Below are 57,671 nucleotides of genomic sequence, written 5' to 3' on the forward strand. Positions count from 1 at the left end.
CGAGGAAGTACTCCTGCTCGATGCCGAGCGTGGTGTGGACCCGGGCCACGTCCTTGTCGAAGTACTGGCACACGCCCAGGGCGGCCTTTTCGAGCACGGCCAGCGACTTGAGCAGCGGGGCCTTGTAGTCGAGGGCCTCGCCGGTGTAGGCGACGAAGATGGTGGGGATGCACAGGGTTTTGGCGCCGGCGGTTTCGAGGATGAAGGCCGGGGAGGTGGGGTCCCAGGCGGTGTAGCCGCGGGCCTCGAACGTGTTGCGGATGCCCCCGTTGGGGAAGGACGAGGCGTCGGGCTCCTGTTGCACCAGCGCCGAACCCTTGAAGCTCTCGATGGCGCGGCCTTCCGAATTCAGGTCGAAGAAGGAGTCGTGTTTTTCGGCAGTGGCGCCGGTCAGGGGCTGGAACCAGTGGGTGTAGTGGGTGGCGCCCTTGGCCATGGCCCAGGTTTTCATCGCCGAGGCCACGGCGTCGGCCACGTTGCGCTCCACAGCAGCGCCTTGCTTCACAGCGGCTTGCAGCTTCTTAAAGTATTCGCCGGCCATTGTGGCCCGCATGGCTTCCAGGTTGAACACGTTTTGTCCAAAGCTGTCGGAACGCCGCGGGTGAGCGGGCTTCACAGTAATGGCTTGGCGCTCATTAACCAATTCAAGCGCTTTAAAACGAAGGATAGCCATAGAGGTAGTTTATGGAAGGGATCGAAATTAAGTTTTCGATAACAAGGTGCATTTCTATGAGGGCAAAGATATGGTTTGAATTAAATTTCCCAACGGAACCCTACAAAAAGAGGGTGTTTTTTGAAAAAAACAGCTGTTTTTAACCGGCGGAGCGAAAACAAAACGAATTGCAAACGTTTTGCATCGCACGCAACCGTTTTCACTCGCGGCGAACGGTATCCGCAGACGCCCGGTGCCAAGCTCTGACCGAACCCAAATTGATGCACTCACGCCGTCGCTACGCCGCTCGGGGCCCCAACTGGCGCGCACGTGCTGGCTAGGGCCCCGGCGGCCCGGGCCGTATCTTTGCCGGCTATGGCAACTTCCCAATCCGTCGCCTTTTATACGCTGGGCTGTAAGCTCAACTTCTCCGAAACGTCGGCCATCGGCCGGCAGTTTGAGGACAAGGGCTTCCAGCCGGTGGCTTTCGAAGCCGGCGCCGACTACTACGTTATTAATACGTGCTCCGTCACGGACCACGCCGACCGCAAGTGCCGCAAAGTGGTGCAGCAGGCCCTCAAGCACAACCCCGCGGCCTTCGTGGCCATTGTGGGCTGCTACGCCCAGCTCAAGCCCGAGGAGATTTCCAACATTCCCGGCGTGGCTGCGGTGCTTGGCGCGGCCGAGAAGTTCCAGCTCGCCGACACCATTGCCGGCCTGCCGCGCCCGGCGGCGGGGGCCCCCGGCCACGTGCGGGCCTCCCCCATCTCGGCGGCCACGGAGTTTCACCCAGCGCACTCCTTTGGCGACCGCACCCGCACGTTTTTAAAGGTGCAGGACGGCTGCGATTACTCGTGCTCGTTTTGCACCATTCCGCTGGCGCGGGGCGGCAGCCGCTCGGGCAGCATCGCCAGCGTAGTGGCGCGGGTGGAAGAGTTGGCGGCCCAGGGCGTACCCGAAATCGTGCTCACCGGCGTGAACTTGGGCGACTTCGGCATTCAGGGCCCCGGGCGCGAGCGGCGCGAGGACTTCACCCAGCTGGTGGGGGCCCTGGATAAAGTAGCGGGCATTCGCCGCTTCCGCATCAGCAGCTGCGAGCCTAATTTGCTGACGGACGAGATTTTAACGACGGTGGCGGCCTCGCGGCGCTTCATGCCGCACTTCCACATTCCGCTGCAAAGCGGGTCCGACAAGATTCTGGGCCTGATGCGCCGCCGCTACCGCCGCGACCTCTATGCCCAGCGCGTGGCCCGCATCAAGGAACTGATGCCGCACGCCTGCATCGGCGTAGACGTGATTGTGGGCTTCCCAGGCGAGACGGACGCCGATTTCCTGGACACGTACCAATTCCTCAACGAGCTGCCCATCAGCTACCTGCACGTGTTCCCGTACTCGGAGCGGCCCGATACGCTGGCCCCTACCCTGCCTGGCCGCGTGCAGGATAGAGTGCGCCATGAGCGCACCACCCAGCTCCGCAGCCTCTCGGAAAAGAAAAAGCGCGCCTTCTACGAAGAACACGTAGGCCAGGAAACTGAAGTTCTCTTCGAGGACGACGTAACCAACGGCCGCATGGAAGGCTTTACGCCCAATTACATCCGCGTGGTGGCCAAGTACGATCCGCTGCTGGTAGGTGACACCCGCACCCTGCGCCTGGGGGCCCTAAATGCCCAGGGACTGATGGAAGCAGAGGAAGTGGGGATTTTGGCGTAGACTACGCCAGCCACCATTAACGCGAAACAACAAAAACGGCCCGCTGTAAAGCGGGCCGTTTTTGTTGTTTTTCTATGAAGCATCACGACGCAAAGCTCGCATACCGCCGCTTGCGCCGCCAAGCACGCAGGGCCCCGAAGAGGCCCAGCAGCACTAATGGGGCCCCCAGGTTGAGGATTTGCCAGCGGCGGCGCTCCTCGGCGAGGCGCACTTTGTCGAGGGGGCGGAGGGTGATTTGCTTGCCGCGCACGGCAATGAGGCCGGTGTCATCGAGCAGGTAATCGGTGGCGTTGAGGACCAGCTCGCGGTTGGCGAATTCGGTGTTGGCGAGGCGGTCGAAGCCCAGGCGCAGGGGGCGGCCAGTTTTCTTGTCGATTTCGCTGTGGATGAAGTCGCCGTCGGCGATAACTAGGATTTTACTGGGCTTTTCCTGGGCGTTTTTTTCGGGCTGGTACTGCATGGTGCCGGGCCGGGCGCGGTTGGCAAACAGCGACTTAAACTGGCCTTCAAGCAGGTAGCCCACCGGTTGAAAGCCGTTTTGGTAAAGCTTGGGGTTGGGCTCGAGGCGGGCGTCGTTGAAGTTGATGGGCACCGGGGCGGGCAGCACGCGGGTGTAGCGCGAGGTGGTCATGAGGGCCGTTTTGCGCACGCCCACCGCCTTCACGGTATCCAGGTTGCCAGCAAACTTGAGGTACACCGCGTCGAGGTTGCGGGTGATGGGGTGGGCGCTGAACTTGTTGACCAGCGGGTAGAGCTGCCAAGGCATGGGCTCTATCTTGGGCCGGTTGCCCTCCACGCCCGTCACCAGCGGAATCTGGCCCGAGTTGAGGTCGAGCACCAAGTTTTGGTTCAGGCGCAGGCCGTACTTGAAGAAGAGGTCGTCGAGGTTCAGGTTGTAGGGCGTGGCCAGGGCGGCGCCGTTGCGGCTCACGCTGTCGAGGTCCACGCGCAGGGCATCGACGAAGAACAGCGCCCGCCCGCCCTGGGTGATGAACTGGTCGAGCTTGAACTTCTCCTCCTCCGAGTACGGCGACTTGGGCTGGGCCACCACAATGGCGTCGAGGGATCGGAGGTCGGGCACCTGGCCCAGGTTCACGCGGTACACGTCGTACTGCTGCTGCCAGGCCCCTAAAATGTCGCCGGCTTCGGCGTTGCTCAGCTCGCCGTGGCCTTGCACCACGCCGATGCGCTTGCGGCGGCCGGGCACTAGGTTGCGCACGGTGCTGGCCAGCTCATACTCCAAGCCCTCAATGCTTTGGTTGAGGCGCACGTCGGGCGAGGCGGTTTGGCTGCCGCGCAGCAGCAGCACGTTTTTCTCCTTGCCGCCCACGCTCACCACCGCCCAGGGAAAGATGATTTTCTCGACCCGCTTGCCGTTTTCGGTGGCCCCCAGGTTGGTGGGGCTCAGGCCCTTTTTAAAGAGCGTTTGGTAGAACTTGTTGCGGTTGGCCTCGGTGCTGGCCGCGCTAGGGTCGATGAAAATGTAGTTCAGATTGGCCCCGCCGTACACCTTAAACTCGTTCAGAGTTTCGCGCACGCCTTGCTCCAGGCGGCGGAAAGCGGGCGGAAAGTCGCCGGTGAGGTACACGGTGATGGTGACCGGCTCCTTCAAATCAGAGAGCAGCTTTTTGGTGGCCGGGGCCATCGTGTAACGCTTTTCCTCCGTCAGGTCGAGGCGGAAAAACAGGCGCTGGCCGAGGAAATTCAGCAACAATAGGGCCCCCAGCACGGCGGCAAAACGCAGCAAATCGGCCCGCTTGCGCGAGGGCACGGCGGGGGCCCCGGGGGCCGGCAGGTTATCGTTAATCGTCGTTTCCATTTACCAGTTGCGGCTGCGCAAAACCAACCGCGTGGCTTGCAGCATTACGGCCGCCACACTTACAAAATACAACACGTCGCGCGAATCCACCAGGCCCTTGCTCAGGTCGCGGTAGTGGGCCGCAATGCCGAGCTGGCTCACGTAGTAGGCCGCGCTGCCGTCGAGCACTGAGGCCAGCGAATCGAAGCCTGAGTACAGCAAAAAGCACCCCACCACGGCCACCAGGAAGGCAATGATCTGGTCACGGGTGAGCGCCGAGGCCAAAATGCCCACCGCTGCAAACACGGCGGCCAGCAGCCCCAGCCCCAGGTACGAGCCCACGGTGGCCGCCGAATCGATGTTGCCGGGAGGGCTGCCCAGCCGGTATACCGAGAAGTAGTAGAGCAGCGTGGGCACCAGCGCCAGCAGCGCCAGCAGCAAGCAGGCCAAGTACTTACCGCCGATAATCTGGCCGTCGGTGAGCGGGCGCGTGAGCAGCAGCTCGATGGTACCGGCCTTCTTCTCCTCCGCAAACGTGCGCATGGTGATGGCCGGGATCAGGAACAGGAACAGCCAGGGGGCCAGCGAAAACAACGTCTGCAAATCGGCAAACCCGTAGTCGAGGATGCTGCTGTCGGGGAACACCCAGACGAACAGGCCCGTGGCCACCAGAAACACCCCCAGCACCACGTAAGCGACGGCGGAGTTTAGGAAGGCGTTGAATTCTTTGTTGAGGATGGTAAGCATAGGGGGCATTAAGCCAACGAACGGTTATGCTTCGCTGCGCGCTGCATGACCGTTCAATTTATCGTTCTATAATTCTACTTCGTCAACTCCCCAAACACTGCTTCCAGCGACTGCTGCTCTTGGCGCAGGCCGAGCAGCACCCAGCCTTCCTGAGCGGCGAGGCGCGAGATGGCGCCGCGCAAATCGGTGCCGGGGGCGCTGCGTAGACTGACGAGGCCGCCGGGGCCCGCCTCCACGCCGCGCACGCCGGGCAGCTGGGATAGGCGGTCCGTGTCCACGGGGCCCTCGAACTCGGCGCGAACCACGGTTTCGCCGGCGGCGCGGGCGGCCAGCTCGGCCACGGGGCTGTCGGCCACCAGCTTGCCGCGGCTGATGATGATGACGCGCGAGCACAGCGCCGTGACCTCGGGCAGGATGTGGGTGCTGAAAATCACCGTTTTGTCGTGGCTCACTTCCCGGATCAGCTCCCGGATTTCCTGGATCTGGTTGGGGTCGAGGCCCGTGGTGGGCTCATCAAGGATGAGCACGCTGGGGTCGTGCAACAGCGCTTGGGCGAGGCCCACGCGCTGGCGGTAACCCTTGCTCAGGGCCCCAATTTGCTTGTTTTGCTCGCGGCCCAGGCCCACGCGGCGCACCAGCTCGGCCACGCGGTTGCGCAGGCCGGGGCCCCGCAGGCCGTGCACCGCCCCGATGAATTCGAGGTACTCGTGCACGTACATGTCGAGGTAGAGCGGGTTGTGCTCGGGCAGGTAGCCCACCTCGCGGCGCACGGCCAAGCTCTCGGTTTGCACGTCGTGGCCGGCCACGCGCACGGTGCCGGCGCTGGGCGGCAGGTAGCCGGTGGCAATCTTCATGGTCGTGCTTTTACCGGCGCCGTTGGGCCCCAGGAAGCCCACGATTTCGCCCTTGCCCGCCGTGAAGCTGATGTCGTCCACGGCGTGCTGGGTGCCGTAGATTTTGCTCAGGTGTTCGATTTCTACCATGTTAGTTGTCAGTTGTTCGTTGTCAGTTGTTCGTTACCGTTTGTCAATTAACCAGATACCGCCCTGACAACTGACAACGAACAACTGACAACTAACGCAGCGCCTACTTTTTCTTTACTTGCGCAGGCCGCAGCTGGATTTCCGATATCATGGTGGCTGCGGAGGCTTCCAGGGCGTGCACAATGGCGTCGGCCACGTCCTCAGGCTGCATCTTGTGGGGGTTGGGCTGGGCCCCGGGCTGGCCGCCGTTGAAGTTGGTTTCAACCGAGCCGGGCATGAGGCAGGTCACGCGGATGCCGTCGGGCCGCAGCTCCTTGAACAGCGCCTCGGAGAAGCCGCGCAGCGCAAACTTGGTGGCGCAGTAGCCCGCCATGCCCTCGGTGCCCACCGTGCCGGCCAGCGAGGCCACGTTGACGATGTGGCCGGCCTGCTGCTTTTTCATCTGCGGCAGCACGGCGCGGGTGCAGAAAAACGGCCCATTTACGTTCGTCTCGAACATCAGCTGCCAGTCGGCGCTGTCGAAGCCATCTACGTCGCCCATCACGCCCACGCCGGCGTTGTTCACCAACACGTGGATTTCGGGCCCTAGCTCGCGCTGCGTGTTGGTGAAAGCCTCGGCCACTTCGTGCTCGTCGCGCACGTCGCAGGCAAAGAACTGGAACCGCTCGTGGTCCAGGCCCTCGGGTGCGGTGCGGCCCCAGCCGGCCACCAGGGCCCCTTTTTGCAGCAGCGCCTCGGCGGTGGCGCGGCCAATGCCCTTGGCGGGGCCCGTCACGATGGCGATTTTACCAGTTAAGTCCATGGGGTACTTCTAAAAATAATGCGGGGCCCCACCGCAACGCGGGCGGAACCGGGGTGCAAAGTAACGGCCCCGGGGGCCGGCGGCCCCCGGGGCCCCGGTTAAATGTCGCCCAGCTGGGGCCGAATCAGCAGCTCCTCCACCACGGCCTGGGGCGAGAGGCTAAAGGCCCCAAAGATGGCCTCGGCCACGTCGTCGGCCCGGATGAAGCGCTCGGCGGGCAGGTCTACCCCTTCCCAGCTGGCGGTGAGGGTGGCCCCGGGCAGCACGGCCGTCACCCGGATGCCCTGATCCTTAAGCTCTTCGCGGAGGTTGCGGGTGAAGCCGTAGAGCGCGTGCTTGGCAATGCCGTAGGAGCCGCCCGTGGGGTAGGCCGTGATGCTGGCCGTGGAGCAGAGCGTGAAAATGTGCCCGCTGCCCTGCCGCAGCAGCGTGGGCAGCAGCGCCCGCGTGAGGTCGTAGGCGCTGAGCAGGTTCACGGCCAGCAACTGGCGCAGCTGCGAGCCATCGGCGGGCTCGTCTTGCAGGCGGCCGGGCGCGAAGGCCCCGGCGTTGTGCACCACGGCGGCCAGGGCCCCCGGCTGGGCCAGCACAAATTCGGCAAAGCGGGCGCAGCCAGCCGGCTCGGCCAGGTCGGCGGGGAGGGTGTGCAGCACGGCCCCGGGCGCGTGGTGCGCCACGGTGGCGGCCAGCGCATCCAGCTCGTCGGCGGCGCGGGCGCAAGTGGCCACGGCGTAGCCGGCCCGGGCAAAGCGCAGCACCAGGGCCCGCCCGATGCCTTTGCTGCCGCCGGTGACGACGACTAAATTTTGGTTTGCTTCCACTCGTTTTTTTCGTTTTTACGTAAGCTGCTCGGCGGCACTTCGCGCGCCCGGTTGTTATCCTTTACCTTACCGCTCCGCACCTGAATTTATGTTTACAATTTTTGGCAAGTTTGTCCTTTTCCTGCAAAGTATGGTTACCCGCCGCGAGCGGCTGGCCGTGCTCTGGGCCCGCACCGTCGACGAAGCCATGCTCATCGGCGTCGATTCGGTATTTATTGTCGCCATTGTATCGGCCTTCATCGGGGCCGTAACCTGCGTGCAGATTGCTTACAACCTCACCAATCCCATCATTCCACAGTCCACCATCGGTTACATGGTGCGTGAGATGACCATCCTGGAGCTGGCCCCAACCATCACTTGCATCGTGCTGGCGGGCAAGGTGGGAAGCAGCATCGCCGGGGGCCTGGGCACCATGCGCATCACCGAGCAGATTTCGGCCCTGGAAGTGATGGGCATCAACTCCACTTCATACCTGGTGTTTCCGCGCATTCTGGCGGCGGTGCTTATGTTTCCGCTGCTCGTTATTCTGGCTATGGTGCTCTCCATCTTGGGCGGTTACCTGGCGGGAACGCTCACCGGGGCAATGGCTCCGCAGGACTACATTGAGGGCATCCGCACCGATTTTGTGCCCTACAACATCCTGTTTGCACTGATTAAATCGGTGGTTTTCGCTTTCCTGGTGTCGGGCATCTCGGCCTTCAAAGGGTTCAATACCTCGGGTGGGGCCCTGGAAGTGGGCGCGGCCAGCACCGGCGCCGTTACTAATTCCATTATCGCTATCCTCATCGCCGACTTTGTGCTGGCGGCCGTCCTACTTTAAGCTATTGGCTTTTAACTACCAATTGTCAGCTTTTACTCAGTAGAAGCTAGTAACTGGTAGCCAGAAGCTGATAGCTCGTAGCCAAAAGCTAATAGCTAACTCTCATGATTGAAGTATCCAACATTCAAAAATCATTCGACGGCAACGCCGTGCTCAAAGGCATCGACTGCACTTTCGAAACGGGCAAGTGCAATTTGTTGCTCGGTGGCTCGGGCACCGGCAAAAGCGTGCTATTGCAGTGCATTGTGGGCCTGATGAAGCCCGACATTGGCTCCATCACCTTTGACGGCACGGTGTATACCAACAACAAAGTGGCCATCCGCCAGGAAATCCGCCGCAAAATCGGGATGCTGTTTCAGGGCTCGGCACTGTTCGACTCGATGACGGTGTCTGAAAATGTGGCCTTTCCGTTGCAAATGCTCACGCCCGAAATGTCGGCCGAGGAGCGCCGCGACCGGGTCGAGTTTTGCCTCAAGCGCGTGGGCCTTGAAAATGCGGGCGAAAAGATGCCGGCCGAAATTTCGGGCGGCATGAAGAAGCGTGTAGGCATTGCCCGCGCCATTGCCCCGCAGTGTACCTACTTGTTCTGCGACGAGCCCAACTCGGGCCTCGACCCGGCCACGAGCATCAAAATCGACAACCTGATCCACGAAATCACCCACGAGTACGACATCACCACCGTCATTGTGACCCACGACATGAACTCGGTGATTGAAATCGGGGAGCACATTATTTTCCTGCACCAAGGCAAAAAGCTGTGGGACGGCACCAAGGACGAAATCCTGAACGTGGAAGTACCTGAGCTGAAGGATTTTATCTTCAGCAGCAGCTTGGTGCGCGCCGCCAAGCGCGTGGACGACGAGGGCGGCCTCGCCGCCATTACCGACGAGCACCCCGAAGGAGCCAACATCTAAATCACTGTTTAGCCGTGATCTGACTGATCTTTTTGCGCGTTGAAGGTCAGTAAAGCAAGAGCCCCGGTTGCATTCGCAACCGGGGCTCTTGCTTTACTGGCCATATTGGGGCCCTAGCCGCGGGGCAATAGCAGCTCTAGGTGGGCCAGGTGATGGCGACCGTGCCAGGCGTACTGCACCAGCGCCTGCTCCAAGGTAGACGTGGTTTGGTAGAAGGGGTGGTAGAAGGTGCGCTGCCACTGCGCCTCGTCGAGGTGGTGCAGCAGCACCAGCCAGCGCGTGTGCAGGGCCCCCAGCAGCGCCAGCGACATGGTGACGGGCGTGGCGGCCACGTCGGGCAGTTCGGCCCAGGCCTTCTCGTCGTAGGGCCGGATGGTGGGGTTGTCCTCCGTCAGGGCCAGGCGGTAGCGGAAGTAGCAGTTCATGTGCGAGTCGGCCAGGTGGTGGATGAGCTGGCGGCCGCTCCAGCCGCCGGGGCGGTAGGGTTGCTCTAGGCGCACACCGCCCACGGCCTGGGCCGCGGCAGCCAACTGAGCCGGCAGGTCGGCCAGCTGCTGCAAATAGGGCACCCGCCCGGAGGGCCCCAGCGGGGCGGTGGGCAGCGTGGGCCGCCCAATGGGGTAGCGCAGCGAATCTTCAGAAGGATTCATCGGGATGGATGGTGAATGGGTAAAATAAAAGCGCCTCCCCAGGCAGGAAAGGCGCTTTTAGTGCGGATAGCGGGGGCCCTATTGGCCGTTGCGCTTATTAAGTTCGTCGCGGATTTTAGCGGCTTTCTCGTAGTCTTCTTTTTCGAGGGCCTGGCTCAGCATTTTGCTAAGTTCTTCGACGGGTACCTGGCCGCTGGGCTCGGTGGGGATGCGCGGGGCCTTGGGGGCCTCCGTTTCGCCGTCGTTGTCGTCCTCGTCCTCGTCGTCCTCGTCGCCTTCCTCACCGCCTTCGTCAAGGTCGGACAGGATGATACCGGCCTCACTCAACACGCTCTCCACCGTGAAGATGGGCACGTCGAAGCGCAGGCCGATGGCAATAGCGTCGGAGGGGCGGGCGTCGATTTCGAACGTGGTGGCACCGTCTGAGCACACGATGCGCGAGTAAAACACGCCTTCCTTGAGGTCAGAAATCACCACCTCGATGATGGCCACGTGCACGTGCTCGGCAAAAGCCTTGAACAAGTCGTGCGTCAGCGGCCGGGTAGGGCTGATTTTCTCAATCTGGATGGCGATGCTTTGGGCCTCAAACATGCCGATGATGATGGGCAGGCGGCGGTTGCCGTGCTTCTCGCCCAGAATCAGGGCGAAGGAGCCCGACTGCGACTGGCTGGAGGAAAGGCCTAAAATTTCAAGCTGGATTTTTTTCAAGGGAAGTTGGCTACCGCTGACCTGCGGTTGGGGCCCCGGGCACATGGGGCCTTAGAAGGTAAGATAAATAGATGAACGTTACGGCAAATAAAGGAGAATGGCCCGGAAGAAAAGCGCGCCGGGCCAAAAAAAGAACCTGGGGCCCCGGAATATGTTCCAGGGCCCCAGGTTCGTGCCGGCCCCGCGGGGCTAGTTCAATTCTTTTACGGCGGCCGTCAGCTTAGGCAGCACGTCGAACACATCGCCCACAATGCCGTAGTCGGCGGCCTTGAAGAACGGAGCTTCCGGGTCTTTATTGATGACCACGATAACCTTCGAACTGTTGACGCCGGCCAAGTGCTGGATGGCGCCCGAAATGCCGCAGGCAATGTACAGGTTGGGCGAGATGGTGATGCCCGTTTGGCCCACGTGCTCGTGGTGGGGGCGCCAGTCCACGTCGCTCACCGGCTTCGAGCAGGCCGTACCGGCGTGCAGGGCCTGGGCCAGTTCCTCGATGAGGTGCCAGTTCTCGGGGCCCTTCATGCCGCGGCCACCCGATACCACGAGCTCGGCCTCGGGCAGCAGCACGCCGCCGGTTTGCTCCTGCATCACCACTTGCTTGGGCGCGTCGGCAAAGTCAGCGTCGGCAAGCTGAGCGGCGAAGGCCACTACTTCGGCGGTTTTGCCGGCGTCGTGCTTAGCCTCTAGGCTGTTCTTTTTCACGGCAATGATTTTGCGGTCACCGCTCAGCACCACGTCCGAAAACGCCTTGCCCGAGAACGCGCCGCGCTTCACCACGAACTGGCCGCCATCGGTTTTGGGCAGCTCCACCACGTTGGTGGCCAGGCTGGCCTTAAGCCGTACCGACAGGCGCGAGCCCACCGAGGCCCCGATGTTGGAATTGGCCAGCACCAGCACCTGGGCCCCCTCCTGCTCGGCCGCCGTGGCGATGAGCTTGGTGTAGGCGTTGTTCACGAAATCTTTCAGGCGGGGCTCAGCGTCGTAGAGCACCTTCGCGATGCCCTGCTCGCCGAGCTTGGCCAGGTTGGCTTCCGTGGCTTCGCCCACGGCGATGGCCGTGGCCGTGGTGCCCAGCATGGCGGCCACTTGGGCCCCGTACGTGGCCACTTCGAGCGACGACTTTTTCACTTCGCCCTCGGCGCACTCAACTACTACTAAAACAGACATGGCTTTTGCTTTTTTGTCATCCTGGGCGCAGCGAAGGACCTTATCACGCTGGCGCCGTTAGAATTGGTGATTGCGACGAAAGCAGCCGTGATAAGATGCTTCCTTCGTCAGCATGACAAATAGAATTAAATGACTTTGGCTTCGTTGCGCAGCAGCTTGATGAGCTCGCCGGCGTTGGCGGCGTCGATGAGCTTGACGCCCTGCTTCTTGGGGGGCAGCGCAAACTCGGCCACCTGGGTGCGGGCGGCATCGCCCACGGCGGGCACCACCTTCAGGGGCTTGGTGCGGGCCGTCATGATGCCGCGCATGTTAGGGATGCGGGGCTCGCACATGGGCTGCTGGCACGAAGCCACGAAGGGCGCGCTCACCTCCACAATCTCTTTGCCGCCCTCAATTTCGCGCTCCAGCGTGGCGGTAGTGCCGGCCATGTCCAGCTTCATTGCCGGGGCCACCGTGGGGATGCCCAGCAGCTCGCCCACCATGCCGTGCACCTGGAAGCCGTTGTAATCAATGCTTTCCTTGCCCATCAGAATCACGTCGTAGCCGCCGTCTTTGGCCACGGCCGCAATCTGCTCAGCCACAAAAAAGGCGTCCTGCGGGGCGGCGTTCACGCGGATGGCGTCGTCGGCCCCGATGGCCAGGGCCTTGCGGATGTTGGGCTCGGTATCGGCCTCGCCCACGTTCAGCACCGTCACGGTACTGCCGGCGTTGGCTTCCTTCAGCTCGATGGCGCGGGTGAGGGCGTATTCGTCCCAGGGGTTGATAACGAACTGCACCCCAGCTTTGTTAAACTCCTTGTTATCGGGCGTAAAGCTGATTTTGGTGGTCGTGTCGGGCACGTTGGAAATGCAAACCAGAAACTTCATCTAGGCGGAATTTTAGTGGGCGGAGAGCGCGAAAGTAGGCGGCATGCATAACAACCGGCCGGAGCCCCTGGTGGTTCACCCGGGGGCCCCCGGCAAGGGTTACCATTATTATACGGCGTAAAAGCCGCACTTTTGCCGGCCCAAAGATAGCCAAATCTCCCACTCCGATGAGCGCCGCCCCCTCCCGTTTAGAACAACTGTTAGCCTTTTACGCCGACGACCCCGCCGACCCGTTCACCATCTACGCCCTGGCCACCGAGTACCGCGCCGCCGAGCCCCTGGTGGCCTGGGAATACTACCAAAAACTCTTGGCCGAGCACCCCGACTACGTGGGTACCTACTACCACGCCGGCAAGCTGCTCGAAGGCTTCGGCCGCAAAGACGAGGCCGAGCAAGTGTACCGCAAGGGCCTGGTGGTGAGCCGCAAAGCCGGCCAGCTGCACGCTGCCAGCGAGCTGCAGCAAGCCCTGAACAGCTGCCTGGGCCTGGACTACGAGGACGAGGACTAGTATTTCATTCATTCCAGATTGGCCGGGGCCCCAGGGCTCCCCGCAGAGGCACCCGGTCGAACGGGGCGCTTCCGCCGGGGAGTTCTGGGGCCCCGGCGCGTTGGCCACACCCACGCCTGGCACCGCCCCGGCCCAACGCGGGCCAGGCAACGCTGCTTGTTATTGCACGCAATTATTATTTTTTTATATATTTAGATGCTAATCTTCATTCTTTTCACCTTTTAAATCACGACCAATGGCAGATTTCCTGGGCACGGTAAAAGACCTCTTTTCCAATGAACTGACGGGCGGCGCGGCGGCCAAGCTCGGCGAGAGCGAAGGCGCGGTGCAAAAGGCCCTGGGCGGCATCGTGCCCCTGGTGCTGGGGGCCCTCATTGGTCGCAGCGGCACCCCCGGCGGGGCCCAGGAAACCCTGGCCATGAGCCAGCAGGCTTACCAAACCACGGGCAGCAGCCTATCGGCGCCCGGCGGCTTGCTGGGCTTATTAAGCGGCGGCGCGGGCGGCGGCCTGCTCTCGTCGCTGTTCGGCAACGCGGCCAGCACCAACACGCTCACCTCCACGCTCGGCGACTATGCCGGGGTGTCGTCGGCCTCGGCGGGCTCGCTGCTGGGCATGGCGGGGCCGGCCATCCTGGGCCTACTGGGGCAGCACGCCAGCACCAACAACTTGGACGCCAACGGCTTGTCGGGCATGTTGCAGGGCCTGAAAAGCCAAGTGACGGCCATGCTGCCCAGCGGCCTGAGCAGCCTGGCCGGGCTGGTGGGCCTCGGGGGCCTGGGGGCGGCCGCGTCGAACGTTGCGAGCGGCCTGGGGGCCCCACTAGCCGCCGCGGTGCCGCCCGTAGCCAACCCCGCGCGCACCCCGCTGCCCGAGCCAGCGCCCGCGGGCGGCAGCTCGCGCTGGCCGCTCATCTTGCTGGCGCTGGCGGTCATCGCCGGGCTGTTTTATTTCCTGCGGGGCCGCACCAACGACGCCCCCGCGGCGGCCACCCCCACCGCCGACACCACCGTGGTGGGCCCCGCCGACACCACCCGCACGCTGGGCGCCACGGCGGGCGCGGCCCTCGACTCGGCCGAAATGGCCTTGAAGGCGGGCTGGGCCAAGCTGGGCACCGTGGGCGAACTGAAACTGGCCGACGGCACCGCGCTCCGAGTGCCCGCCAACGGGGTTGAGAAGCGGCTGGTCGCTTTTATTGACGACAAGGACAAGGCGGTGGACAAAACCACGTGGTTTTCGCTCGACCGCCTCCTGTTCCAGACCGGCACCAGCGACTTGCTGCCCGACTCGCAAGAGCAATTGGCCAACGTGGCGGCCATCTTGAAGGCCTACCCCGCCGTGAAGCTGAAGCTGGGCGGCTACACCGACAGCCGCGGCAACGCGGCGGCAAACCTCAAGCTCTCGGGCCAGCGGGCCGCCGCCGTGAAGGCCCAGCTCGAAGGCCTGGGCGTGGCCTCTGGCCGCCTCGACTCGGAAGGCTACGGCGTGGCCCACCCCGTGGCCAGCAACGACACCCCCGACGGCCGCCAGCAAAACCGGCGCGTGGACGTGCGCGTCACGGCCAAGTAGGCACGGGCGGCACCGCGCCGCCCACTTCTGCGGTTCTTTCGAAGCCCCGGCCGGTTACGGCCGGGGCTTTTTTTGGGGCCCCGGCGCTTTCTTTGCGGGCCAATGGCAACGAAGATTCTACTGGTTGAGGACGAGCCCAAGGTGTCGGCCTTCATCCGGCGTGGGCTGGAGGAGGAGGGCTACGAGGTGGCCGTGGCTTACGACGGGCCCTACGGCCAGCGCCTGGCCCTGGGCCAGGCGTTCGACCTGCTGATTCTGGACGTGATCCTGCCCGGGCTCAGCGGACTGGAGGTGCTGCGGGCCGTGCGCGCCCAAGACCAGGACCTGCCCGTGCTGATGCTCACGGCCCTGGGCACCACCGAAGACAAGCTGCTGGGCTTCGACGGCGGGGCCGACGACTACCTGGTGAAGCCCTTCGACTTTGTGGAGCTGCTGGCCCGGGTGCGGGCCCTCACGCGCCGCCGCAGCCAGGGCCCCGGGACCAAAGGCAACCAACTGCACCTGGCCGACCTGACCGTGGACACGTCCGCCAAAACGGTGGCCCGGGCCGGCCGGCCGGTCAAGCTCACAGCTCGCGAGTTCAACCTGCTCGAGCTGCTGCTACGCCACCAGGGCCGCGTGCTGAGCCGGGGCGAAATTGCCGAGCACACCTGGGAAGAGTCGTTCGACGCGGGCTCAAACGTAATCGATGTATACGTGAACTACCTGCGCAATAAAGTGGACAAGGGATTCGACAAGAAGCTGATTCACACCGTAGTGGGCATGGGCTACGTGATGCGGGAGGAGTGATAATGCCTGTTCCCAGGTGCCGCACAAAGTAAGGCCGTCATGCTTCGCTGCGCTCTGCATGACGGCCTTACTTTGTGCGATTCTTACTTCAGGAACAATTCCAATGACCATTCGCAACCGGCTGACGTGGCTGTTTTTGGGCGTGGTGGCGGTGCTGCTGCTGGCCGTGCTGGCGGGCATATTTGCCTTGCAGGAGAGCTACACGCAGCGCGAGTTCCGGCAGCGGCTGCGCGACCGGGCCCAGGTGACGGGCTACATCTACCTGGAGAAGGACGAAATGCGCGCCGGGGCCTTCCGCGATTTTGAGAAAAAGTACCTGCAATCCCTCAACAACGAGATTTTGCAGGTGTACGACGACCAGATGCGGGTGCGCTTCGTGGCCGCCGACCGCCGGGTGCGGCTCTCCGACGCCATGCTGGCGCACATCGTGGCCAGCAAGGAACTGTACTTTACGCTGGGGCCCCGGCAGGCGGTGGGCATTTTTTACCGCGACAACCAAGGCGACTACATCATTGTGGCCGCGGCCGAAAACACTTACGGGTCCCAACGCCTGCGCTACTTAGCAAGCATCATGGGCGTGGTATTCGTGGCGAGCCTGGTGGTGATTTACCTGGTCGGGCGGGGCTTTGCGGGGCGGGCGTTGGCCCCCATCGCGGCCCTCAACGACCAGGTGGACCGCATTACGGCGCAGGACTTGCACCGGCGCGTGGACGAAGCGCCGCTGCGCACCCCCGAACACGACGAGCTGACGCGCCTCGCCCGCACCTTCAACCGCCTGCTGGCCCGGCTCGAAACCAGCTTTGAGGGCCAGCGCACCTTCGTGCGCAACGCTTCGCACGAGCTGCGCACCCCCCTCACCGCCACCATCGGCGAGCTGCAGGTGCTGCTGGCGCGCGAGCGGGCCCCGGCCGACTACCGCGAGGGCGCCGCCTCGGTACTGGCCGAGCTGCAACAGCTCAAAACCCTGATCAACAATCTGCTGGACCTGGCCCAGGCCGACGCCGCCGGGGCCCTTACCGAGGAGGTGCGCCTCGACGAGCTGCTGTGGGAGGTGCGCGGGGCCCTGCCGCCGGCCCAGCGCGGGCGCGTACACGTCGACCTGGGGACCCTGCCCGACGACCCCGCTGCGCTGGAAATTATGGGCCACCGGGCCCTGCTCTCCCGGGCCCTGGGCAACCTCGTCGACAACGCCCTGAAGTACTCACCCGCCACCACCGCGGTACACTTGCGCCTGCGCAGCCAGGCCGGCGGCTTCCGCCTGGAAGTGGCCGACGCGGGCCCCGGCATCGCCCCGGCCGACTTACCCAACGTATTCCAGCCGTTTTTCCGGGCGGCCGACGCCCGGGGCGTGGTGGGCCACGGCGTGGGGCTGCCGCTGGCCCGCCGCATTGTGGAGCTGCACGGCGGCACCTTAGCCCTGCAATCGCCCCCCGGCCAGGGCAGCGTAGCCGAGGTTTGGCTGCCAGCCTAGGGCCCCTTTAGGCTTGGCATTCAGGACCCCGGTGGTGCACTGTGGCGCTTTGTGCTTGCCCGGCGGAGGCAGGCCGCGCCGCTGGGCAGCCGGTAGGCGCAGCACACCAGGGGCCCCGCTGGGCCCGGGCGGTGATATATTTGGGGGCCCCACAGCCCAGCTAGGGCAATAAAATTTGAACATGAAGGTTTGATTAATAAATCAACCAAACCTTTCCGCTGGCCGGCGCGTTCTAGCCCTTCGGATAAACCGTTTTTGGCTGCTAGCCCGTGCAGCCACCGGTTGCTGGGGCTACCCCTTCGGCACCTTTTGCCCTCGTCCTTGGCCTTACGGCCACCGTCCTCGCCCTCCAGAGAATTCCCAACCGCTTCAGCCCCACGCCCACTTCCGGCCCCGGAAGCATGCGCGGGGCCGGGGCGCAGCACCCGAGCAAGCAGTTTTTCCTTGTTGGAATAACTGCTTATTTTCTAATGCTTTATTCTCTTACCATGCAGCTTCCTCAATCCCGGTTTTTTAGCACCACGTTCCCCTGGCTGCGTTTGCCCAGCACCGTTTTGGCCGGGGCCGTCCAGCCCAGCCCAGTGGGCACGCTGGCCCGCTACCGCGGCTGGCGGGTCACGTTTTCACCGCCCCGCGTTTGGCTCGATTTGGCCGCGTTACGGCGGGCGGGTTACCCGGCTGCTGTTTTGCGCCTCCAATAGGCCCGGGGTGCCGTTGGGCGCGGGGGCCTGCCCCGGTGGGGCCCCGCGCCCAACGGCACCGTACTTTTGCACGATTCCCTCTTATATGCCGTTTGCGCTTTCGTTAATTTTCCGGCTCACGCCGCCCTGAAAACTGGCTTGGAACCCTCCGGCCGCCGCTTCCCACCGGGAGCGTGCGGCTTTTCTTATGCCCGTTTTTTCCCCTTTATGTCGTTTCAACTTTCGTATTTCTCTCAGTACACCCACAACGCTAAAAACGAAGTCCTGGCGGGCCTGACCACGGCCCTGGCCCTGGTGCCCGAGGTGGTGGCCTTTGCGCTGCTGGCCCGCATTAGCCCGCTGGTGGGCATTGGCTCAGCTTTTGTCATTTGTTTAATTACCAGCATATTCGGCGGCCGGCCGGGCATGATTTCGGGCGCGGCCGGCTCGGTGGCCGTCGTCATTGTGGCCCTGGTGGCGCAGCACGGCGTCGAGTACCTGTTCGTGGCCGTGGTGCTGATGGGCCTCATCCAAATCGGCATCGGGCTGCTGCGGCTGGGCAAGTTCATCCGGCTGGTGCCGCAGCCAGTGGTATACGGATTCGTTAACGGCCTGGCGGTCATCATCTTCATGGCCCAGCTCGAGCAGTTCAAGGTGCACGACGCGGCCGGCGCCGCGCACTGGCTGGTGGGGGCCCCGCTGCTGCTGATGGGAGGACTGGTGGCTCTCACCATGGCCATTGTGTACTTCCTGCCCCGCTTCACGAAGGCCGTGCCGGCCTCGCTGGTGGCCATCGTGGTGGTGTCGACGCTTGTAATTTTGGGTGGGCTGCGCACGAAGTCGGTGGGCGACATTGCCTCTATTGCGGGCGGGCTGCCCGCGTGGCACGTGCCGCAGGTGCCCTTTACGTGGGCCACGCTGGCGCTGGTGGGGCCCTATGCCTTCATCATGGCGCTGGTGGGCCTCACCGAAAGCCTGCTGACGCTGACGGTAGTGGACGAGATGACCGACACCCGCGGCCGCGGCAACCAGGACTGCGTGGCCCAGGGCCTGGCCAACGTGGCCTCGGGCCTGACCGGCGGCATGGGCGGCTGCGCCATGATCGGCCAAACGATGGTGAACCTGGAATCACGCGGGCGCGGGCGGCTCTCGGGCGTGGTGGCGGCGGGGGCCCTGGCGCTGTTTGTGGTGGCGGGCGCGGGGCTGATTGAGCGGCTGCCGCTGGCGGCGCTGGTGGGCGTGATGTTCATGGTCGTCATCGGCACGTTTGAGTGGGCCAGCCTGCGCATTTTGCGCCGCATGCCGCGCACCGACGTGCTGGTGATGCTGCTCGTGACCGTCGTCACGGCCGTGTCGCAGAACCTGGCGCTGGCCGTGCTGCTGGGCGTGGTGGTGTCGGCCCTGGCCTTTGCCTGGGAAAACGCCAAGCGCATCCGAGCCCGCAAGCACGTGGACGCGGCCGGCGTGCGCCACTACGAAATCTTTGGGCCCCTGTTCTTTGGCTCGGCGCAGGCGTTTGGCGAGAAGTTCGACGTGGCCGGCGACCCGGCCGAAATTGTCATCGACTTCCGCGAGAGCCGCGTGGCCGACATGTCGGCCATCGACGCGCTGCACAAGCTCACCGAGCGCTACCAGCGCCTGGGCAAAACCGTGCGCCTGCGCCACCTCAGCCCCGACTCGCGGCGCCTGCTGGGCCAGGCCGGGCCCCTCATCGACGTCAACATCGAGGAAGACCCGCTCTACACCGTGGCCGGCGCCAACGTGATGTACTAGGGCGCGGAACCTCACGAGCCCCCTGTGGCTAACTGCGCACTAACCAAAGCCTCGGCGCTAACCGCCTGGCACTATCGGGCACAGCCAGGGGAAAGTGCCGCCGCAAAATTAAAAAGAGGGCCCCGGGGGCCCTCTTTTTTTGAAAAAAAGATGAATTCTAATCCGTCTCTAATGCACCTCTAATACCGGTCTAATACGGCTACAGGAGTTTTGTGTAAGTCTTCGGGGCAGCGTTGCCCCGGGGGCCCTCACCCCTTCCTCGTTGCTGGCCGGCCGTTGGGCCGGCGCGTTTTTTATGCGATTGACCGCACGTTTTTTCCGAACCCTGGCCGCGGCCGGCGGGCTGGGGCTGCTGCCGGGCCTGGGCCGGGCCCAGCGCATGGCTACGCCCACGCCCCCCTCGAGCATGTCGCGCCCCCAGGCCGGCACCCCCAATGCCCTGCCAGCTGCCCCCGGCCTGCCCGCCGCCCGCCCCGCCCAGGCCCCCGGCCAAACGCCCGCCGCCGGGGCCCTGCCCCCCAACCAGCTGGCCCAGCCCGGGCAAAACAGCCCAGCCAGCGCCGCGCCGGTGGCCGGCAGCCCCGGCTACGGCCAGTACCCCGTGGTGCCGGGCATGCCGGCCGGCGTGCCCATCCGGGCGGCGCTGGGGGCCGCCGACACGCTGCGCCTGACGCTGCCCGAGGCCCAGCAGCAGTTCGTGCAAACCAACTTCCAGCTGCTGGCCCAACGCTTCAACGTGAACCTGGCGCAGGCCACGGTGGTGCAGTCGGCCCTGCGCGACAACCCCAACCTGTCGGCCGAGGTCAACGCCTACAACCCCAACACGCGGCAGTTTTTCCCGTTTGGGCCGGGCAAGGCCGTGGACCCCAACAACCCCACCGGCAACACGGTGGTACTGCAGCTGCAACAACTCATCAACCTTTCGGGCAGCCGCGCCAAGCTCGTGCAGCTCAGCAGCACCAACGCCGAGGTGCAGCAGGCGGCCTTTGAGGATTTGCTGCGCAACTCGCGCTTTCAGCTCTCGCAGACGTTCTTCAACGTGGTGGCCGAGCGCCGCAAGCTGGATTTGCTGCGCGCCCAGCGCGACCAGCTGGCCCGCCTGCTGGTGGGCTTCCGCGAGCAGCTGCGGCTGGGCACGGTGGCCGGCTTTGAGGTGACGCGCCTGGAGCTGGAGCGCCAGAGCCTGGAGAAGGACCGCTCCGACCAGCTCACCCAGCTCGGGCAGGACGAGGCCGCGCTGCGCGTGTTTCTGGCGCTGCCGGGCACCACATTTGTGGCCCCCACCGGCCAGGACCTGCTGCCCGCGCCGCCCGCCGCCCTGCCCACCCTGGCCGACCTCACGGCCCTGGCCTACCAGTACCGGCCCGACCTGCGCGCCGCCACCAAGCAAACCGACTACGCCCAGCAAAACCTGCGCTTGCAGCACGCGCTGGCCGTACCCAAGCTCACCATCGGGGCCGACTACGCCAGCTACGGCAACACCTACGCCCACTACTACGGCTTGCAAACCGCCATCGACCTGCCCGTGGCCAACCGCAACCAGGGCAACATCCAGGCGGCGCAGGTGGGCATCCAGCAGAGCGCCCAGGGCCTAAACCAGAACAAGCTGCAAGTGGAGCAGGACGTGGCCGCCGCCGTGGAGCAGGTGCAGCGCGCCACGGACCTGCGCCGTAGCGTGACCCCCGAGTACGTGGCCACCATCGCCGACGTGAGCCGCAACGCCGCCGCCGACTACAAGCGCCGCCTGATTGACCTGGTGAGCTTCATCGACAAGTTCCGGGCCTACAACGACGCCCAGCTCAACCTGATTGACATCGGCAACCGCCTGGAGCAGGCCAAGCAGCAAGTCAATTTCGTGACCAACACCCCCGTTTTTAAAGACTAGGGCCCCGGCCCTGGGGGCCCCGCGGCGCGGCCCCTCTCCCCTCCTTTCGCAACTGCTATTTATTCTTCGTAATGCGTATTTCCCCTCTATTGCCCGTGCTTTTGGTCGTGGGCACGGCCGGTTATTTGTCCGGCTGCACCAGCAAGCCGGAAGACAAGTTGCCCGTGAACACCAAGGACTTGGGCTCGGGCTACCGCACCGACACGGTGCTGCTGCGCAGCCCCGACCAGGAGCTGCGCTTCACCGGCAAGGTGAGCTACGACCAGCGCCGCGTGGACCGGGTGTTTCCGGTGGTGAGCGGCAACGTGCTCGACGTGACGGCCGCCCTGGGCCAGCAAGTGCAGAAGGGCCAGGCCCTGGCCCGCGTGCAAAGCGCCGACGTGAGCGGCTACCAGAACGACTACAACTCGGCCCGCGCCGACTACGCCGTGGCCGAGCGCAACGCCGCCAACACCGAGCAGCTCTACAAGTCCAACTTCGCCTCGCAAAACGACCTGATTGCCGCCCGCGCCCAGCTCGACAAAACCCGCTCGGCCCTGAACCGCACTTCGCAGGTACTCAAAATTTACGGCGGCGGCGCCCAGGGCCCCGGCGGCGCCCAGCCCACCTACGTGGTGAAGGCCCCCGCCAGCGGCTTCGTGGTGGAGCGCAACGTGAACGCCGGCATGCAGCTGCGGCCCGACAACAACACGCCGCTCTTCACCATTTCGGACCTGAGCCGGGTGTGGGTGCTGCTCAACATTTACGAGAGCGACGTGGCCGCCGTGAAGGTGGGCCAGGCGGTGAACATCACGGCCCTGGCCTACCCCGACAAGACGTTTAAGGGCACCATCACCAACATCAGCAACGTGGTGGACGCCGACACCAAGGTGCTCCAGGCCCGCGTGGAGCTGCCCAACCCCGGCGGCCTGCTCAAGCCCGACATGTTTTGCAGCATCACCCTCGACTTGCAGCGCCCCGGCCAGGCCCTGGCCGTGAACCCCAAGTCGGTGATTTTCAGCAACGACCAGTATTTCGTCATCCGCCGCCGGCCCGGCACCCCCGCCCTGCAATCGGGCGACGATGCCAGCAAAGCCTACGAGCTGGTACCCGTGAAAGTGCTGCGCAACACCAACCGCTACACCTACGTGGGCGGCAACCTGCACGCCAACGACCAGGTGGTGACCCAGGGCAGCCTGCTGCTCTTCAACGACTTGAGCGCCAACTAGGGGCCCCACGGCCCGGCTTATTGCGCTGCCCCGCCGGGGGCGGCCCTCCCTCCCTTTGCCTTTTCGTTTGCCATGAATAAATTCATCAAGGGCCTGATCGGCTTCTCGCTGCGCCACCCCTACGTCGTGTTCTTCGTGACGGGGCTGGTGGCCATTGCCGGGGCCGTCAGCTTCTACTACACCCCCGTCGAGGCCTACCCCGACGTGACCAACACCGAGGTGGTCATCATCACCCAGTGGCCCGGCCGCTCGGCCGAGGAAGTCGAGCGCTTCATCTCCATTCCCATCGAAACCGAGATGAACTCGGTGACCCACAAAACGGTCATCCGCAGCATCAACCTGTTCGGGCTCTCGTTCATCAAAATCGTGTTCGAGGACGGCACCGACGGCTTCAACGCCCGCATGGAAACGGCCCAGAAGCTGGCCAACGTGAACCTGCCCGACGGCGTGACGGCCGGCGTGCAGCCGCCCACGGGTCCCACCGGCGAGATTTACCGCTACACCCTCACCTCGAAGCAGAAGTCGGTAACCGACCTCAAAACACTGGAGGACTGGGTGATTGAGAAAAACCTGCGCGCCGTGCCCGGCGTGGCCGACGTGGTGAGCTTCGGCGGCAAGGTGCGCACCTTCGAGGTGGCCGCCAACCCGGCCCTGCTCAACAAGTACGGCCTCACCGCCCTCGACGTGTACCAGGCCCTGCAGCGCGCCAACGTGAACGTGGGCGGCGACATCCTCCGCGAGGGCCAGCAGGCGTTTGTGGTACGCGGCATCGGCATCGTGAAAAACGTGCCCGACATCGAGAAAATCATCATCAAGAACGTGAACGGCGTGCCGGTGCTGGTGCGCAACATTGGCACGGTGCAAACCTCGTTTTTGCCCCCGCTGGGCATCGTGGGGCGCGACAACAACGACGACGTGGTGGAGGGCATCGTGCTGATGCGCAAGGGCGAAAACCCCGGCGCCGTGCTGCCCTTGCTCGAAGCCAAGGTCGATTACCTCAACAAAACGGTGCTGCCCGGCGACGTGAAAATCAAGGTTTTCTACGACCGCTCGGAGCTCAACCAGCACACGCTGCACACGGTGGGCGAAAACGTGGCGATGGGCATTTTGCTGGTCACCATCATCCTGCTCCTTTTTTTGGCCGATTGGCGCACCACGGTCACCGTGGCGCTCATCATCCCGCTGGCGCTGCTGTTCGCCTTCATCCTGATGCGCATCAAGGGCATGAGCGCCAACCTGCTGAGCATCGGGGCCATTGACTTCGGCATCATCATCGACGGGGCCGTGGTGATGGTGGAGGGCCTGTTCGTGATGCTGGCCCACTGGGCCGAGCACGAGGGCATGGAAAACTTCAACAAGCGCGCCAAGCTGAGCAAGATTTTGCACACCGGCACCGAGATGGGCAAGTCCATTTTCACCTCCAAGCTCATCATAGTCACGGCCCTCATCCCCATCTTCTCGTTCCAGAAAGTGGAGGGCAAGTTGTTCAGCCCCTTGGCGTTCACGCTCGGCTTTGCCCTGCTGGGGGCCCTGTTGCTGGCCCTCACGCTGGTGCCGGTGCTCTCGTCCATCCTGCTGAAAAAGAACGTGCGCGAGCGCCACAACCCCATTCTGGAGGGCCTCAACAAAGCGTACTTGCCGCTGCTGGACAAGATGATGGCCTACCCGCGCCGCACCATGGCGGTGGCCGTGCTGGCGCTGGTGCTGGGCGTGGGCTCGTTCCACTTCGTGGGCACCGAGTTTTTGCCCCACCTCAACGAGGGCTCGATTTACGTGCGGGCCTCCATGCCGCTTTCCATCGCGCTAGAAGACAGCTACCAGTACACCGAGAAGTTCCGGCAGGTGTTTGAGAAGTACCCCGAGGTGCGGGGCGTGATTTCGCAAACCGGCCGCCCCAACGACGGCACCGACGCCACGGGCTTCTTCAACCAGGAATTTTTCGTGGACCTGTACCCGGCCGACGAGTGGAAGCGCAACATCACGAAGGACCAGCTGATTGCCGAGATGCAGGGGGCCCTGGCCAAGTACCGCGGCGTGGACTTCAACTTCTCGCAGCCGATTTCCGACAACGTGGAGGAGGCCGTGTCGGGCGTAAAGGGCAGCATCGCGGTGAAAATCACGGGCTCGGACCTGAACATCCTCGACAAAAAAGCCACCCAGGTGTACGACCAGCTCAAGAAAGTGAAGGGCATCGAGGACCTGGGCGTGTTCCGCAACCTGGGCCAGCCCGAGCTGCGCATCACCCTCGACCCCGACAAGATGGCCCAGTACGGCGTGGCCGCCGCCGACGCCAACGCCGTGATTGAGCTGGCCATCGGCGGCAAGGCCGTGAGCGCCGTGTACGAAGGTGAGCGCAAGTTTGACCTGCGCCTGCGCTACGACCAATCGTACCGCTCGAACATGGACGCCATCGGCGGCCTGATGGTGCCCACGCTGAACGGCGGCAAAATCAAGCTCGGGGAGCTGGCCACCATCCAGAACGTGTCGGGCCCCGCCTTCATCTACCGCGAAGACAACACGCGCTTCATCGCCGTGAAGTTTTCGGTGCGGGGCCGCGACCTGGGCAGCACCATTGCCGAAGCCCAGGCCCTGGTGGCCAAAACCGTGGCCCTGCCCCAGGGCTACGCCACGCACTGGAACGGCGAGTTTGAGAACCAGGAGCGTGCCCAGAAGCAGCTCTCCATCGTGGTGCCCATCAGCATCTTGGCCATCTTCTTCATCCTATTCGTCTCGTTCGGCAACGCCCTCGACTCGACGCTGGTGCTGCTCAACGTGCCGTTTGCCCTCATCGGCGGCATCGCGGCGCTGCTCATCACGCACACCAACTTCAGCATCTCGGCCGGCGTGGGCTTTATCGCCCTGTTTGGGGTGGCCACCCAGGACGGCGTGATTCTGGTGAACAAGTTCCGCCAGAACCTGCGCGACAAAATGGACCTGGAGCACGCTATCAAGGACGGGGCCCGCACCCGCCTGCGCCCCGTGGTGATGACGGCCCTGATGGCCTCGCTGGGCCTGCTGCCCGCCGCCCTCAGCCACGGCATCGGCTCCGAAACCCAGAAACCGCTGGCCATCGTCGTGATTGGGGGCCTCATTACGGCCACCGTGCTCTCGCTGCTGGTGCTGCCCACCGTGTACGAGTGGGTGTACAGCAGCAAGCTGGAGCGCGCCCGCAAGCACAACTAAAGGGGGTTGCCTTTGGAGGAAGAAAAACGCCGGCCCCTTGGGCCGGCGCTTTTTGCGTTTGGGGCCCCGGGGCGGTGGCCAAACCGCGCCAGGGCCGTAGTTTCGGCGGCCGGCCCGGGGCCCCGGGCGCGGATTTATCCTTGCTGCCCGTGCTTGCTTTGCCCCGTATTCTGCGCCTGTTTACCTGCGCCCTGTGGGCCGCTTTGGAACTGGGGGCCCCGGCCGCGGCCCAGGGCCTGCCGCCCACCCCCGTGCCGCCCGCGCCCGACCCGCTGGCTGCCAGCGGCGTGCACACCGGGCGGCTGGTGGGCGTGGTGGTGGGCACGGCCGTGGTGTACGCCCTCACCTCGTACCTGCTGGGCAAAACCTGGTACACCAAACGCGTGCCGTTCCACGCCTTCGACGACAACGGCGAGTGGCTGCAAATGGACAAGGTGGGCCACGCCACCACGGCCTACGCCATCAGCCGAGGCGAGTACGAGTTGTTTCGCTGGAGCGGCGTGCCCGACCGCACGGCCGCCATCACCGGGGGCCTCATCGCGCTGCTCTACCAAAGCACCATTGAGGTATTCGACGGCTACTCGCAGGGCTGGGGCTTCTCGAAGGGCGACATGGCGGCCAACGCGGCCGGCATTGCGCTGTTCATGGGCCAGCAGTATGGCTTCGGCGAGCAGCGGGCCAGCCTGCGCTACGGCTTCAGCAGCAGCCTCTACGCCCGGTACCGGCCCGAGCTGCTGGGCCGCACCCGCGGGGCCCAAATGCTGAAGGACTACAACGGCCAGCAGTACTGGCTCTCGGTGAACGTGGCGTCGGTGCTGCCCGTGGGGCCCTCGTTTCCGAAGTGGCTGAACCTGGACTTGGGCTACAGCGGCAGCGGCCTCACCGGCGGCCACGCCAACCCGCCGCTGTACGGCGCCGATGGCCGGCCGGTGGTGTTCCGGCGCGTGCGCCAGTTCTACCTATCGCCCGACGCCGACTTTGCCCGCCTAGTGCCCGCCGGCTCCACGGGCCGGATGCTGCTCGGGGCCACCCAATTTATAAAGCTGCCGGCCCCGGCCCTCGAGTTCAACCCGCGCGACGGCGTGCGCTTCCACCCGCTGCTGCCCGCCGCCGACTAAGCAACTTCATCCAATCAACAGATGAGTATTGCGTAAAATTACTTATTAATTAAAATAATGCTAATCAGTAGTTTATGCAATATTGAGATTATGTTTATTATGAAACTTCATCAAAAACACTTTATATCTTCATCTTGCAATCATTGCCCCCTCCGGACCTTTATCGTCCCGTGTTGTGCGAATCGATTCAAGCGAGGATTAATAGTACTATTTGACGTTGTATGCTGCGCTCATTTTTCTTGTTGGTTGGCTGGGTACTGTGTTGTGAACTAGGCGCGGTGCTGCCGGCCCTGGCCCAGGTGGGGGCCCCGGCGCCCGCTCCCCGCGTGGGGGCCCCCGCCCCAATGCCCCGGCCGGTGGCGCCCGTGCCCGCTGCCCAAGCCGCCGCCGTGGACACGGTGCAGCTGACGCTGGCCCAGGCCGAGCAGCGCTTCGTGCAGGGCAACTTGCAGCTGCTGGCCCAGCGCTTCAACGTGACGGCTGCCCAGGCCCAGATTTTACAGGCCCGCCTCTGGGACAACCCCGTGGTGAGCCTGGAGCAGAACATCCACAACCCCGAAACCGGCCGCACCTTCGACGTGACGCGCACCGGCGAGAGCATCGTGCAGGTGCAGCAGCTCATCGTCATTGCCGGGCGCCGCCGCGCCGCCGCCAACGTGGCCCAGGCCGCCGCCCTCGTTGAGCAGTACAACCTGCAGGACCTGCTGCGCACGCTGCGCTACCAGCTGCGCACCGCCTTCTACGACCTCTATTATAAGCAGCGCACGCTGGCCGTGTACGACACGGAAATCACTTCCTTCCAGCGCATTATTCCGGCCTACCAGCAGCAGTACGAAAAGGGCAACATTGCCCAGAAAGAGGTCGTCCGCCTCAAAGCGTTCCTATTTGTGCTCCAGAACCAGCGCCAGCAGCTGTTCGTGGACATGGCCCCGAACCTGAGCGACTTGCGGGTGCTGACGCGCGACACCTCGGGGGCCTACCTCCAGCCCCAGGTGGTGCTGCCCCGCACCCGCGACCTGAGCCTGGGGCCCTATTCCATGCAGCAGCTCGTGGACTCGGCCCAGATCCTGCGCGGCGACCTACTGGCCCGCACCGCCTACTTGCAGCAGCAGGGCAACAACCTGCGCTACCAGCGCGCCCTGGTGGCCCCCGACCTGCTGGTGGGCTACACCTACGACCGCGCCGGCTCCTACATTCAGAACTACAACGCCCTCACGCTGGGCGTGGCCGTGCCCGTGTTCAACCGCAACCAGGGCAACATCCGCACCGCCGAGGCCCTCATCCAAGGCGGCAAGGCCCAGCTCGGCCAGGCCCGCCTGGTGGTGCAGAACGAGGTGCAGCAGAACTACCAACTCGTGGGCCTCATCGACGCCCAGTTTAAGCAGGCCGACCGCGACACCACGCCCTTCGACCGCATCATCGGCGGCATCGAGCAAGCGTATGCGCGCCGCCTGATCGGGCTGGTGGAATTCCTCGACTACTACCAATCGTACAACGACAACCTGGTGCAGCTCAACCAGCTACGCGCCAGCCGCATGCGCGCCTTCGAGCAGCTCAACGCCGCCGTGGGCCGCCCGGTGTTCCGGGCCGAGTAGCTTTTTTGAGCTGTTAGCTTTTTCCTGCCGGCCGATGCCTGGGGCCCTAAAACTGGACTTTATCAGCAACGGCAATTTCTTAGTTGATTATTCGCAACAACCAAAAGCTAACAGCTAGCTGCTATTAGCCAACAGCTTACTTATATAATGACCCGTATTTCCCTATTGGCCCCGGCCCTGCTGCTGGGCACGTTGAGTGCCTGCTCCTCGGCCGAAAAGAAAGCCCCCGAAACGGCCGCCGCCCCGGCCTTCCACCTCACCGACGAGGTGATGAAGGAGCTGCGCATCGACACGGTGAAGGAGCGCCCCATGCTCGACGAGCTGAGCCTGACCGGCCAGATTGCGCCCGACGAGGACCACACGGCCAAGATTTTCCCGCTCGTGGGCGGCGTGGTGGAAAAGGTGGATGTGGAGCTGGGCGACTACGTGCGCCAGGGCCAGCAGCTGGCCATCATCCGCTCGGGCGAGATTGCCGACCTGCAAAACCAGGGCACCGCCGCCGGCTCCGACCTCGCCATTGCCCGCAAAAACGTGGACGTAGCCCAGGACATGTTCAAGGCCGGCCTGAGCTCGGAGCGCGACGTGCTGCTGGCCCGCAGCGAGCTGCAAAAGGCCCAGGGCACGGCCGGTAAGAGCCGCAAGCAGCTCGCCATCTACGGTGTAACGCCCGACGGTAAGTACTCGCTGAAGTCGCCCATCTCGGGCTTCATCACCGACAAGAACGTGACCACCTCGATGCAGTTCAACAACAGCAACGTGGAAAACCTCTTCACGGTGAGCGACTTGGACGACGTCTGGATTCTGGCCAACGTGTTCCAGTCCGATATCTCGAAGGTGCAGCCCGGCTTCACGGCCGACGTGACAACGCTGGCCTACCCCGGCCGCCACTTCGCGGGCCACATCGATAAGGTATTCAACATCTTGGACCCCGACAGCAAGGTGATGAAGGTGCGCGTGAAGCTGCGCAACCCCGGCTACCTGCTCAAGCCCGAGATGTACGCCCAGATTAAGGTGCAGAACGCGGCCGGCGGTACTATGATGGCCGTGCCCGCCAGCGCTGTGGTGTTCGACAAGGACCGCACGTTTGTGATGGTGTACAAAGACCGCAACCACGTGGAAACCCGCCCCGTGACGATTGCCAGCACCGTGGGCGACGTCAGCTACGTGGCCAAGGGCCTGAAGGACGGCGAGCGGTTCATCTCCCAGAACCAACTGCTGATTTACGACGAGCTGAACGACTAGGTGGGGCCCCAGGCCTTGCCCAACGTTCTTGCCATGAAGCCCCTACCTACATAAAAGTCAGCAACGACTTCCATGAATAAATTCATCCAGGGCATTATTGCCTTTTCACTCAAAAACCGGGGCTTCGTGTTCCTGATGACCATTTTGGCGGTCGTTGCGGGGGCCATCAGCTACCGGAACACGCCGATTGAGGCGTTTCCGGACGTGACGAACACCGAAATTACCATCATCACCCAGTGGCCCGGCCGCTCGGCCGAGGAGATTGAGAAGTTCGTGACGGTGCCCATCGAAATTGCCCTCAACCCGGTGCAGAAAAAGGCGTCGGTGCGCTCCACCACGCTCTTCGGGCTGTCGGTGGTGAAGGTCATTTTCGACGACGGCGTGGACGACGCCTTTGCCCGCCCGCAGGTGAACAACCTGCTGCGCGAAGTGGACCTACCCGACGGCATCCAGCCCGACGTGCAGCCGCCCTACGGCCCCACGGGCGAGATTTACCGCTACACCCTGGAGGGCAAGGACCAGACCATCCGCCAGCTGAAAACGCTACAGGACTGGGTATTGGACCGCCAGCTGAAATCGGTGCCCGGCGTGGCCGACGTGAACAGCTTCGGCGGCGAGGCCAAGGAGTACGAGGTGAGCGTGAACCCGGGCGAGCTCCAGGACTTCGGCATTACGCCGCTCGACGTGTACCAGGCCGTGCAGCGCTCGAACGTGAACGTGGGCGGCGACGTCATCAACTCGGGCCAGCAGAACTACGTGGTGCGCGGCATCGGCCTGCTCAACAACATCGACGACATCAACAACACGGTCATCAAGAACGTGAACGGCACGCCCATCCTCATCAAGGACGTGGCCATTGTGCACGAATCGGCGCTGCCGCGCCTGGGCCAGGTGGGCCGCAACTACGAGAACGACAAGCTCGAAGGCATCGTGGTGATGCGCAAGGGCGAAAACCCCTCCGAAGTCATTGCCCGCCTCAAGGACAAAGTGGAGGAGCTGAACACCAAGATTCTGCCGCCCGGCGTGCAAATCAAGACCTTCTACGACCGCCAGCAGCTGATTGACTTCTCGACCGAAACCGTGATCCACAACCTCATGGAGGGCATCATTTTGGTGACGCTCATCGTGCTGGTATTCATGGCCGACTGGCGCACCACGGTGATTGTGAGCATCATCATCCCGCTGGCGCTGCTGTTTGCCTTCATCTGCCTGCGCCTGCGCGGCATGAGCGCCAACCTGCTCAGCATGGGGGCCATCGACTTCGGCATCATCATCGACGGGGCCGTGGTGATGGTGGAAGGCCTGTTCGTGGCCCTCGACCACAAGGCGCACGAGGTGGGCATGGAGCGCTTCAACAAGCTCGCCAAGCTGGGCCTCATCAAGAAGACGGGGCGCGACATGGGCAAATCCATCTTCTTCGCCAAGGCCATCATCATCACGGCGTTACTGCCCATTTTCGCCTTCGAAAAAGTAGAAGGCAAGGTGTTCTCGCCCCTGGCCTGGACGCTGGGCTTCGCCCTGCTGGGGGCCCTGATTTTCACGCTCACGCTGGTGCCGGTGCTTACCTCCATCCTGCTGAACAAGAACGTGCGCGAGAAGGACAACTTCTTCGTGCGCGGCATCAACAACGGGGCCCAGCGCTTTTTGGCCTTCACCTACGCCCGCAAAACCATCAGCCTGCTGGTGGCCACCGTGGCGGTGGTGCTGGGCCTGGGGGCCTTCCACTTCCTGGGCTCGGAGTTTCTGCCGGAGCTGAACGAGGGCTCGATTTACGTGCGCGCCCAGCTGCCGCTGAGCATCAACTTGCAGCAGTCAAACAAGCTGTGCAACGAGATGCGGCGCGTGTTTCTGAGCTTCCCGGAGGTGGGCGACGTGGTGAGCCAGACCGGCCGCCCCAACGACGGCACCGACCCTACGGGCTTCTACAACAACGAGTTCCTGGTGCAGCTCAAGCACACCGACGCGGTGAACAAGGAGATGAAGAGCAAGGCCAACCGCGAGGCCCTCATCGAGCACATGCAGGAGAAGCTCAACCGCTTCCCCGGCGTGGACTTCAACTTCTCGCAGCCCATTACCGACAACGTGGAAGAAGCCGCGTCGGGCGTGAAAGGCTCGATTGCCGTGAAGATTTACGGCCAGGACCTGAAGGTGCTGGAGGCCAACGCCCGCCAGGTGTACGGCATCCTGAAGAAGGTGGATGGCATCGGCGACCTGGGCCTGCTGCGCAACATCGGCCAGCCCGAGCTGCACGTGGAGCTGGACGAGCAGCGCATGGCCGCCTACGGCGTAAGCAAGGCCGACGCCCAGTCGGTGCTCGAAACCGCCATCGGTGGTAAGGAGGCCTCGCAGCTGTACGAGGGCGAGCGCAAATTCCCGATCCGGGTGCGCTACGAGGAGAACTTCCGCCAGACGCCCGAGGAAATTGCCCGCCTGATGGTGCCCACCCAGAGCGGCAAAACCATCCCGATTACCGAAATCGCCACCATCAGCAGCGTGACGGGCCCCAGCTTGATTTACCGCGACGACAACAAGCGCTTCGCCGCCGTGAAGTTCAGCATCCGGGGCCGCGACATGGGCAGCACCATCGAGGAAGCCCAGCGCAAGGTGGATGCCGTGGTGAAGCTGCCCAAGGGCTACAGCATGCGCTGGACCGGCGACTTTGAGAACCAGAAACGCGCCCAGCAGCGCCTCACGCAGGTAGTACCGGTGTCGCTGATTCTCATTTTCTTCATTCTCTTCATCCTGTTCAGCAACCTGAAGGATGCCGGCCTGGTGCTGCTCAACGTGCCGTTTGCCATCATCGGCGGCATCGCGGCGCTGCTCATCACGCACACCAACTTCTCGATTTCGGCCGGCATCGGCTTCATCGCGCTCTTCGGCATTTGCATCCAGAACGGCGTAATTCTCATCTCCGTCTTCAAGCAGAATCTGGTAAAAAAGATGTCGCTCGACGACAGCATCCGCGACGGCGTGGGCAGCCGCGTGCGCCCCGTGGTGATGACGGCCCTCATGGCCACCATCGGCTTGATGCCGGCCGCCATCAGCACCGGCATCGGCTCGGAAACTTCCAAGCCGCTGGCCATCGTCGTGATTGGGGGCCTCATCACGGGCACCGTACTCACGCTCTTCATCTTCCCGCTGGTGTTCGAGCGCTTCTACCGCGCCGAGCACAGCAAGTACGTGCCCCTGGCCGAGGGCCCCTCCGAGCTGGTGGCCCATTAGGGCCCCGGCCGGCCGGCAAATGGCCAAAAAAGTAGGGGGCCCCGGGACCAAAATTGGTCCCGGGGCCCCCTACTTTTTTGGCCCGGGCTCGTATCCAAGCCCGATGAGTTTGTACCACCTGATTTACCAGAGCCAGGCGAAGCGCCTGTTCACCACCACGCAACTGGCGGCCGCGCTGCAGCGCTGGCGGCCGGCCAACCACGCCGAGCGCATCAGCGGCATGTTGCTCTGCACCCCCAATGGCCGCTTTTTGCAGGTAATCGAGGGCGAAGAGGCCGTGGTGCGCCACCTCTACTACGACAAAATTGCCCACGACCCACGCCACAGCAACTGCGAAGTGCTGGGCGAGGGGCCCATCGGCCACCGCAACTTCCCCGACTGGGGCATGGGTTTTCGCCCAGCCCAAGACGTTAACCTACAGCAAATTGTGGGATACTTTGACACCGCCAACGGCCGTTTCCTGCTGCCGCGCGCCCACAACATGCCGGCCGACATGCTGCTGCTGCTGCTGCGCTTCGTGGCCGAGTACGACGCCGAGCCCGGCCGGGACAAGCCGTCGAATTAGGGCCCCGGCGCCTGCAGCCCGCTATTTTTTGGGCGGATCCACGAAGTTTTGGAAGGCGTACGCTACGCCCAGCGTGAGGCCCTGGCTGTACTGGATGCCGCTGTCCTGGTCATAGTCGTAGAGGGCCGTGCCGTTGAGCGACACGTTTACGAAGCGCGACACCTTGGCCGTGAGCGTGAGATCGAGGCGGTGGTCGATGCGCTTGGGGTCCAGCGTTTCGTAGTTGGCAAACAGCACGTAGCGCGCCTTTAGGTTGAGGTTGGTGCTCAGGTTGCGGTCGAGCTCGGCCAGCACCTGGGCCGCCAGAATCTCCCAGCGCGTGCTGCGGCCGGGGTTCACGCCGTAGGGCGTGGCCCCCAGGGCCGGCACAAACCGCTCGACGCGGCCCACCACCGTAAGGCGCGGGGCAAACGGCGACAAGCGCACGTGAAACGTGGGGTTGGGGTGGTACTCAAACCCATAAGCGGCCGTGAAAAACGCGGGCGCAAACAGGTCCGACACCTGCTGCACGCCGGAGTCATCGTAGCGGTAGCCTGCGGCGAACTGCGAGAGCAGGTTCAGCGACACGAACATGTCCCACTTCGGGTTCAGGGCCCGGCCGTACTTCGTGTCGAGGTAGAGGCGGTCCTGGGTTTTGCGGTAGCCCAGGCCGGCCGTTTGGGAGAAAGCAAACAGGAAATCGGCCTCGTTGTCGAAGCTGTGGATGCCCTGCTTGCGGTTGGCCCGCAGGTTGGCCAGCGCACTCAGGCCCAGGGTATTCACGCCGCCGCCGCGCCAGTTGCTGCTCAGCGTGGCTTCGTTGAGGTTGAGGGCGGCCTTGGCCTGGGTGCGCCACAGCGGCTCGGCGGCCGGGGCAGCTGCGGGGGCCGGCGCGGCGGGTGGGGCCCCCGGCTCGGTTTGGGCCAGGGCGGGCGCAGCGGCTAGGGCAAGCAGAGCGAAAGCGTAGTGTGTTTTCATAAATCGAAAAATTGATATACTTGCAAATAAAAGCACTATATCGTCCACTAGCTGTATTATTTCACTACTGGTAAGCAAACGCCCCCGGCACTTCGGCAGCGCCAGGGGCCCCAAACCACCACCCCGCAACAAAAAAACCAGGGTGCCCCCTCCTGCCGGTGGGGCACCCTGGTTAGGTTTCAGCGCAGGTACGCGGCCCGCTGGGGCCCTAGTAGCAGCTGGGGCGGCTCACATCACCGGCCCTTGGCAGCCTTTGCCTTAGGCAGCAACCCTGCGGTATTCAGGAATACGGTAGGTTACGGTGGCAACCGATGCCTTTGGGGTTGACTCGCCCAAAAACAGTTCCTTCAGTACCGGAATTTTTCTGAGCACCAGCACCAGGATCGTGCTGATCAGAAAGACCACGAGCGTTACCAATGCCTTCGTGGCAAGGTCGTAACGCATTGAAATGTGTGCTTTTGCTATCACAAATTCCAATCCTTCCAAAACCATTACGTGGCCCAGGTAAACGCCGTAGCTCACCGAGCTCAGGGTAATCAACCAGCTGGGCAGTTCCAGCCGCGGGATGTTCAGCGTCAGTAGCAGCAAGCCAAACCCGCCAATCGGCAGCGCCAGGAAGTACTGCGCAAATATTTTCGGGTAGCTCACGAAAGAAGCAGAGATGGCCAATACCAACAGCGCGGCGCCCAATACGGCGTAGCCCCAGTGCGTCTGCCGCTTTTTTATCTTGGAACCCAAGTAAAACGCCATCACAGTATAGGCAATCAGTGACGGTAACGGCGTCATGCCGTAGTACTTATGCTCATAGCCCCAGATAAGGTAGATGGCAGCAACGGACAGCACAATCAGTCCTTTATTTTGATTGTTTTTATCGGCCAACAGGTAAATCCCCAGTCCGATAAGCTCCATTACTAGCAGTTGCGGCAAAAAGTATAAGTGCTCGGCACTGTCGCCGTACAGCAAAACTTTACCCAAATCAAAAGCATGGGGATTCGCAACTCCAGTTATTAAGCTTTTAAGAGTAATCAGCAGCACATAAACGGCCGACCAAACCAGAAACGGCAGCACTATCCGCTTCCCAATTTTCACCAGCGTATCCTGAATGCCAGCGTCATTGTCGGCGCTGCTTTTTTTATGAATATTGCTGATGAAAAACGCGAGTGCCGTAATATATAAGAACGGAACCCTAACGGGGCTAAAGAAATGACTAAGCGACTCAGCTGCAGCAGTATCGCTATGCACGTGAGCGCTTATAACTCCAATTGACGCCGCAACTTTAATTAAATCAAGAAGTGAGTTTCTGTGAGCAACTGATTTTTTTTGTTCCAGGTTTATTATTTGATTGGAATGCGTTTCATGACTAAACCTTGCATGAATACAATTTTTTATTTCCATAGCTTTGAAAAGATGAGAGCGAGTGTGCAACTGCCTGTTTTCATTGTTTTGGGCAGCTTTTATGAAGATAAACAAAATGGGTTCTTGCTAATCTTCACTCAAACTTCACCAGCCAATAGGCGGTGGCACACATCAAACTCACACCATTACCCCAGCTAGAGGCTAATAAATTAACAGAACCTACACATAGCCCTAATCTCTGATAAATAGCATATAACAAAAAACCTTGATAATAATTATAACTATTATTTATACTTAATCAGGATACTATTATTTTACTTATAATCAATATACATTATATATAATCTAATGGTTACTTCGCTCGTCGGATTAGCCTAAATATTGGCGCAATTGACGAATGAACTTGGTATCAGGCATCAGTGAAATTAAAAATATACCATTGCTACAAGTGGCTAAGTATCGTGCATTTGACGGGTAGACGAGTAGTTTTATTAGTAGTAGCCATCCGTCAAAAAGCTACCCATTCATTGTAATCCTGCGTGTAGCAGCCCCTACCAGCGCGTAAGCGCACGCGGCCGCCGAGGTTGCTAATGGTTGCTCATGGGCTGGCCGACGCTGGCGCCGTTAGTAACGGCGTTCAGCTCCGCGCCTTTGGGCACCCCATCGACGTAGATGTCGCTGTGGCGCGTAGTATCGGCGGGCGATTTGCGGTGGCCGTACTCGTGCTTGGTGGGGTTGATGCCGTAGGGCGTACCGTCGTGCTTCTGGCCGCAGGCCGTGAGCAACGAAGCAAGAGCGAGGAGCGTGGCGAAGGACGAGAGAGAAAGCATGGGACGACGAATAATGAAGGATTGATGAATTTATAAACTGTACGGTAAATGCCCTCCCCGGGGTGCGCCCCAGGGCCCCGTACTTTGCCGCCATGTCCGATTTTCGTCTTCGTGTGTTTGCCGCCGTGGCCCGGCACCTGAGCTTCACCAAAGCCGGCCAGGAGCTGTTTGTGAGCCAGCCGGCCGTCACCAAGCACATCCGCGAGCTGGAGGCCCAGTACGGCCAGCGGCTGCTGGAGCGGCGCGGCAACCGCGTAGCCCTCACCGAGGCCGGGCGCCTGCTGTTGGCCCACGCCGAGGCCGTGGCCGCCGCCCAGCAGTTGCTCGACGACCAGTTACTGGCCCTGCGCGACCCCGACGAGGCGGCGGGCCGCCTGCGCCTAGGGGCCAGCACCACCATCAGCCAGTACGTGCTGCCAGGGCTGCTGCCCGCGTTTCAGGCGCGCTACCCGCAAGTGCAGCTCACGTTTCTGAACGCCAACTCGGAGCGCATTGCCGACGCGCTGCTGCGCGGCGAGCTGGACCTGGGCTTCGTGGAGGGCCGCACCAAGAGCCGCGACCTGCACTATGAGTTGCTGTTGCCCGATGAGCTGGTGGCCGTGCGCCGGGCCACGCCCGGCGGGCCGCCCGCCCAGCCCCTGCCGCTGGCCGGGGCCCTGGCCCACCCGCTGGTGCTGCGCGAGCGCGGCTCGGGCACGCTGGAAATCCTGGAGTTTGCCCTGCGCGCGGCCAAAATCAAGCTCAGCGACCTGGAGGTGGCCATCTACCTCGACAGCACGGAGGCCATCAAAAGCTACCTGGAGGCGGCTCCGGGGGCCCTGGGCTTCGTGTCGCGCCGGGCCCTGAGCCGCGAACTGGCGGCCGGGCTGCTCGAAATTGTGCCCGTGGCGGGCCTGCGCCTAGCGCGGCAGTTCGAGGCCGTGTGGGTGCAGGGGCAGGTGCTGGCCCGGCCGGCCCAGCGGTTTCTGAGCTTCGCGCAAGGCCAGCTCAAGGGCCCCCGATAACAAGGCGTGATGCGGGATAACCTTTTCGCATCCAGCATTTCCAGGGCCCCGGGGCCCTGGAAATGCTGGATGCTGGGGCAATAGGGAGAGCCAGGGGGTTCGCCTGCTGCTTCGTCCCCACCGCTATGGCCCAGCACCCAACCCCGCCGACCACCGACGCGCCGGCGGCCGACCACCGGCACGCAGCAGTACGGCGATTTCGACCGCCCCGACGACCCTCGCGCGCCCCGCGCCTACCGCGCCGCCGCCAAGGACGGCTCGAACGACAACCCCGATGAGTTCAGCGAGTTCCGGGGCGAGCACGCCGCGGCCACCGAGCCCTACTGCGTATCCGAAGCCATTGCCGACCCGCGCTTGCAGCGCGGACACGCCGAGCAAAACCAGGCCCCGGCCGGCTTGCCGTGGGCGAGCCGGCCGCTAGCGTTTGGGGCGGGTTGAGCCACTAGTCAAATGTCCCACAACCGGCGTCCAGGCAACTAGTGAACCGGTTCGTTCAATAACCATTTGTTATGCTGCATAACACTATTGGATAAACAGATAGGTAGAAACCGCCGTAAATTTGCCTCAGAAACAATCCCTTCCCGCTCATGGCACTCCTGGTTCATCCTGCTGCTCCTCAAGCCTCATCCACTCCACTGGTCCTCGCGCCCACGGAGGCCGCGGCCCCCGCCGAATTCAACGAAACCACGGGCTTTTTCCGCCACCTGCACACGCCCCGCGTGGCGTTTGGGCACGGCTACACCCTGAAGCAAGTGGTGTTTGGCCTGTTCTTGGTGTTCTGCCTCACGCCCTGGGCCTCGCCGCCCGTGGCCCTGGCGCTGGGCCTGGTGCTGGCCCAAACCATCGGCAACCCCTTCGGGGCCCAAACCAAGAAAGCCACCCACAGCCTGCTGCAATTTTCGGTGATTGGCCTGGGCTTCGGCATGAATGCCCACGCCGCGGTGCAAGCCGGCCGGGAGGGCATCCTGTTCACGGTGGTGTCGATTTTCGGCACCCTGGTTCTGGGCTACTTTGCGGGCAAGTGGCTGGGGCTGGGGCGGCACGTGGTGCACTTAATATCCTGCGGCACGGCCATTTGCGGGGGCTCGGCCATTGCGGCCATCGGGCCGGTACTGCGGGCCAAAGACGAGGAGATGTCGGTGGCCCTGGGCACGGTGTTCGTGCTCAACGCCATTGCCCTGTTCGCCTTCCCGCCCATCGGCCACGCCCTGCACATGAGCCAGAACCAGTTTGGCCTGTGGTGCGCCATTGCCATCCACGACACGAGCTCGGTGGTGGGCGCGGCGGCCGCCTACGGCAGCCAGGCGCTCGAAGTGGCCACCACCGTGAAGCTGGCCCGGGCCCTGTGGATCATCCCGGTAGCCATTGGTACGGCCATGCTTTTCAAGCAGAAGGGCGTGAAAATCAAGATTCCCTACTTCATTTTCGGCTTCATCGGGGCCATGCTGCTTAACACCTTCGTGCCCGTGGCCCAGCCCCTGGCCCCCCTGATGACGCACCTGGCCAAAATCGGCCTCACCGTGACGCTGTTTTTCATCGGCGCGGGCTTATCGGCCAAAGTGGTGGGCTCGGTGGGCCTCAAGCCCTACGTGCTGGGCGTGCTGCTGTGGGTGGTCATTTCCACGGCCTCGCTCTACGTGATTCTGCACGCGGTGTAGGGGCCCCGGGCAGCCTGGCCTTGGCGGGCCAGGCCCCTAAAAATGGAGCGCCAGCAGCTCGGCCATTTTGGGGCGGGTGAGGGGCTTGCTGATGAGCCCGGCAATGGGCAGGGCCTGGAGGCGGGCCAAGTCGAGGGGGTGCAGGGTGGTGGTGAGCACCACCACCACCACGGCCGCCCGCTGGGCTGCGGGCACCTGCTGGTAGGCCTCCAGAAAGGCAATGCCGCCGAGCACGGGCATGTTTACGTCGAGCAGCACGAGCACGGGGCCTGGGGTGGCGCAGGCGCTGTCGAGCAGGGCCAGGGCCTGGGCCCCGTTTTCGGCCACCAGGCAGCGGTCGGTCACGGCCATATTCTTCAGCAGCAGCTGGTTCAGGAAGTTGGTCGTGGGGTCGTCGTCGACGAGTAGTACGCAGGAAAGCTGGGGCATACGGGGCAAATAACCGGCGGGGGCTAACCGGGCAAGGTGACGGTGAAGGTGGAGCCCACGCCCGGCTGGCTGCGCACGGCGATGGTACCGCCGGCGTTTTCCACGATTTTCTTGACCGTGTACAGGCCCACGCCGGAGCCTTCCACGTGGTCGTGCAGGCGCTGGAACATGCCGAACAGCCGGCCCTGCTGCTCGGGGCTGAGGCCGAGGCCGTTGTCCTCCACTTCGAGCAGCACCCAGCCGGCGTCGCGGTAGGCGCGCAGGGCCACCACGGGCGGCCGGTCGGGCGCGTGGTATTTGGCCGCGTTGCTGAGCAGGTTGTAGAGGATGCTGCGCAGGTTTTTGGGCGAAAAGCTGACGGTGGGCACCGCCGCCAGGTCCACCAGCAAGGTGGCGCGGGTGTCCGTTAGCAGGGGGGCCAGGTCGAGGCGAATGGCTTCGGCCAGGGCGGGCAGGTCCACGGGCTCGGGGGGCTCCGCCTGCGCGAGCTGGAGCTTCGACACGTCGGTGAGGTGCACCAGCGTTTGCTGAAAGCGCTCGACGGCCCCCTGCATCATGGCCAGCAGGCGGGGCACCAGCTCGGCTTGCAGGGCCGCCGGGGGCAGCTGCTCGCGCAGGGCCTCCAGCAGGCCTTCGATGTTGGCAATGGGGGCCTTGAGGTCGTGCGAGGCCGTGTACACGAACGTGTCCAGGTCGGCATTGGTGCGGCTCAGGCGGTCGTTGGTGGCCCGCAGCTCTTTGTTGATGGCGGCCAGCTCCTCGTTCAGCGTTTGCACCTGCGCCCGGGCCCGCACCTGGTCCGTGGCGTCCACGGCCACGCAGGTAATGGCCACCACCTGGCCCTGCTCGTCGCGCAGGGGCTCGTACACGAAGTTGAAGTGGCCCGGGGCCCCGGGGGCGTGGTAATTAAGTTGCACGGGGCGCTCCACGGCCACAAACGGCTGCCCGCTGCGCCACACCTCGGCCAGTAACTCAGGCAGGCCTTGGTCTTGCATTTCGGGCAGGGCCTCGGCAAAAGGCCGGCCTAACAGTTGCGCCAGCGGGTGGCCCAGCATCTGGGCCATCAGGGGGTTCAGGACGTCCAGCACGTAGTGGGGGCCCCGGAACACGCAAATGGCCACGGGGGCCTGCTCGAACACGCGCCGCAGCTCGCGCTGTTGGGCCTCGCGCTGCTGGCGGGCCTGCACTTGCTCCGTCACGTCGTAGGCAAACACCGAAATGCCCACCACCGCGTCGCCCTCGCGGTAGGGCTGGTAGTTGAAATTGAAGTAGGCCGTGGCGGCCGGCTGGCCCGGGGCGGGCGTGAAGCGCATGGGCACCTCAATGCCCACGTAGGGCTGGCCCGTACGGTACACCTCGTCGAGCAAGGCCACGAAGGCCTGCTCCACCAATTCGGGCAGGGCCTCGGCCAGGGCCTGGCCCGGCACCAGCCGGCCCGGAAACAGGGCCCCATAGGCGGGGTTGAAGTATTCGATGCGGTGGCCGGACTCGCGCAGCAGCAGCACGGCGGCCGGCGTTTGCTCGAACACCTGGTAGAGAGCCTCGCGCTCTGCCGCCCGGCGCTGGGCCGCGGCCAGCACCTTGGCCTGCAGGGCGTCGAGCTGCTGGCGGGCCAGCACCTTCTCCGTGGCGTCCACGATGAACGCCAGGATGCCGTGAAGCTGGTCCTGGCCGTCGAACAGCGGCTGATAGGCAAAATCCAAGTACCGCTGCTCAGTTTGGCCGGTGCGCGCGTCGTGGAGCTGGATGGGCATTTCGACGCCCACAAAGGGCTGGCCCGTGCGGTACACCTCGTCGAGCAGGTTAACAAAACCCTGCGCCGCCACCTCCGGCAGCACCTCGGCCACGGTGCGGCCTAGCTGGGTGCGGCCAGCGGCCAGGGCCCGGTACTGGTCGTTGAAGAACGTGTAGCGGTGCTGGGGCCCCGTGAGGGTGGCAATGGCGGCCGGCATCTGCCGCAGAATCTGGCGCAGCAGGCCCTGCTGCACCCGCAGCTGCTCGCGCTGCTGCTCGGCCTCGGCCAGGGCGGCGCGCACCTCCCCGGTGCGCCGCGCCACGCGGGCTTCCAGCTCTTGGTTGAGGGCCCCCAGGGCCTGCTGGGCCGCGGCCAGGGCGGCGTTGTTTACCAAAAGCTCCTCGTTGCTGGCCCGCAGCTCTTCGTTGATGGCGGCCAGCTCCTCGTTCAGGTTCTGCACCTGCTGGCGGGCCAGCACCTGGGCGGTCACGTCCGCGGCCGATGCCGTGATGCCCGAAATCTGCCCCTGACCGTCGCGCAGGGGCTGGTAGGCAATGTGGAAGTAGCCCAGCGTGGGCTGCCCGTCGCCGGTGCGGTCCATGTGCACGGGCTGCTCGCGCAGGTAGTACGGGTGGCCGGTGCGGAGCACATCGGCGAAGATGGCTTCGAAGCCCTGGCCGGCCAGGTCGGGCAGCGCCTCAAAGTGGGGCCGCCCAATGATGAGCGCCGGCGAACGGCCCCAGATGAGGCCCATTTCGGGGTTGGCCAGCGCCACGACGTGCGCCGGGCCCTCCAGAATGGCAATGGCCACGGGGGCCTGCTCGAACACGCGCGCCAGCTCGGCGCGCGCCGCCTCGGCGGTGGCCTGGGCATCGGCGGCGCGGCGGGCGGCTTTGAGCAGGGCCCGGTTGGTGGCTTCCAGCGTTTGCTGGGTGCGGGCCAAGGCCGTGTTGCTGGCCAGGAATTCCTCGTTGGTGGCTTGCAGTTCCTCGTTGGTGGCGGCCAGCTCTTCGTTGAGGCCATCGAGCTGCTCGTTCAGGACGGCGGCTTGCGCGCTGCTGGCCTCGGCCGTGCGGCGGGCCAGCACCTGCACCGTCACCTCGTAGGCAAACACGAGAATGCCGTCGATGGCCCCGGCCAGGTCGCGCCGGGCCTGGTAGGTGAAGTTGTAGTAGCGCTCCCCCAGCGCGGCACCCGAGTTGTCGTGGTCGAGCTGCACGAGCATTTCGTTGGCAAAAAACGGCTCGCCGGTGCGGTACACGCCGTCGAGCAGCTCAAAAATGGGCTGGCCAGCCAGTTCGGGCATGGCCTCGGCAATGGGCAGGCCCAGCAGCGGGCGGCGGCCCACCAGCCCCTGGTACGGGCCGTTCACAAACTGAAACCGGTGGCTGGGGCCCTCCAGCACGCAAATCATGGCCGGGGCCTGCATCAGCACGTTGTCGAGCTGGCGGCGCTGGCGCTGGGCCTCGGCGCGGGCGGTTTGCTCGCGGGCCTGGCTGGCGCGCAAAGCCTCCTCCACGGCCGTGCGGGGCTGGTCAGCGGTGTCGGTGAAACTTACCAGTAGCTGGCCGCCCACCCGCCGGGCCGCAATGCGGAAGTAGTTGTCGTAGCCGTCGGCCTGGTAATTCACGTCGAACTGGCCCGGCGCATCGCCCAAAAACGTGTCGCGGTGGAAAGCAAAGCCTTCGTTGCGGCCCGCCGGAAACTGCGCCAGGAAGGTGGCCGCGGGCCGGGCCGGCAGGCGCAGCATCCGCTGGGCAGCGGGGTTGAGGTAGGCGAAGGCCAGGTCCACCACCGCGCCGCTCGCGTCGCGCACGGGCTCGTACAGCACAATGCCCGTTAGCGAGAGGTCGAGCAGGGCGGGCAGCAGTTCGGGAGAAAAATTGGCGGGCGCAGGGGCCTCGGCAGGGGGCATAAGCAAAGGTTCAGCGGTGGCAAAGCGCTGGGCTAAGGTAACTAGCAGGAGCCGGCTGCGGGTTGCGCGGGGGCCCTGCCCCGGCGCGGCACCGCTGGCGCCAAGGCCAGGCACTGGCGCGGCCGCGCCGCCTGGCCGCTTCCGGCGCGCGGGGGCCCTGCCGGCGCCGGCTGCCAGCCGCTACTGCACAATAATTTCTACGGCCGTGATGCTGTTGATCATGTAGTTGCGGCGGTCGGGGTCGTGGCCGGTGGGCTGGGTGCGGCCGGCGCCGTCGGTGGCGCGGGCCCGCAGGGTGTAGCGGCCGGGCGCGACGGGCGGCATCCAGGCAAATTCCCAGAGGCGCCAGGCGAAGGGTACGGCGGCGTCGAGCAGCTGGGCGGGCTGCCAGGTGTGGCCATCGTCGGTGCTGACGTCCACGCGGACCACATCGCTCTCGCCCGTCCAGGCCGCGCCAAACACGCGGTAGGCCTGGCCGGCGGGCACCACTTCGTAGAGGGCCGGGCGAGCAATTTCGGCCTTCACCTGCATCTCCGCCACGGGCGTGAGGGTGGGCAAGCCGTGCGTGCGCTGCCAATATGCGTACTCCAGCGTCTGCCAGTAGCCGGCGTAGGGCACGGCGCTCACCGTCAGTTTGCTAAGCCACTTCACCGAAGCCATGCCATACCAGCCCGGCACCACCAAGCGCACCGGGAAGCCGTGCTCGGGGGCTAGGGGCTGGCCGTTCATGAGGTAGGCCACCAGCACTTCGGGCTGGCGGGCCTTGGCCAGCGGCAGGCTGCGGGCAAAGTGGATGGCGCCCGGCGACTTGGGCTCGTCGGCCACCGTGCCTTGGTCGGCGCCTTCAACCACGACTTCCAGGGCCCCGGTCTTCACCCCGGCCCGCTCCAGCAGCGCGGCTAGCGGCACGCCGGTCCAAGTGGCATTGCCCACGGCGCCCTGCTCCCAGAGCAGTCCCTTGGCCTTGGGGGCCAGCCGGGCGCGGCCGTTGCCGGCGCACTCCAAGGTGGCGGTTACGGTTCTGGCCGGTAGCTTGCGCAACTCGTCGTAGCCGATTTTTAGGGGGTTTTGCACTTCGCCCTCAATGCTGAGCTGCCAGGCGGTGGCCTCCAGCGCGGGGATGGGGAAATGGCTGCGCACGTAGAAGCGGTTATTGGGCACCAGCCACTCCTCCAGCGTAGGGAAAGGGAGTTCCAAGTTCATCGGCTCGCGCTCGCGGGTGATGAGGCCCGGGAAAGTGCTTCGGTTGGCGGCGGGCGCCGCCGCACCGTGGGGGCCCGCTGCCGGCGCCGGGCCGTCGGGCACGGAGCGGGGGCTAGTTTCGGCGCCCGGCGCAGCGTCGGCTTCGGCCAATGGATTGGTCGTTTTTTGCATGGAAGCAAGGTAGGGCGATTTGCAGCAACGGCCCGGCCGGGCATTGGTGATTCGCACGGCCCGGGGCCCTAAAAAATGGCCCCACCGCCCGCAAGCCCACGAACGCACGGCACCCCGAACGCCCGCGCCGCGCCGGCTGTTACCAGGGCCCCACCGCCACTGGCCGTACCTTGCCGGCCCCAACCGCTGCCCTGCCCGATGCCCGCCGCTGCCCCCGCCGTTCTGCTTGCCCCCGCCCCTGCCGCCACCGCCACGTTCCTGGCCGACACGGCCCGCCACCTGCTGGAGCGCTACGGCGCGGGCCCCGACGACGAGCTTTCGGAGCTGGTGGTGGTGGTGCCCACGCGCCGCGCCGTGGTGTACCTCAAGAACGAGCTGGCCCTGGCCCTGCCGCCCGGCCAGGCCCTGTGGGCCCCGCGCGTGGCGGCCATGGAAGACTACATGGTGGAGCTGGCCGGCGTGCAGGTGGAGGAGCCCATTGCCCTGCAGCTGCTGCTCTACGACATCCTGAAGGGCTACGACACGAGCCTGAACTTCGACCGGTTCGTGGGCTGGTCGGGCCTGCTGCTCAACGACTTCTCCAACCTCGACCAGAACCTGGCCCAGCCGCGCAAGGTGTTCGAGTACCTTAGCCAAGCCAAGGCCCTGGAGCGCTGGAAGCTGGAGGCCCTGCCCGAGCGCAGCCACCTGGCGGGCCGCGCGTTCAGCTTCTGGGACCAGCTCGAAAAGGTGTACCGCGAGCTGAAGCGCCGCATGTTGGCCCAGCACCTCGCCTACCCCGGCCTGGCCTACCGCTTGGCCGTGAAGAAGTTGCAGAAGCGCCTCGACGCGCTGGACGCCGACCCGGGGGCCCCGGCCGTGGCCCGCCACGTGTTCGTGGGCCTGGGCAACCTGTCGAAGGCCGAGGAGAAACTCATCCGCCTGCTCTACCGGGCCGGGCGCGCCGAGCTGCGCTTCGACGGCGACCCGTTTTACCTCGCCCCCGACTCGCCCAACCGCGCCGGCCAGCACCTGCGCCAGTACGCCAAAAAGTGGGACCTGCCGCTGGGGGCCCTGGGCGGCGGCACCGAGTGGCTGCGCGGCCACGCCCACCACGTGCGCCTGCTGGGCGTGGCCAACCCCAGCATGCAGGGCAAGCTGGCCGGCCAGCTCCTGGCCGAAGCCCGCCGCGACTACCCCACCGCCACCGTGGCCGTGGTGCTACCCGACGAGACCCTGCTGCTGCCCGTGCTCCACGGCCTGCCGCCCGACGCCGTGCCCGCCTACAACGTGACGATGGGCCTGAGCTTCCAGGCCACGCCGCTCTTCAACCTGGTCGATTTGCTGTTCGAGGTGCACCTCACCGGCATCCGGGAGGGCAGCGCCGAAACCGGCTACGGCGTGCCCCGCTACCACCACCTGGCGGTGAGCAAGCTGCTGGCCCACCCGTTTTTGCGCCGCTACCAGCTCTGGCTCAACCAGCAGCCCGACGAGCAGTACCACGGCATATTGGACCACGTGTGCCGCGAAATCGTGCGCCTGAACGCCGTGCTGCTGCCCGCCACCGACTTGCTGGCCCTGGGCAAGCACCAGCCGCTGCTCGAAGCCCTGTTCCAAACCTGGAACAACTGCGACGACATCATCAAGGCCTGCTACGCGCTGATTGACCTGCTGCACCAGGTGTACGCGGCCGAAAAGCCCAGCCCCGACCACGAGCCGGCCCTTGGCGCCGAGTACTTGTACCTGTTTTATACGCTGGTCAAGCAACTCGATTCGGCCTTTGATTGCCGCGAGCAGCGGCTGTCGGTGGCCTCGTTCCGGCGGTTTTTGTACGAGCAGATGGGCCGCACGCGCCTGCCCTTCGCCGGCGAGCCGCTGGCCGACGTGCAGGTGATGGGCCTGCTCGAAACCCGGGCCCTGGACTTTGACCACGTCATCATCCTGAGCTGCAACGAGGGCGTGCTGCCCGCGCCCAAGCGCCAGCAGTCGCTGTTCCCCTACGACGTGCTCCAGGAATTCGGCCTGCCCACCAACGTAGACGCCGAGGCCGGCACGGCCTACAACTTCTGGCGCTTGCTGCAACGGGCCCAGCGCGTGGACTTGGTGCACGTGCTGCCCGGCGCCGAGGGCACCAAAAGCGGCGAGCGCAGCCGGTTTTTGCTTCAGCTCGAAAACGACCTGCGGCCCCAAAACCCGCTGCTGACGGTGGACGACCTGACCGTGGCCGTGGCCGACACTGCCGAAGCTACCGCCAGCTACGCCGGCGACTTCGTGCTGGAGAAGGACGAGGAGTTGCTGGGGGCCCTGCGCGGCGTGCTGGAGCGCAACATTTCGCCCTCGCGCCTGAACGACTTTCTGGCCTGCTCGCTGCGGTTTTACTTCTCCAAAGTGGCCCGCTTCCATCAGAACGAGGAGGTGGAGGAAACCCTGGAAGCCAGCAGCTTCGGCACGATGGTGCACGCGGCGCTGGAGAACCTGCTCCGCCCCTTCGAGCAAGACGCCCGCGCCCTCACCGAAGCCGACCTGCCCGCCCTGCTCGCCCAGGTGCCCGCCGAGGTAACCAGGGCCCTGCGCCAGGACGACACCGAGCGCTACGCCCGCCCCGACGAGGGCCTCAACCACGTGTACGGCCAGGTGGCCGCGCGCCTCGTGGCACGCTACCTCCAGGGCCTGCCCACCCGCGAAGGCCTGCCGCTGCGCCTGTTCAGCCTCGAAAAACCCCTGGCCGCTACCGTATTCGTGGACGTGCCCGGCGCGGGCGAGCTGGCCGTGCGCCTCTTCGGCATGGCCGACCGCGTGGACCAGCTCCCCGACGGCCGCCTGCGGGTGGTGGACTACAAAACCGGCCTCGTCGATGCCAACGAGCTAAACCTGAGTGGCTACCGCAACCGCTACTCGCCCGCCGAAGCCACCGAGCGCCTGCTTACGGAGGCCAGCAGCAGCGCCGATAAGGTGCGCCAGCTCTGGCTCTACCGCTTCATGCTGGCCAGCACCGAAAAGCGCGAAACCGCCAACACCGCCATCGTCTCGATGCGCAACCTCGACGCCGGCCTGCTCTCCGCCGACTTGTCGTTTCTGACCAGTGAAGGCCAGGATTTCGTAAAAACGTCCGAGGAGTTAATCACGAAAATCGTACTCAAAATCCTCGACCCCGCCGAGCCCATCCGCAAAACCGACGACTTCGCCAAGTGCGAGTTTTGCGACTACCGCGGCATTTGCGCCCGGTAGCTTTTCTTCCCAGCCTGTTTCATCCCGCCCCCTGGGGGCCCCATTGCCTTCTTTTATGTCCGACCAAAACACTGCTGCTAAAGACGAATTCATGCAAGCCGCCATCGACGAAGCCCGGATGGGGCGCGCGCAGGGCGGCATTCCCATCGGCTCGGTGCTGGTGCGCAACGGCCAGCTCGTGAGCCGCGGCCGCAACAAGCGCGTGCAAGAAAACAACGCCATCAAGCACGGCGAAATGGACGCGCTGATGAACGCTGGCCGCCAGCGCACCTACCGCGACACCGTGCTGTACACCACGCTGATGCCCTGCTACATGTGCGCCGGCACCATTGTGCAGTTCAAAATTCCGAAGGTCGTGGTGGGCGAGTCGCGCACGTTCGGCGAGTCGAAGGAATTCCTGGAAAGCCACGGCGTGGAGGTCGTCATCCTCGACTTGCAGGAGTGCGTGGATTTGATGAACGAGTTCATCGCGGCCGAGCCCACGCTCTGGAACGAGGACATCATGGAGCTGTAGGCCAGCCGGTTGGCTTGCGAAAATTAGGGCCCCGGCGGCCCGGCTTCAGTGGCCGGGCCGCCGGGGCCCTGGTGCTTTACGGGGCCCCCGCCTGCTTGGAAAAGGAGGCGCTGCGCAAGCTCCGCAGGAACCTGGCGGCGGCAGAACCAGTATGAAGGGCATCATTCATTTCAGATTTAATTACATGAAACGGATATTATTAGCGGCAGTCGTGGCATTGTCGCTGGGCGCCACGGCCTGCGCCCCCACCGTGAACGTGGAGCAACGCGCCAACGTCGATTTCACCAAGTACCGCACCTTCGATTTTGCCGACATGAAGGTGAAAACCAACGGCGACGACAACCCGCTGCTGCACAGCCCCATTGCGCAGGACAAAATCAAGCAGGCCATTGCCGGCGAACTGGTGAAGCGCGGCTTGCGGCAGACGGAAGGCCGGCCCAACCTGCTCGTTACCACCCACACCTACGTGGAGCAGGCCGAGCGCACCGTGTACAACACCCAGCCGGGGTACGGCTACGCTTATCCCTACGCCGTGTCGTACCGCGGTGGTTTCCTGCCCATTAACTACGGCTACTGGTACACGCCCAGCTACTACCAAACGGCGCATACCGAGCAGTATAACGAGGGTACACTGATCATCGACTTCATCGACGCCCGCACCAACAACCTGGTGTGGCGCGGCTCCATTGCCGACCCCATCAGCGACCCCGGCCGCCTGGGCACCGAGTTCAGCCGCGTGGCCAAGGACATCCTCGACAAGTTTCCGGTTGCGGAAAAGAAGTCGTAGGGCCCCAGGGGGCCCCGCCGGCTTGCCCGCTTCGCGTGGCAGCCGGCGGAGCTTCTTGGCGGATAATTGACTTGACGGGGCCCCGGGTTGGTGTAAGGCTGCCGGGCCACGCGGCGGGGCTGCTGAACCGAATCCGGTTTTGCGCAGGCGCCCCGCGGCAAAGCTGGGCGTAGCTCGGTGCCCCGCTGCGTTGCCCGATACCCATCAACCCACTCCGTTCCCACTACTTGTGGCTACCCAACCGCCCTTCCCCCCCGCCCCGAGCCGCGTCGATGGCCGCCTGAAAGTGACCGGCCAGGCCCGCTACGCCGCCGAGCACCGCGTGCCCGGCTGCACCTACGGCGTGCTGGCCACCAGCGCCATCGCCCGGGGCCGCATCAAAAGCATCGACACCAAGGCGGCCGAACGGGCCCCGGGCGTGCTGGCCGTACTCACGCACCTGAATTCGCCCAAAGTGCCGGCCTATGGCAGCGCCACGGCCAACCACAACGACCGGGTGGAGGGCCAGGAAATTAAGATTTTTTACGACGACCAGATCCACTTCAGCAACCAGCCGGTGGCGCTGGCCGTGGCCGAAACCCTGGAGCAGGCCCAGCACGCCGCCGCCCTGGTGCGGGTGCGCTACGAGGCGGCCGCGCCCCAAACCGACCTGGGGGCCCACTTGGCCGACGGCCAACTGGCCAAGCAGGAGCCCGACTACCTGCGCGGCCAAGCGGGGGCATACGCCGGGGCCCCGGTGCACATTTTTGCGGAGTACCGCATGCCCATTCAGGTGCACAACCCGATGGAAACCCACGCCGCGGTGGCCCTGTGGGAGGGCGAGCGGCTGACAGTGTACAACAAAACCCAGGCCCCCAAGCTGGCCCAGCAGGACCTGATGCGCATGTTTGGGCTGTCGGAAAGCCAGGTGCGGGTGCACTCGCCGTTCGTGGGCGGGGCGTTCGGGGGGGCGTCGCGCATTTGGCCGCTCGAGGTGGCGGCCATTTTGGGGGCCAAAAAGGTGGGCCGCCCGGTGCAGGTGATGCTGGGCCGCGAGCAGGAATTCAACATGGTGGGCTACCGGCCCAGCTCGGTGCAGCAGGTGGGCCTGGGGGCCCAGCACGACGGCACGCTGGTGGGCATCACTCACCTGGGCCACGGCAGCAGCTCGCGCTACGAGCTGTTCGCGGAGCGCATGCTGCACCCCACCAAAACCGGCTACGCCTGCCCCAACCTCGACGCGCGCTACCGCGTGGTGCCCCTCGACCTGAGCACGCCCTGCTGGACGCGGGGCCCCGGCGAGGCCAGCGGCTCGTTCGCCATCGAGTCGGCGATGGATGAGCTGGCCTACGCCCTGAACATGGACCCGCTGGCCCTGCGTCTCAAGAACTTCGCCCCCGCCGACCCCGAAAAAAACCTTCCCTGGAGCAGCAACCGCCTGCGCGAATGCTACGCCCAGGGGGCCGAGCGCTTCGGCTGGAAGCAGCGGCCGGCCGCCCCGCGCACGATGCGCCAGGGGCCCTACCTGGTGGGCTGGGGCATGGCCATGGGCATCTACAAAGCCGAGCGGGCCCCCGCTACCGCCCGCGCCCTGCTGCGCCCCGACGGCACGCTGCTGGTACAAAGCGGCACCGCCGACGCGGGCCCCGGCACGGCCACGGCCATGACGCTGGTGGCCGCCGCGGCGCTGGGCATTGCCCCCGATAAAATCACGTTCGAGCTGGGCGACTCGGCCTTGCCGCCCTCGGCGGGTCAATTTGGCTCGCACACCATGGCCTCGGTGGGCACGGCGGTGCACGCGGCTTGCACGGCGCTGCAGCAGCAGCTCAGGGCCCTGGCGGTGCAAACGGGCCGCTCGCAGTTTGGCCCGGCCAGGGTGGAAGATTTGGTGGCTGAGAACGGGGCCCTGTACGAAGCCCGCGACCCGGGCCGCCGCGTGCTTTTCACTGAACTGTTGCGCCTCCACGGCCTGCCGGGCCTGGAGGTGACGCAGGAGGCCAAGCCGGGCCCCGAGGCCAAGGAAAATTCGGGCAAATCGTTCGCGGCCCACTTTGTGGAGGTGCTGGTGCACGCCCGCACCGGCGAGGTGCGCGTGGCGCGGGTGGTGTCGGCCATCGACGCGGGCCGGGTCATCAGCCCCAAAACCGCCCGCAGCCAGGTGCTGGGGGCCGTCACGTGGGGCATCGGCATGGCCCTGATGGAGGACGCCGTGCTCGACCACCGCTACGGCCGCTTCGTGAACCACAACCTCTCCGAGTACCACCTCGCCACCCACGCCGACGTGCCCGCCATCGACGTCATCCTGCTCGACGAACCCGACCCCGTGCTCAACCCCATCGGGGCCAAGGGCTTGGGCGAAATCGGCCTCATCGGTTTCGCCGCCGCCGTGGCCAACGCCGTGTTTCACGCCACCGGCATCCGGGTGCGCGAGCTGCCCATTACGCCCGATAAGCTGCTGGGCGGCGGCGTGAGCTAGCTCAACGGTTGACAAGAATAGGGGCCCCGGAACGCAGTTTTTCGCGTTTCGGGGCCCCTATTCTTGTCAACCGTTGGTTCGCCGCTATCCTAGCTACCCGCCGTTGCGCGGGTCGGGTTTGGGCTGCATTTCGTAGTCGTGCGGGGGCGTGGCGCCGGCCAGGTTCTGCACGAAGTAGTCCCAGCGGCGGCGCATCATGTAGGGCGAGTCGGCGCCGTAGCCGTGGGCGGCGTTGGGGAACACCACCAGGTCGAAGCTCTTGTTGGCTTTGATGAGCGCGTCCACCACCAGCATCGTGTTGACGGGCGGCACGTTGTCGTCCATCAGGCCGTGGGCCAGCATCAGCTTGCCTTTCAGGTTCTTGGCCAGGGGCGCGTTGGCCTGGGCGTCGTAGTTGCTGGTGCCGTCGGCGTTCTTGGTGAGCAGGCCGATGTAGCGTTCGCCCCAGTCGTCCTCGTAGTTGCGGTTCTCGTGGTTGCCCGACTCCGAGATGCCAACCTTGAAGAAATCGGGGTAGCGGAACATGGCCGCCGCCGTGGCGTAGCCGCCGCCCGAGTGCCCCCAGATGCCGGCCCGCTCCAGGTCGATGTACGGATATTTCTGGGCCAGCTGCCGCATGCCCGTTACCTGGTCGGCGAGCGTGTTGGCCTCCATGTGGCCGTAGCAGGCGTCGTGGTAGCTCTTGGCGCGCAGCGGGTTGCAGCTGCCTTCGATGACGACAACCACGAAGCCCAGCTCGGCCAGCGCCTGGTTGTCGTTGCGCGCCGCGCTGAACGACCAGTTGCCCACGCCGCCGCCCTGGGGCCCCGGGTAGATGTAGTTGATGATGGGGTACTTCCGGGCCGGGTCCAGCGTGCTGGGCGTGAACATCAGGCCGTAGAGGTCGTCGCGCCCGTCCTGGTCCTTCACGGTGATGGGCGTGGGCGCCTTCCAGCCGGTGGCGGTGAGGCGGGAGATGTCGGTTTTTTCCAGCGTGGCCAGCAGCTGGCCGTCGGCGCTCCGCAGCGTGGTGGCGCCGGGGCGGTCGGGCTGCGAGTAATTATCCACGAAGTAGCGGCCCGAGGGCGACGGCTCCACGCGGTGGTTGCCGGCTTCGGGCGTGAGCAGCTTCAGCCCCTTGCCGTCGAAGCCCACGCGGTAGAAGTGGGTGAAGTAGGGGTTGCCCGGCTCGCGCCCATCGGCTAGGAAGTAGAGCTGGCGCTTCTGCTCATCCACGCGCAGCAGCTGCGTCACCACGTAATCGCCCTTGGTAATCAGGTTTTTGACCTTACCATTGGCGGCGTTGTACAAGTACAAGTGGCCCCAGTTGTCGCGCTCCGAGTACCAGATGGCCTCCTTGGTTTTGGGCAGGTAGCGCCAGTTAATGGCGCGCTGGCCCGACTCGTACTGCGTGGGCACAGTTTCCTCAAACACCTCCCGCACGGCCCCGGTGGCGGCGTCGGCCACCCGGAACTTCTCCTGCTTGTGGTCGCGCGAGGTGGACACGAACGCCAGCTGCGCGCCGTCCGGGGCCCAGTCCACATCGTCAAAGGTGCCGCTGCTGGAAATATCATCGGAGAGCGAGCCGCGGTGCGGGTCGGGCGGCACTTGCAGGCGCACCACCCGGGCCGGGCTCACCTCCACAATCACCCGCTCAATGGTGGCAATGTCCTGGTCGCCGGGCAGCGGGTACTTCCACGTTTTCAGGGTCGGCCGGCCCACGGCGGTGGGCACCAGGTACGCATCGCTCACCCGGCGCTGGTCTTGCCGGAAGGTGGCAATTTTGCGCGAGTCGGGCGACCATTCCAGGATGGGCTTGTCGCTGTGGGTCCAGCCGGCGTTGTCAGTGGCGTAGCCGTAGTTGGGGGCCCCGTCGGTGGTGAGCGGGGTGGCCTGGTTGGTTTTCGTGTCGCGCACCCACAGGTTGTTGTCCTTGATGTAGGCCGCCAGCCGCCCGTCGGGCGACGCAATTTCGTTGGCCGCGTTGGGGCTGGGGGCCCCGGGCGCGGGCGCGGCGCTCACCTGCCCGCTTGCTAGGTCGTACTGCCAGCTTTTGCCTTTCACGGCAAAGGAAACCGACTTTTCATCGGGCGAAAACGTGATGCTGCGGAACGGCAGCCGGGCCCCGGTGTATTGCTGCCCAGTGGCGGCCGACAGCGCGGCGGCCAGCCGGGCCTGGTCGAAGGCCGGGGTGCGGGTGCGGCGGGCGGGGTCTACCAGCACAAACTCGCTGCCCTGGGCCGTCAGCGTGCGGTACCAAAACCGGTCGTTGGCCAGCCAGTGTGGCTCCACGGGGCCGTGGTCTACCAGCGGCTGGGTGTTGTAGGCCAGGGCGCGCTCGGCGCGGGCGTAGTCTTGGGCCGTGAGGGCGGGCAGCGGCTGGGCCGCGGCCGCAGCCACCGAAAAGCCCCCCGCGGCGAGGGCCAGGAAATACTTGTGCATGAAATTACTTGAGGACCAAAATTCTGGCCGCAAGGTATTATGGAATGCCGTGGCCGGGGCCCCACACGGTTCTTTTGAGCTATTCAAGCTCAAAAACGGGCAGGCAGCGCCTGGGATTTCCTGCATCTACCTCGGCTAAGCAGCCTCTCAGGAGAAGAAGCGGATGGCCAGCGGGTAGGCCCACACTACGCCGTCGTTGGCTTTCAGGGCCCCGATGATGGGGAAGATGAACGCCAGCAGCGCCAGGATGCCCAGCAGCGGGAAGCCGACCAGCACGAAGCACAGGCCCCCGGCTACCGCGCCGTAGATAAGGGCGCTGATGAGCCAGTTGGCCACTACTTTGCCGTGTGCGTCGAGGCCGGGCAGCTCGTCTTTCTTGAGCTGCCACAGCACCACCGGCAGCACAAACCCCGCCCCCGGCACCACCAGCCCCGCCAGCAGCGACAAGTGCAAGAACGTGGCCCACTGGCGGGTTTCTACTTCGGAAGGCGGTACGGTTTGCATGGCAGGCGGCGGGCTAAGCGCGGGCAACGGTGGCAGCGCGCAGCAATTAAAGCATAAATATTTTACTATTTACCCAACCACCACCGCGGGCTCAGTCGTCCGGTTACCCGTTCGTGGCCAGCACGTTCCATTTGCCGTGCTGCTGCTCAATTTTGGTCACCGAGGCGTAATCAATGCGCAGCTGGAAAGCGTTGCGCAGCGGCATTTCGAGGCAATGAGCCAGCATCGCCCGGATGGTGCCGCCGTGGGTGAACACTAGCACGGGGCCCTCATCGGCGCTGTCGGTGCGCGCAGCCAACTCGGCCAGGAAGGCCGTGGCGCGCCGTTGCAGGGCCCCGAAGGTTTCGCCGGCGGGCGGGGCCAGCGTTACATAGTCGGCCATCCAGGGCTCGGTTTCGGCACGCGGCAAGTCGGCCCACAGGCGGTTTTCCCAAGCCCCGAAGTGCATTTCGCGCAGTCGCTCGTCGAGGGTATAATTACTCGTCACGGCCTCGGCCAGAGCCCGGCAGCGGGCGGCGGGGCTGCTGTAGGTGCGGTAGCCACCGGCCGGCGCGGGGGGCAATTTGGCCCGCAGCGCCGCGGCTTCGGCGGCGAAGGTGTCGGCCAGGGGCACGTCGTGGTGGCCGTAGCAAATGCCGGGGGCCTGCACGGCGGTGTGGCGGATGAGGTAGATAATCATAGCAAATGAGCAGTCAACACAAGGTAAATCAAGGCTTCGGCCAGCTGCTGGGCGGCGCCGAGGCAGTCGCCGGTGTAGCCGCCCAGCCACTTCTTGAACCAGCGGCCCAGCACCACTTGCAGCACCGCCAGGGGCCCCAGCACCAGCAGCAGCGCGGGTTGCCGCTGCCAGGCCGCCACGGCCAGCAGTGGCAGCAGCCCCAGCAGCGCGGCCGCGGCCAGCCGGCCGGTGGGCAGGCTTTGCGCAATGGGTTTGGCCTTGCCGTCGGCCAGGTCGGCGCGGGCGTAGGGCAACGTGCGCACGAAGGTGGCGGCCACCAGCCGGCTCAGCGGGTGCGCCACCAGCAGCAGCGCGGGCACCGATAGGGCCCCGGCGCGCGGCCCAGGGGCCCCGGCTAGCGCCGCCACTTTAATGGCCAGCACCAAGCCCAGGCCCACCACGCCGTAGGTGCCCACGCGGCTGTCCTTCATGATGGTGAGGATGCGCTCTCGCGTCCAGCCCCCGCCGAAGCCGTCGCAGGTATCGGCCAGCCCGTCTTCGTGGAACGCGCCGGTGAGTAGCACGCCTGCGCCGGTGCTCAGCAGCACGGCCACCAGCGGCGGCCACAGCTGCGCTGCCGCCCAGTACACGCCCGCCGCCACCCCGCCCACCAGCCACCCAATGAGCGGGAAGTACACCGTGGCCTGGCTAAGCTGGTCGTCGGCGTGCCCCACCCAGCGCGGCACAGGCAGCCGCGTGTAAAACATCACCGCCGTCAGCAACAGGCGCAACTGGCAGCGCGGCCAAGAATCGGGCATGAATTAATTAAAGTGATTTGCTATTTATCTAAAACGTTATGCAGCGCGCAGCGAAGTATCTCTGCCACGGCAGAAAATAATAATTAGCTACGTGGAAAAGATGCTTCATCACGCTCTACGTGACATTTCTTCTAACTCAAGAACAAGGCTATTAATTAATGTAGGCGGAAGAAGTACTGCGCGCTGCATAGCTATTATTAATTAAAACCGACTCATCTATTAAATAGATTCAACCCGCTGCCGTGCCGGAGTCGTCACTCACGCCCGCGCTCTCGAACGAGGCCATTTCGTTCAGGAAATTAACGGCGGCTTGCACCAACGGGTAGGCCAGGGCGCAGCCAGTGCCCTCGCCCAGGCGCAGGCCCAGGCGCAGCAGCGGCCGGCCACCCAGTTCGGCCAGCAGCAGGCGGTGCCCCTGCTCGTCCGATTCGTGGCAAAACACGCAGTAAGCGAGAATTTCCGGGACCAGCCGCGCCGCCACCAGCAGCGCCGCCGAAGCAATGAAGCCGTCAATCAGCAGCAGCATCCGGTGCTCAGCGGCGCGCAGCAGGGCCCCCACCATCTGCGCAATCTCGAAGCCGCCGAACGTGGCCAGCACCGCCCGCGGGTCGGCCGCATCCACGGGCTGGGCCCCCACGGCTTGCGCGAGCACGGCCAGCTTGCGGGCCAGGCCGGCCGCGTCGAGGCCGGTGCCGCGGCCCACGCACTCGGCCAGCGGCCGGCCAGTCAGCACGTGCATCAGCACCGCCGCGGCCGACGTATTGCCGATGCCCATCTCCCCCAATCCCAGCACGTTGCAGCCGGCGGCGCCTAGCTCGTCGGCCAAGCAGGCGCCGCGGGCCAGGGCGTCGGCGCACTGCGCGGCCGTCATGGCGGGGCCCTGGGCAAAGCTCTGGGTGCCCTCGGCTATTTTCTCGTCGCGCACGGCGTCGCCCAAATCAGCGAAGGAGCCGCGCACGCCGGCGTCCACAATGGTGAGGCCCAGGCCGTTCTGGCGGCAGAATACGTTGATGGCCGCCCCGCCGCCGGCGAAGTTGCGCACCATCTGGTGCGTCACCTCGGGTGGGTACTGGCTCACCCCGGCCCGGGCAATGCCGTGGTCGGCGGCAAACACCAGCACGTGCGGCCGGCGCAGCTGCGGCGTTAGCGTTTGCTGCACCAGCGCCACCTGCCGGGCCAGGGCTTCCAGCTGCCCCAGGGCCCCCAGGGGCTTGGTTTTGGTGTCAATCTTACGCTCAATGGCGGCGGCCAGGGTCCCGTCGGGGGCGGCGATGTGCCAGCTCATTCAGCGGTGGGCTCGGCGGGAGCCGCGGGTACAGCTGGGGCGGGCGCGCTGCCAAAGCGCTTGTAGAGAAACAATTGCCACTTCTCTTCGGCCACGCCGGCCTTGTCCATCTCGGCGCGGGACAAGGTGAAAAACAGGTCCGAGAGGCGGTTGATATAGGCCGGGATGGCGGGGTGCACGGCGTCGGTAGCCATCAGGCTCACCAGGCGGCGCTCGCCGCGGCGCATCTGGGTGCGCACCACGTGGCAGAGGGCCGAAATCTCGTTGCCGCCCGGCAGCAGGAAGTAGTCGGAAGGCGACGTCATGGCGCCTTCCAGTG

Annotated in this window: 44 protein-coding genes (1 of these 44 running past the window's edge); 22 read left to right on the plus strand and 22 right to left on the minus strand. The window is 64.7% G+C overall.

The features are described 5' to 3' along the window. Nucleotides 1-673, minus strand: a 673-nt coding sequence (locus tag EAH73_RS22025) for a glutamine synthetase III (RefSeq protein ID WP_140469594.1), incomplete at its 3' end; no start/stop codon positions are given. Between the two features lie 354 nt (nt 674-1,027). Between EAH73_RS22025 and mtaB the strand changes: the two genes are divergently transcribed. Next, nucleotides 1,028-2,362, plus strand: coding sequence for a tRNA (N(6)-L-threonylcarbamoyladenosine(37)-C(2))-methylthiotransferase MtaB (mtaB, locus tag EAH73_RS22030; protein WP_140469595.1), 1,335 nt, complete (start codon nt 1,028-1,030; stop codon nt 2,360-2,362). Nucleotides 2,363-2,444: 82 nt separating this feature from the next. Here the strand turns inward: mtaB and gldG are convergent, their stop codons facing one another. The 5 genes from gldG to EAH73_RS22055 form a co-directional block, all read right to left on the minus strand. Continuing rightward, nucleotides 2,445-4,181, minus strand: a complete 1,737-nt coding sequence (gldG, locus tag EAH73_RS22035) for a gliding motility-associated ABC transporter substrate-binding protein GldG (protein WP_140469596.1) — start codon at nt 4,179-4,181, stop codon at nt 2,445-2,447. After that, nucleotides 4,182-4,907 carry a gliding motility-associated ABC transporter permease subunit GldF gene (gene gldF / locus EAH73_RS22040; RefSeq protein WP_140469643.1) on the minus strand — a complete coding sequence of 242 codons (726 nt, stop codon included), beginning with the start codon at nt 4,905-4,907 and terminating at the stop codon, nt 4,182-4,184. It abuts the gene before it with no gap. Nucleotides 4,908-4,981: 74 nt separating this feature from the next. Continuing rightward, the gene (gene gldA, locus EAH73_RS22045) at nt 4,982-5,890 is read right to left on the minus strand and encodes a gliding motility-associated ABC transporter ATP-binding subunit GldA (protein WP_140469597.1); all 909 of its coding nucleotides are present in this window, start codon (nt 5,888-5,890) and stop codon (nt 4,982-4,984) included. Between the two features lie 103 nt (nt 5,891-5,993). Next, nucleotides 5,994-6,692 carry an SDR family oxidoreductase gene (locus EAH73_RS22050; RefSeq protein ID WP_140469598.1) on the minus strand — a complete coding sequence of 233 codons (699 nt, stop codon included), beginning with the start codon at nt 6,690-6,692 and terminating at the stop codon, nt 5,994-5,996. Nucleotides 6,693-6,790: 98 nt separating this feature from the next. After that, nucleotides 6,791-7,513, minus strand: a complete 723-nt coding sequence (locus EAH73_RS22055; protein ID WP_140469599.1) for an SDR family oxidoreductase — start codon at nt 7,511-7,513, stop codon at nt 6,791-6,793. Between the two features lie 88 nt (nt 7,514-7,601). Here EAH73_RS22055 and EAH73_RS22060 point away from each other — a divergent pair, with 88 nt between their 5' ends. Together EAH73_RS22060 and EAH73_RS22065 are read left to right on the plus strand one after the other, a co-directional pair. Further along, a complete protein-coding gene (locus tag EAH73_RS22060) occupies nt 7,602-8,333 on the plus strand; it encodes an MlaE family ABC transporter permease (protein ID WP_140469600.1) in 732 nt (243 codons plus the stop codon). Between the two features lie 104 nt (nt 8,334-8,437). Continuing rightward, nucleotides 8,438-9,247 carry an ABC transporter ATP-binding protein gene (locus EAH73_RS22065; RefSeq protein WP_140469601.1) on the plus strand — a complete coding sequence of 270 codons (810 nt, stop codon included), beginning with the start codon at nt 8,438-8,440 and terminating at the stop codon, nt 9,245-9,247. A gap of 113 nt (nt 9,248-9,360) precedes the next feature. On the opposite strand, the gene EAH73_RS22070 is transcribed toward EAH73_RS22065, so the two are convergent. The 4 genes from EAH73_RS22070 to EAH73_RS22085 form a co-directional block, all read right to left on the minus strand. Next, a complete protein-coding gene (locus EAH73_RS22070) occupies nt 9,361-9,897 on the minus strand; it encodes a YfiT family bacillithiol transferase (RefSeq protein WP_140469602.1) in 537 nt (178 codons plus the stop codon). Between the two features lie 78 nt (nt 9,898-9,975). After that, entirely contained in the window at nt 9,976-10,605 is a 630-nt protein-coding gene (locus EAH73_RS22075; RefSeq protein ID WP_140469603.1) for a bifunctional nuclease family protein, read from the minus strand. A 189-nt stretch (nt 10,606-10,794) separates the two neighbouring features. Then, nucleotides 10,795-11,772 (minus strand): electron transfer flavoprotein subunit alpha/FixB family protein, encoded by a 978-nt coding sequence (locus EAH73_RS22080; RefSeq protein WP_140469604.1) that lies wholly within the window; start codon nt 11,770-11,772, stop codon nt 10,795-10,797. Nucleotides 11,773-11,897: 125 nt separating this feature from the next. Further along, nucleotides 11,898-12,638: an electron transfer flavoprotein subunit beta/FixA family protein gene (locus tag EAH73_RS22085; protein WP_140469605.1), complete on the minus strand. Its 741-nt coding sequence runs from the start codon at nt 12,636-12,638 to the stop codon at nt 11,898-11,900. 167 nt (nt 12,639-12,805) lie between these two features. Between EAH73_RS22085 and EAH73_RS22090 the strand changes: the two genes are divergently transcribed. From EAH73_RS22090 to EAH73_RS22150, 13 genes are all read left to right on the plus strand, one after another. After that, on the plus strand, nt 12,806-13,147 hold the full coding sequence (locus EAH73_RS22090; RefSeq protein ID WP_140469606.1) for a tetratricopeptide repeat protein: 342 nt from the start codon (nt 12,806-12,808) through the stop codon (nt 13,145-13,147). A gap of 235 nt (nt 13,148-13,382) precedes the next feature. Further along, nucleotides 13,383-14,714, plus strand: a complete 1,332-nt coding sequence (locus EAH73_RS22095; RefSeq protein WP_140469607.1) for an OmpA family protein — start codon at nt 13,383-13,385, stop codon at nt 14,712-14,714. Nucleotides 14,715-14,816: 102 nt separating this feature from the next. After that, entirely contained in the window at nt 14,817-15,503 is a 687-nt protein-coding gene (locus EAH73_RS22100) for a response regulator transcription factor (protein WP_140469608.1), read from the plus strand. A 103-nt stretch (nt 15,504-15,606) separates the two neighbouring features. Then, nucleotides 15,607-16,974, plus strand: coding sequence for a sensor histidine kinase (locus EAH73_RS22105; protein WP_161599651.1), 1,368 nt, complete (start codon nt 15,607-15,609; stop codon nt 16,972-16,974). 908 nt (nt 16,975-17,882) lie between these two features. Continuing rightward, the gene (locus EAH73_RS22110) at nt 17,883-19,427 is read left to right on the plus strand and encodes a SulP family inorganic anion transporter (protein ID WP_140469610.1); all 1,545 of its coding nucleotides are present in this window, start codon (nt 17,883-17,885) and stop codon (nt 19,425-19,427) included. 301 nt (nt 19,428-19,728) lie between these two features. Then, a complete protein-coding gene (locus EAH73_RS22115) occupies nt 19,729-21,312 on the plus strand; it encodes a TolC family protein (RefSeq protein ID WP_140469611.1) in 1,584 nt (527 codons plus the stop codon). Nucleotides 21,313-21,383: 71 nt separating this feature from the next. Then, nucleotides 21,384-22,520: an efflux RND transporter periplasmic adaptor subunit gene (locus tag EAH73_RS22120; protein WP_140469612.1), complete on the plus strand. Its 1,137-nt coding sequence runs from the start codon at nt 21,384-21,386 to the stop codon at nt 22,518-22,520. A 72-nt stretch (nt 22,521-22,592) separates the two neighbouring features. Continuing rightward, on the plus strand, nt 22,593-25,703 hold the full coding sequence (locus EAH73_RS22125; RefSeq protein WP_140469613.1) for an efflux RND transporter permease subunit: 3,111 nt from the start codon (nt 22,593-22,595) through the stop codon (nt 25,701-25,703). Nucleotides 25,704-25,852: 149 nt separating this feature from the next. After that, nucleotides 25,853-26,821 (plus strand): DUF2279 domain-containing protein, encoded by a 969-nt coding sequence (locus tag EAH73_RS22130; RefSeq protein WP_240047370.1) that lies wholly within the window; start codon nt 25,853-25,855, stop codon nt 26,819-26,821. A gap of 221 nt (nt 26,822-27,042) precedes the next feature. Further along, nucleotides 27,043-28,416 (plus strand): TolC family protein, encoded by a 1,374-nt coding sequence (locus tag EAH73_RS22135; RefSeq protein WP_140469614.1) that lies wholly within the window; start codon nt 27,043-27,045, stop codon nt 28,414-28,416. A gap of 147 nt (nt 28,417-28,563) precedes the next feature. Then, entirely contained in the window at nt 28,564-29,658 is a 1,095-nt protein-coding gene (locus EAH73_RS22140) for an efflux RND transporter periplasmic adaptor subunit (RefSeq protein ID WP_140469615.1), read from the plus strand. A gap of 72 nt (nt 29,659-29,730) precedes the next feature. Beyond that, nucleotides 29,731-32,880: an efflux RND transporter permease subunit gene (locus tag EAH73_RS22145; RefSeq protein ID WP_140469616.1), complete on the plus strand. Its 3,150-nt coding sequence runs from the start codon at nt 29,731-29,733 to the stop codon at nt 32,878-32,880. Nucleotides 32,881-32,983: 103 nt separating this feature from the next. Beyond that, nucleotides 32,984-33,445, plus strand: coding sequence for a BLUF domain-containing protein (locus EAH73_RS22150; RefSeq protein ID WP_161599652.1), 462 nt, complete (start codon nt 32,984-32,986; stop codon nt 33,443-33,445). 21 nt (nt 33,446-33,466) lie between these two features. Here the strand turns inward: EAH73_RS22150 and EAH73_RS22155 are convergent, their stop codons facing one another. The 3 genes from EAH73_RS22155 to EAH73_RS22165 form a co-directional block, all read right to left on the minus strand. After that, nucleotides 33,467-34,402, minus strand: a complete 936-nt coding sequence (locus EAH73_RS22155) for a DUF3078 domain-containing protein (RefSeq protein WP_140469618.1) — start codon at nt 34,400-34,402, stop codon at nt 33,467-33,469. 258 nt (nt 34,403-34,660) lie between these two features. Beyond that, nucleotides 34,661-35,872 carry an acyltransferase family protein gene (locus tag EAH73_RS22160; protein ID WP_161599653.1) on the minus strand — a complete coding sequence of 404 codons (1,212 nt, stop codon included), beginning with the start codon at nt 35,870-35,872 and terminating at the stop codon, nt 34,661-34,663. A gap of 473 nt (nt 35,873-36,345) precedes the next feature. Then, on the minus strand, nt 36,346-36,588 hold the full coding sequence (locus tag EAH73_RS22165; RefSeq protein ID WP_140469620.1) for a hypothetical protein: 243 nt from the start codon (nt 36,586-36,588) through the stop codon (nt 36,346-36,348). A 92-nt stretch (nt 36,589-36,680) separates the two neighbouring features. Here EAH73_RS22165 and EAH73_RS22170 point away from each other — a divergent pair, with 92 nt between their 5' ends. Both EAH73_RS22170 and EAH73_RS22175 read left to right on the plus strand, forming a co-directional pair. Then, complete coding sequence (locus tag EAH73_RS22170; RefSeq protein ID WP_140469621.1) at nt 36,681-37,592, plus strand: LysR substrate-binding domain-containing protein; 912 nt, start codon at nt 36,681-36,683, stop codon at nt 37,590-37,592. A 587-nt stretch (nt 37,593-38,179) separates the two neighbouring features. Beyond that, entirely contained in the window at nt 38,180-39,250 is a 1,071-nt protein-coding gene (locus tag EAH73_RS22175) for a YeiH family protein (RefSeq protein ID WP_140469622.1), read from the plus strand. A 36-nt stretch (nt 39,251-39,286) separates the two neighbouring features. Here EAH73_RS22175 and EAH73_RS22180 read toward each other — a convergent pair whose 3' ends face one another. The 3 genes from EAH73_RS22180 to EAH73_RS22190 form a co-directional block, all read right to left on the minus strand. Then, a complete protein-coding gene (locus tag EAH73_RS22180; RefSeq protein WP_140469623.1) occupies nt 39,287-39,679 on the minus strand; it encodes a response regulator in 393 nt (130 codons plus the stop codon). A 23-nt stretch (nt 39,680-39,702) separates the two neighbouring features. Further along, nucleotides 39,703-43,329 carry a PAS domain-containing protein gene (locus tag EAH73_RS22185; protein ID WP_140469624.1) on the minus strand — a complete coding sequence of 1,209 codons (3,627 nt, stop codon included), beginning with the start codon at nt 43,327-43,329 and terminating at the stop codon, nt 39,703-39,705. Nucleotides 43,330-43,509: 180 nt separating this feature from the next. Next, nucleotides 43,510-44,703 (minus strand): sulfite oxidase, encoded by a 1,194-nt coding sequence (locus EAH73_RS22190; RefSeq protein WP_140469625.1) that lies wholly within the window; start codon nt 44,701-44,703, stop codon nt 43,510-43,512. Between the two features lie 198 nt (nt 44,704-44,901). Between EAH73_RS22190 and EAH73_RS22195 the strand changes: the two genes are divergently transcribed. The 4 genes from EAH73_RS22195 (at nt 44,902) to EAH73_RS22210 (ending at nt 51,666) form a co-directional block, all read left to right on the plus strand. Further along, the gene (locus tag EAH73_RS22195; protein ID WP_140469626.1) at nt 44,902-47,910 is read left to right on the plus strand and encodes a PD-(D/E)XK nuclease family protein; all 3,009 of its coding nucleotides are present in this window, start codon (nt 44,902-44,904) and stop codon (nt 47,908-47,910) included. 55 nt (nt 47,911-47,965) lie between these two features. Further along, a complete protein-coding gene (locus EAH73_RS22200) occupies nt 47,966-48,424 on the plus strand; it encodes a nucleoside deaminase (protein WP_140469627.1) in 459 nt (152 codons plus the stop codon). Nucleotides 48,425-48,608: 184 nt separating this feature from the next. Continuing rightward, nucleotides 48,609-49,211 carry a DUF4136 domain-containing protein gene (locus EAH73_RS22205; protein WP_161599654.1) on the plus strand — a complete coding sequence of 201 codons (603 nt, stop codon included), beginning with the start codon at nt 48,609-48,611 and terminating at the stop codon, nt 49,209-49,211. A 229-nt stretch (nt 49,212-49,440) separates the two neighbouring features. Next, the gene (locus tag EAH73_RS22210; protein ID WP_140469629.1) at nt 49,441-51,666 is read left to right on the plus strand and encodes a xanthine dehydrogenase family protein molybdopterin-binding subunit; all 2,226 of its coding nucleotides are present in this window, start codon (nt 49,441-49,443) and stop codon (nt 51,664-51,666) included. 93 nt (nt 51,667-51,759) lie between these two features. Here EAH73_RS22210 and EAH73_RS22215 read toward each other — a convergent pair whose 3' ends face one another. The 6 genes from EAH73_RS22215 to EAH73_RS22240 all read right to left on the minus strand — a co-directional run. Next, nucleotides 51,760-54,087: a S9 family peptidase gene (locus EAH73_RS22215; protein WP_140469630.1), complete on the minus strand. Its 2,328-nt coding sequence runs from the start codon at nt 54,085-54,087 to the stop codon at nt 51,760-51,762. A 147-nt stretch (nt 54,088-54,234) separates the two neighbouring features. Beyond that, nucleotides 54,235-54,591, minus strand: coding sequence for a DUF4870 domain-containing protein (locus EAH73_RS22220; RefSeq protein ID WP_140469631.1), 357 nt, complete (start codon nt 54,589-54,591; stop codon nt 54,235-54,237). A gap of 103 nt (nt 54,592-54,694) precedes the next feature. After that, nucleotides 54,695-55,270 (minus strand): alpha-ribazole phosphatase family protein, encoded by a 576-nt coding sequence (gene cobC, locus EAH73_RS22225; protein ID WP_140469632.1) that lies wholly within the window; start codon nt 55,268-55,270, stop codon nt 54,695-54,697. After that, nucleotides 55,267-56,067, minus strand: a complete 801-nt coding sequence (locus EAH73_RS22230) for an adenosylcobinamide-GDP ribazoletransferase (protein ID WP_140469633.1) — start codon at nt 56,065-56,067, stop codon at nt 55,267-55,269. Before EAH73_RS22230 ends, cobC begins: the two co-directional genes overlap by 4 nt. 229 nt (nt 56,068-56,296) lie before the next feature. Beyond that, nucleotides 56,297-57,352: a nicotinate-nucleotide--dimethylbenzimidazole phosphoribosyltransferase gene (gene cobT, locus EAH73_RS22235; protein WP_140469634.1), complete on the minus strand. Its 1,056-nt coding sequence runs from the start codon at nt 57,350-57,352 to the stop codon at nt 56,297-56,299. Continuing rightward, nucleotides 57,349-57,671, minus strand: partial view of a cob(I)yrinic acid a,c-diamide adenosyltransferase gene (locus tag EAH73_RS22240; protein WP_140469635.1) — the 3' portion only. The gene runs 298 nt beyond the window's last position; the window shows 323 of its 621 coding nt (coding positions 299-621); its start codon lies beyond the right edge, outside the window; it ends in the stop codon at nt 57,349-57,351. Before EAH73_RS22240 ends, cobT begins: the two co-directional genes overlap by 4 nt.

This window comes from Hymenobacter nivis (genome assembly GCF_006439025.1).
GTDB lineage: Bacteria > Bacteroidota > Bacteroidia > Cytophagales > Hymenobacteraceae > Hymenobacter > Hymenobacter nivis_A.

What these genes read in the sequence shown, in the direction of transcription:
- cobC (WP_140469632.1), bottom strand. Translation starts at nt 55,270, where the DNA reads ATGATTATCTACCTCATCCGCCACACCGCCGTGCAGGCCCCCGGCATT.
- EAH73_RS22125 (WP_140469613.1), top strand. Translation starts at nt 22,593, where the DNA reads ATGAATAAATTCATCAAGGGCCTGATCGGCTTCTCGCTGCGCCACCCC.
- EAH73_RS22085 (WP_140469605.1), bottom strand. Translation starts at nt 12,638, where the DNA reads ATGAAGTTTCTGGTTTGCATTTCCAACGTGCCCGACACGACCACCAAA.
- EAH73_RS22150 (WP_161599652.1), top strand. Translation starts at nt 32,984, where the DNA reads ATGAGTTTGTACCACCTGATTTACCAGAGCCAGGCGAAGCGCCTGTTC.
- EAH73_RS22090 (WP_140469606.1), top strand. Translation starts at nt 12,806, where the DNA reads ATGAGCGCCGCCCCCTCCCGTTTAGAACAACTGTTAGCCTTTTACGCC.
- EAH73_RS22190 (WP_140469625.1), bottom strand. Translation starts at nt 44,703, where the DNA reads ATGCAAAAAACGACCAATCCATTGGCCGAAGCCGACGCTGCGCCGGGC.
- EAH73_RS22070 (WP_140469602.1), bottom strand. Translation starts at nt 9,897, where the DNA reads ATGAATCCTTCTGAAGATTCGCTGCGCTACCCCATTGGGCGGCCCACG.
- EAH73_RS22050 (WP_140469598.1), bottom strand. Translation starts at nt 6,692, where the DNA reads ATGGACTTAACTGGTAAAATCGCCATCGTGACGGGCCCCGCCAAGGGC.
- EAH73_RS22185 (WP_140469624.1), bottom strand. Translation starts at nt 43,329, where the DNA reads ATGCCCCCTGCCGAGGCCCCTGCGCCCGCCAATTTTTCTCCCGAACTG.
- EAH73_RS22165 (WP_140469620.1), bottom strand. Translation starts at nt 36,588, where the DNA reads ATGCTTTCTCTCTCGTCCTTCGCCACGCTCCTCGCTCTTGCTTCGTTG.
- EAH73_RS22135 (WP_140469614.1), top strand. Translation starts at nt 27,043, where the DNA reads ATGCTGCGCTCATTTTTCTTGTTGGTTGGCTGGGTACTGTGTTGTGAA.
- EAH73_RS22065 (WP_140469601.1), top strand. Translation starts at nt 8,438, where the DNA reads ATGATTGAAGTATCCAACATTCAAAAATCATTCGACGGCAACGCCGTG.
- gldG (WP_140469596.1), bottom strand. Translation starts at nt 4,181, where the DNA reads ATGGAAACGACGATTAACGATAACCTGCCGGCCCCCGGGGCCCCCGCC.
- gldA (WP_140469597.1), bottom strand. Translation starts at nt 5,890, where the DNA reads ATGGTAGAAATCGAACACCTGAGCAAAATCTACGGCACCCAGCACGCC.
- mtaB (WP_140469595.1), top strand. Translation starts at nt 1,028, where the DNA reads ATGGCAACTTCCCAATCCGTCGCCTTTTATACGCTGGGCTGTAAGCTC.
- EAH73_RS22230 (WP_140469633.1), bottom strand. Translation starts at nt 56,067, where the DNA reads ATGCCCGATTCTTGGCCGCGCTGCCAGTTGCGCCTGTTGCTGACGGCG.
- EAH73_RS22205 (WP_161599654.1), top strand. Translation starts at nt 48,609, where the DNA reads ATGAAACGGATATTATTAGCGGCAGTCGTGGCATTGTCGCTGGGCGCC.
- cobT (WP_140469634.1), bottom strand. Translation starts at nt 57,352, where the DNA reads ATGAGCTGGCACATCGCCGCCCCCGACGGGACCCTGGCCGCCGCCATT.
- EAH73_RS22110 (WP_140469610.1), top strand. Translation starts at nt 17,883, where the DNA reads ATGTCGTTTCAACTTTCGTATTTCTCTCAGTACACCCACAACGCTAAA.
- EAH73_RS22215 (WP_140469630.1), bottom strand. Translation starts at nt 54,087, where the DNA reads ATGCACAAGTATTTCCTGGCCCTCGCCGCGGGGGGCTTTTCGGTGGCT.
- EAH73_RS22175 (WP_140469622.1), top strand. Translation starts at nt 38,180, where the DNA reads ATGGCACTCCTGGTTCATCCTGCTGCTCCTCAAGCCTCATCCACTCCA.
- EAH73_RS22200 (WP_140469627.1), top strand. Translation starts at nt 47,966, where the DNA reads ATGTCCGACCAAAACACTGCTGCTAAAGACGAATTCATGCAAGCCGCC.
- EAH73_RS22155 (WP_140469618.1), bottom strand. Translation starts at nt 34,402, where the DNA reads ATGAAAACACACTACGCTTTCGCTCTGCTTGCCCTAGCCGCTGCGCCC.
- gldF (WP_140469643.1), bottom strand. Translation starts at nt 4,907, where the DNA reads ATGCTTACCATCCTCAACAAAGAATTCAACGCCTTCCTAAACTCCGCC.
- EAH73_RS22220 (WP_140469631.1), bottom strand. Translation starts at nt 54,591, where the DNA reads ATGCAAACCGTACCGCCTTCCGAAGTAGAAACCCGCCAGTGGGCCACG.
- EAH73_RS22140 (WP_140469615.1), top strand. Translation starts at nt 28,564, where the DNA reads ATGACCCGTATTTCCCTATTGGCCCCGGCCCTGCTGCTGGGCACGTTG.
- EAH73_RS22105 (WP_161599651.1), top strand. Translation starts at nt 15,607, where the DNA reads ATGACCATTCGCAACCGGCTGACGTGGCTGTTTTTGGGCGTGGTGGCG.
- EAH73_RS22080 (WP_140469604.1), bottom strand. Translation starts at nt 11,772, where the DNA reads ATGTCTGTTTTAGTAGTAGTTGAGTGCGCCGAGGGCGAAGTGAAAAAG.
- EAH73_RS22180 (WP_140469623.1), bottom strand. Translation starts at nt 39,679, where the DNA reads ATGCCCCAGCTTTCCTGCGTACTACTCGTCGACGACGACCCCACGACC.
- EAH73_RS22095 (WP_140469607.1), top strand. Translation starts at nt 13,383, where the DNA reads ATGGCAGATTTCCTGGGCACGGTAAAAGACCTCTTTTCCAATGAACTG.
- EAH73_RS22145 (WP_140469616.1), top strand. Translation starts at nt 29,731, where the DNA reads ATGAATAAATTCATCCAGGGCATTATTGCCTTTTCACTCAAAAACCGG.
- EAH73_RS22100 (WP_140469608.1), top strand. Translation starts at nt 14,817, where the DNA reads ATGGCAACGAAGATTCTACTGGTTGAGGACGAGCCCAAGGTGTCGGCC.
- EAH73_RS22170 (WP_140469621.1), top strand. Translation starts at nt 36,681, where the DNA reads ATGTCCGATTTTCGTCTTCGTGTGTTTGCCGCCGTGGCCCGGCACCTG.
- EAH73_RS22120 (WP_140469612.1), top strand. Translation starts at nt 21,384, where the DNA reads ATGCGTATTTCCCCTCTATTGCCCGTGCTTTTGGTCGTGGGCACGGCC.
- EAH73_RS22060 (WP_140469600.1), top strand. Translation starts at nt 7,602, where the DNA reads ATGTTTACAATTTTTGGCAAGTTTGTCCTTTTCCTGCAAAGTATGGTT.
- EAH73_RS22195 (WP_140469626.1), top strand. Translation starts at nt 44,902, where the DNA reads ATGCCCGCCGCTGCCCCCGCCGTTCTGCTTGCCCCCGCCCCTGCCGCC.